Source organism: Mycobacterium asiaticum DSM 44297 (assembly GCF_000613245.1).
In the GTDB taxonomy this organism is placed as follows: domain Bacteria; phylum Actinomycetota; class Actinomycetes; order Mycobacteriales; family Mycobacteriaceae; genus Mycobacterium; species Mycobacterium asiaticum.
This window is the reverse complement of record NZ_HG964937.1, coordinates 1,250,730-1,300,007: the sequence shown is the minus strand read 5'-3', so window position 1 is coordinate 1,300,007 and position 49,278 is coordinate 1,250,730. Positions and strand designations below refer to the sequence as shown.

General features: G+C 67.1%; 53 protein-coding genes and 2 pseudogenes. 16 read left to right on the top strand and 39 right to left on the bottom strand.

Translation table 11 applies throughout. The annotated features are described in order from the left end of the window. Nucleotides 1-915 (bottom strand): PE family protein (locus BN972_RS16395; RefSeq protein WP_148305406.1); only part of this gene is annotated, 915 nt, incomplete at its 3' end. A 328-nt stretch (nucleotides 916-1,243) separates the two neighbouring features. Here BN972_RS16395 and BN972_RS16390 point away from each other — a divergent pair. Continuing rightward, nucleotides 1,244-2,500 (top strand): HNH endonuclease signature motif containing protein, encoded by a 1,257-nt coding sequence (locus tag BN972_RS16390; protein ID WP_036359817.1) that lies wholly within the window; start codon nucleotides 1,244-1,246, stop codon nucleotides 2,498-2,500. Nucleotides 2,501-2,523: 23 nt separating this feature from the next. On the opposite strand, the gene BN972_RS16385 is transcribed toward BN972_RS16390, so the two are convergent. Beyond that, a complete protein-coding gene (locus BN972_RS16385; RefSeq protein WP_036359814.1) occupies nucleotides 2,524-3,387 on the bottom strand; it encodes a hypothetical protein in 864 nt (287 codons plus the stop codon). Between the two features lie 80 nt (nucleotides 3,388-3,467). On the opposite strand from BN972_RS16385, the gene BN972_RS16380 reads away from it, so the two are divergent. Next, entirely contained in the window at nucleotides 3,468-5,702 is a 2,235-nt protein-coding gene (locus BN972_RS16380) for a molybdopterin-containing oxidoreductase family protein (RefSeq protein WP_080696877.1), read from the top strand. On the opposite strand, the gene BN972_RS16375 is transcribed toward BN972_RS16380, so the two are convergent. Genes BN972_RS16375 through BN972_RS16360 form a run of 4 tightly spaced genes read right to left on the bottom strand, consistent with a single transcriptional unit; the run spans nucleotide 5,621 to nucleotide 9,504 of the window. Continuing rightward, on the bottom strand, nucleotides 5,621-6,130 hold the full coding sequence (locus BN972_RS16375; protein ID WP_235192479.1) for a cupin domain-containing protein: 510 nt from the start codon (nucleotides 6,128-6,130) through the stop codon (nucleotides 5,621-5,623). The two genes, BN972_RS16380 and BN972_RS16375, sit on opposite strands and share 82 nt — an antisense overlap. Before the next feature lie 25 nt (nucleotides 6,131-6,155). Beyond that, a complete protein-coding gene (locus BN972_RS16370) occupies nucleotides 6,156-7,826 on the bottom strand; it encodes a tetratricopeptide repeat protein (RefSeq protein ID WP_036359811.1) in 1,671 nt (556 codons plus the stop codon). Continuing rightward, on the bottom strand, nucleotides 7,823-8,701 hold the full coding sequence (locus BN972_RS16365) for an alpha/beta hydrolase fold domain-containing protein (RefSeq protein WP_036359809.1): 879 nt from the start codon (nucleotides 8,699-8,701) through the stop codon (nucleotides 7,823-7,825). Before BN972_RS16365 ends, BN972_RS16370 begins: the two co-directional genes overlap by 4 nt. Before the next feature lie 5 nt (nucleotides 8,702-8,706). Next, complete coding sequence (locus tag BN972_RS16360) at nucleotides 8,707-9,504, bottom strand: enoyl-CoA hydratase-related protein (RefSeq protein WP_036359806.1); 798 nt, start codon at nucleotides 9,502-9,504, stop codon at nucleotides 8,707-8,709. 140 nt (nucleotides 9,505-9,644) lie between these two features. On the opposite strand from BN972_RS16360, the gene BN972_RS16355 reads away from it, so the two are divergent. After that, nucleotides 9,645-11,057 (top strand): NAD(P)-binding protein, encoded by a 1,413-nt coding sequence (locus tag BN972_RS16355; protein ID WP_036359803.1) that lies wholly within the window; start codon nucleotides 9,645-9,647, stop codon nucleotides 11,055-11,057. 7 nt (nucleotides 11,058-11,064) lie between these two features. Beyond that, the gene (locus tag BN972_RS16350) at nucleotides 11,065-11,820 is read left to right on the top strand and encodes an acyl-[acyl-carrier-protein] thioesterase (RefSeq protein WP_051545517.1); all 756 of its coding nucleotides are present in this window, start codon (nucleotides 11,065-11,067) and stop codon (nucleotides 11,818-11,820) included. Here the strand turns inward: BN972_RS16350 and BN972_RS16345 are convergent. The 3 genes from BN972_RS16345 to BN972_RS16335 all read right to left on the bottom strand — a co-directional run bounded on the left by BN972_RS16345 (nucleotide 11,817) and on the right by BN972_RS16335 (nucleotide 14,373). Next, nucleotides 11,817-12,791, bottom strand: coding sequence for an aldo/keto reductase (locus tag BN972_RS16345; protein WP_036361077.1), 975 nt, complete (start codon nucleotides 12,789-12,791; stop codon nucleotides 11,817-11,819). The two genes, BN972_RS16350 and BN972_RS16345, sit on opposite strands and share 4 nt — an antisense overlap. 104 nt (nucleotides 12,792-12,895) lie before the next feature. Next, entirely contained in the window at nucleotides 12,896-13,720 is an 825-nt protein-coding gene (locus tag BN972_RS16340; RefSeq protein WP_036359801.1) for an alpha/beta fold hydrolase, read from the bottom strand. Nucleotides 13,721-13,740: 20 nt separating this feature from the next. Beyond that, a complete protein-coding gene (locus tag BN972_RS16335) occupies nucleotides 13,741-14,373 on the bottom strand; it encodes a TetR/AcrR family transcriptional regulator (RefSeq protein ID WP_080696969.1) in 633 nt (210 codons plus the stop codon). 113 nt (nucleotides 14,374-14,486) lie between these two features. Between BN972_RS16335 and BN972_RS16330 the strand changes: the two genes are divergently transcribed. Genes BN972_RS16330 through mhpA form a run of 3 tightly spaced genes read left to right on the top strand, consistent with a single transcriptional unit; the run spans nucleotide 14,487 to nucleotide 18,129 of the window. Further along, nucleotides 14,487-15,617 (top strand): VOC family protein, encoded by a 1,131-nt coding sequence (locus BN972_RS16330; protein ID WP_235192511.1) that lies wholly within the window; start codon nucleotides 14,487-14,489, stop codon nucleotides 15,615-15,617. Then, on the top strand, nucleotides 15,614-16,552 hold the full coding sequence (locus BN972_RS16325) for a fumarylacetoacetate hydrolase family protein (protein WP_036359795.1): 939 nt from the start codon (nucleotides 15,614-15,616) through the stop codon (nucleotides 16,550-16,552). Before BN972_RS16330 ends, BN972_RS16325 begins: the two co-directional genes overlap by 4 nt. Further along, a complete protein-coding gene (gene mhpA / locus BN972_RS16320) occupies nucleotides 16,549-18,129 on the top strand; it encodes a bifunctional 3-(3-hydroxy-phenyl)propionate/3-hydroxycinnamic acid hydroxylase MhpA (protein ID WP_099051107.1) in 1,581 nt (526 codons plus the stop codon). Before BN972_RS16325 ends, mhpA begins: the two co-directional genes overlap by 4 nt. Here the strand turns inward: mhpA and BN972_RS31220 are convergent. After that, nucleotides 18,128-18,199: pseudogene (locus BN972_RS31220) on the bottom strand (hypothetical protein); the annotation flags it as partial. The gene mhpA and the pseudogene BN972_RS31220 overlap by 2 nt on opposite strands. Nucleotides 18,200-18,321: 122 nt before the next feature. Between BN972_RS31220 and BN972_RS16315 the strand changes: the two are divergent. Next, nucleotides 18,322-20,124 (top strand): thiamine pyrophosphate-requiring protein, encoded by a 1,803-nt coding sequence (locus BN972_RS16315; RefSeq protein WP_036359791.1) that lies wholly within the window; start codon nucleotides 18,322-18,324, stop codon nucleotides 20,122-20,124. 144 nt (nucleotides 20,125-20,268) lie between these two features. After that, entirely contained in the window at nucleotides 20,269-20,502 is a 234-nt protein-coding gene (gene mbp1 / locus BN972_RS16310; RefSeq protein ID WP_036359787.1) for a microaggregate-binding protein 1, read from the top strand. Nucleotides 20,503-20,602: 100 nt separating this feature from the next. On the opposite strand, the gene BN972_RS16305 is transcribed toward mbp1, so the two are convergent. Genes BN972_RS16305 through BN972_RS16280 form a run of 6 tightly spaced genes read right to left on the bottom strand, consistent with a single transcriptional unit; the run spans nucleotide 20,603 to nucleotide 23,960 of the window. Beyond that, the gene (locus tag BN972_RS16305; RefSeq protein WP_036359784.1) at nucleotides 20,603-21,295 is read right to left on the bottom strand and encodes an HAD family hydrolase; all 693 of its coding nucleotides are present in this window, start codon (nucleotides 21,293-21,295) and stop codon (nucleotides 20,603-20,605) included. 4 nt (nucleotides 21,296-21,299) lie between these two features. Continuing rightward, nucleotides 21,300-21,680, bottom strand: a complete 381-nt coding sequence (locus tag BN972_RS16300; protein WP_235192478.1) for a hypothetical protein — start codon at nucleotides 21,678-21,680, stop codon at nucleotides 21,300-21,302. 21 nt (nucleotides 21,681-21,701) lie between these two features. Next, the gene (locus tag BN972_RS16295) at nucleotides 21,702-22,382 is read right to left on the bottom strand and encodes a UdgX family uracil-DNA binding protein (protein ID WP_036359781.1); all 681 of its coding nucleotides are present in this window, start codon (nucleotides 22,380-22,382) and stop codon (nucleotides 21,702-21,704) included. After that, nucleotides 22,366-22,779 carry a ChaB family protein gene (locus BN972_RS16290; RefSeq protein ID WP_036359777.1) on the bottom strand — a complete coding sequence of 138 codons (414 nt, stop codon included), beginning with the start codon at nucleotides 22,777-22,779 and terminating at the stop codon, nucleotides 22,366-22,368. Before BN972_RS16290 ends, BN972_RS16295 begins: the two co-directional genes overlap by 17 nt. 12 nt (nucleotides 22,780-22,791) lie before the next feature. Then, entirely contained in the window at nucleotides 22,792-23,328 is a 537-nt protein-coding gene (locus tag BN972_RS16285; RefSeq protein WP_036359774.1) for a DUF1360 domain-containing protein, read from the bottom strand. Between the two features lie 2 nt (nucleotides 23,329-23,330). After that, a complete protein-coding gene (locus tag BN972_RS16280) occupies nucleotides 23,331-23,960 on the bottom strand; it encodes a flavodoxin family protein (protein WP_036359772.1) in 630 nt (209 codons plus the stop codon). Between the two features lie 50 nt (nucleotides 23,961-24,010). Between BN972_RS16280 and BN972_RS16275 the strand changes: the two genes are divergently transcribed. Further along, a complete protein-coding gene (locus BN972_RS16275; protein WP_036359769.1) occupies nucleotides 24,011-25,471 on the top strand; it encodes an aminotransferase class I/II-fold pyridoxal phosphate-dependent enzyme in 1,461 nt (486 codons plus the stop codon). A gap of 7 nt (nucleotides 25,472-25,478) precedes the next feature. Here the strand turns inward: BN972_RS16275 and BN972_RS16270 are convergent, their stop codons facing one another. Further along, nucleotides 25,479-25,829, bottom strand: coding sequence for a MerR family transcriptional regulator (locus BN972_RS16270; protein WP_036361069.1), 351 nt, complete (start codon nucleotides 25,827-25,829; stop codon nucleotides 25,479-25,481). A gap of 143 nt (nucleotides 25,830-25,972) precedes the next feature. Between BN972_RS16270 and BN972_RS16265 the strand changes: the two genes are divergently transcribed. Both BN972_RS16265 and BN972_RS16260 read left to right on the top strand, forming a co-directional pair. Next, the gene (locus BN972_RS16265) at nucleotides 25,973-26,434 is read left to right on the top strand and encodes an Hsp20/alpha crystallin family protein (RefSeq protein ID WP_036361067.1); all 462 of its coding nucleotides are present in this window, start codon (nucleotides 25,973-25,975) and stop codon (nucleotides 26,432-26,434) included. A 94-nt stretch (nucleotides 26,435-26,528) separates the two neighbouring features. Continuing rightward, complete coding sequence (locus tag BN972_RS16260) at nucleotides 26,529-27,245, top strand: PAS and ANTAR domain-containing protein (protein WP_036359767.1); 717 nt, start codon at nucleotides 26,529-26,531, stop codon at nucleotides 27,243-27,245. Here BN972_RS16260 and BN972_RS16255 read toward each other — a convergent pair. The 14 genes from BN972_RS16255 to BN972_RS16190 all read right to left on the bottom strand — a co-directional run bounded on the left by BN972_RS16255 (nucleotide 27,242) and on the right by BN972_RS16190 (nucleotide 38,533). After that, on the bottom strand, nucleotides 27,242-27,430 hold the full coding sequence (locus BN972_RS16255) for a hypothetical protein (RefSeq protein ID WP_036359764.1): 189 nt from the start codon (nucleotides 27,428-27,430) through the stop codon (nucleotides 27,242-27,244). The genes BN972_RS16260 and BN972_RS16255 overlap by 4 nt on opposite strands. A gap of 29 nt (nucleotides 27,431-27,459) precedes the next feature. After that, the gene (locus tag BN972_RS16250; protein WP_036359761.1) at nucleotides 27,460-28,365 is read right to left on the bottom strand and encodes a universal stress protein; all 906 of its coding nucleotides are present in this window, start codon (nucleotides 28,363-28,365) and stop codon (nucleotides 27,460-27,462) included. Between the two features lie 12 nt (nucleotides 28,366-28,377). Next, complete coding sequence (gene fdxA, locus BN972_RS16245; protein WP_036359758.1) at nucleotides 28,378-28,746, bottom strand: ferredoxin; 369 nt, start codon at nucleotides 28,744-28,746, stop codon at nucleotides 28,378-28,380. Between the two features lie 94 nt (nucleotides 28,747-28,840). Next, the gene (locus tag BN972_RS16240; RefSeq protein ID WP_036359755.1) at nucleotides 28,841-29,722 is read right to left on the bottom strand and encodes a universal stress protein; all 882 of its coding nucleotides are present in this window, start codon (nucleotides 29,720-29,722) and stop codon (nucleotides 28,841-28,843) included. 171 nt (nucleotides 29,723-29,893) lie between these two features. Then, nucleotides 29,894-30,163: a hypothetical protein gene (locus tag BN972_RS16235; protein WP_036359752.1), complete on the bottom strand. Its 270-nt coding sequence runs from the start codon at nucleotides 30,161-30,163 to the stop codon at nucleotides 29,894-29,896. Next, nucleotides 30,160-30,777: an RNA polymerase sigma factor gene (locus BN972_RS16230; protein WP_051545515.1), complete on the bottom strand. Its 618-nt coding sequence runs from the start codon at nucleotides 30,775-30,777 to the stop codon at nucleotides 30,160-30,162. Before BN972_RS16230 ends, BN972_RS16235 begins: the two co-directional genes overlap by 4 nt. Further along, nucleotides 30,774-31,853, bottom strand: a complete 1,080-nt coding sequence (locus tag BN972_RS16225; protein WP_036359749.1) for an acyl-CoA dehydrogenase family protein — start codon at nucleotides 31,851-31,853, stop codon at nucleotides 30,774-30,776. Before BN972_RS16225 ends, BN972_RS16230 begins: the two co-directional genes overlap by 4 nt. A 10-nt stretch (nucleotides 31,854-31,863) precedes the next feature. Next, nucleotides 31,864-32,388 carry an OsmC family protein gene (locus BN972_RS16220; RefSeq protein WP_036359746.1) on the bottom strand — a complete coding sequence of 175 codons (525 nt, stop codon included), beginning with the start codon at nucleotides 32,386-32,388 and terminating at the stop codon, nucleotides 31,864-31,866. A gap of 88 nt (nucleotides 32,389-32,476) precedes the next feature. Continuing rightward, nucleotides 32,477-33,313: a DUF3097 family protein gene (locus BN972_RS16215; RefSeq protein ID WP_036361063.1), complete on the bottom strand. Its 837-nt coding sequence runs from the start codon at nucleotides 33,311-33,313 to the stop codon at nucleotides 32,477-32,479. A gap of 93 nt (nucleotides 33,314-33,406) precedes the next feature. Beyond that, the gene (locus BN972_RS16210) at nucleotides 33,407-34,489 is read right to left on the bottom strand and encodes an ABC transporter ATP-binding protein (protein ID WP_036359743.1); all 1,083 of its coding nucleotides are present in this window, start codon (nucleotides 34,487-34,489) and stop codon (nucleotides 33,407-33,409) included. Nucleotides 34,490-34,493: 4 nt separating this feature from the next. Further along, nucleotides 34,494-35,315 (bottom strand): carbohydrate ABC transporter permease, encoded by an 822-nt coding sequence (locus BN972_RS16205; protein WP_083042014.1) that lies wholly within the window; start codon nucleotides 35,313-35,315, stop codon nucleotides 34,494-34,496. A 7-nt stretch (nucleotides 35,316-35,322) separates the two neighbouring features. Then, on the bottom strand, nucleotides 35,323-36,261 hold the full coding sequence (locus BN972_RS16200; protein ID WP_036359736.1) for a carbohydrate ABC transporter permease: 939 nt from the start codon (nucleotides 36,259-36,261) through the stop codon (nucleotides 35,323-35,325). Beyond that, nucleotides 36,258-37,574 carry an ABC transporter substrate-binding protein gene (locus tag BN972_RS16195; RefSeq protein ID WP_036359734.1) on the bottom strand — a complete coding sequence of 439 codons (1,317 nt, stop codon included), beginning with the start codon at nucleotides 37,572-37,574 and terminating at the stop codon, nucleotides 36,258-36,260. The genes BN972_RS16200 and BN972_RS16195 overlap by 4 nt, the downstream gene beginning before the upstream one ends. 83 nt (nucleotides 37,575-37,657) lie before the next feature. Continuing rightward, the gene (locus BN972_RS16190) at nucleotides 37,658-38,533 is read right to left on the bottom strand and encodes a sigma-70 family RNA polymerase sigma factor (RefSeq protein WP_036359731.1); all 876 of its coding nucleotides are present in this window, start codon (nucleotides 38,531-38,533) and stop codon (nucleotides 37,658-37,660) included. 91 nt (nucleotides 38,534-38,624) lie between these two features. Here BN972_RS16190 and BN972_RS16185 point away from each other — a divergent pair, with 91 nt between their 5' ends. Continuing rightward, on the top strand, nucleotides 38,625-38,990 hold the full coding sequence (locus tag BN972_RS16185) for a DoxX family protein (protein ID WP_036361061.1): 366 nt from the start codon (nucleotides 38,625-38,627) through the stop codon (nucleotides 38,988-38,990). An 8-nt stretch (nucleotides 38,991-38,998) separates the two neighbouring features. Here BN972_RS16185 and BN972_RS16180 read toward each other — a convergent pair whose 3' ends face one another. Both BN972_RS16180 and pncA read right to left on the bottom strand, forming a co-directional pair. Then, nucleotides 38,999-39,796: a nuclear transport factor 2 family protein gene (locus tag BN972_RS16180; protein ID WP_036359727.1), complete on the bottom strand. Its 798-nt coding sequence runs from the start codon at nucleotides 39,794-39,796 to the stop codon at nucleotides 38,999-39,001. Next, nucleotides 39,793-40,356 (bottom strand): pyrazinamidase PncA, encoded by a 564-nt coding sequence (gene pncA / locus BN972_RS16175; RefSeq protein WP_036361058.1) that lies wholly within the window; start codon nucleotides 40,354-40,356, stop codon nucleotides 39,793-39,795. The genes BN972_RS16180 and pncA overlap by 4 nt, the downstream gene beginning before the upstream one ends. 79 nt (nucleotides 40,357-40,435) lie before the next feature. Here pncA and BN972_RS16170 point away from each other — a divergent pair, with 79 nt between their 5' ends. Further along, nucleotides 40,436-41,503 carry a DoxX family protein gene (locus BN972_RS16170; protein WP_036359724.1) on the top strand — a complete coding sequence of 356 codons (1,068 nt, stop codon included), beginning with the start codon at nucleotides 40,436-40,438 and terminating at the stop codon, nucleotides 41,501-41,503. Here BN972_RS16170 and BN972_RS16165 read toward each other — a convergent pair. The 3 genes from BN972_RS16165 to BN972_RS16155 are packed head-to-tail and all read right to left on the bottom strand — an operon-like array spanning nucleotide 41,433 to nucleotide 45,544. Further along, entirely contained in the window at nucleotides 41,433-42,023 is a 591-nt protein-coding gene (locus BN972_RS16165) for a gluconokinase (RefSeq protein WP_051545513.1), read from the bottom strand. The two genes, BN972_RS16170 and BN972_RS16165, sit on opposite strands and share 71 nt — an antisense overlap. Beyond that, the gene (locus BN972_RS16160) at nucleotides 41,990-44,008 is read right to left on the bottom strand and encodes a DUF7064 domain-containing protein (RefSeq protein WP_036359721.1); all 2,019 of its coding nucleotides are present in this window, start codon (nucleotides 44,006-44,008) and stop codon (nucleotides 41,990-41,992) included. Before BN972_RS16160 ends, BN972_RS16165 begins: the two co-directional genes overlap by 34 nt. A gap of 18 nt (nucleotides 44,009-44,026) precedes the next feature. Beyond that, entirely contained in the window at nucleotides 44,027-45,544 is a 1,518-nt protein-coding gene (locus BN972_RS16155; RefSeq protein ID WP_036359718.1) for a carboxylesterase/lipase family protein, read from the bottom strand. A 78-nt stretch (nucleotides 45,545-45,622) separates the two neighbouring features. On the opposite strand from BN972_RS16155, the gene BN972_RS16150 reads away from it, so the two are divergent. Next, nucleotides 45,623-46,267 carry a hypothetical protein gene (locus tag BN972_RS16150; RefSeq protein WP_036359716.1) on the top strand — a complete coding sequence of 215 codons (645 nt, stop codon included), beginning with the start codon at nucleotides 45,623-45,625 and terminating at the stop codon, nucleotides 46,265-46,267. On the opposite strand, the gene BN972_RS16145 is transcribed toward BN972_RS16150, so the two are convergent. After that, on the bottom strand, nucleotides 46,254-47,201 hold the full coding sequence (locus tag BN972_RS16145) for an SDR family NAD(P)-dependent oxidoreductase (protein WP_036361053.1): 948 nt from the start codon (nucleotides 47,199-47,201) through the stop codon (nucleotides 46,254-46,256). The genes BN972_RS16150 and BN972_RS16145 overlap by 14 nt on opposite strands. An 8-nt stretch (nucleotides 47,202-47,209) precedes the next feature. Further along, complete coding sequence (locus BN972_RS16140; protein WP_036359713.1) at nucleotides 47,210-48,421, bottom strand: cytochrome P450; 1,212 nt, start codon at nucleotides 48,419-48,421, stop codon at nucleotides 47,210-47,212. Nucleotides 48,422-48,514: 93 nt separating this feature from the next. Here BN972_RS16140 and BN972_RS16135 point away from each other — a divergent pair, with 93 nt between their 5' ends. Then, a complete protein-coding gene (locus tag BN972_RS16135; RefSeq protein WP_036361051.1) occupies nucleotides 48,515-49,147 on the top strand; it encodes a TetR/AcrR family transcriptional regulator in 633 nt (210 codons plus the stop codon). Between the two features lie 13 nt (nucleotides 49,148-49,160). On the opposite strand, the pseudogene BN972_RS30480 reads toward BN972_RS16135, so the two are convergent. Continuing rightward, nucleotides 49,161-49,278: pseudogene (locus tag BN972_RS30480) on the bottom strand (hypothetical protein); the annotation flags it as partial.

The window sequence follows — 49,278 nt, the reverse complement described above, 5'->3', positions numbered from 1 at the left end:
CACGCCGCCACCGTTGCCGCCGTCACCTCCAACGCCGCCGATGCCGTCGTTGCCCGGGTGGCCCGCGCCACCGCCGCCACCACCACCACCATTGGAGGCGGCGCCGCTGCCGGCACCGCCACCGCCACCGCCACCGGCACCGCCATTGCCGGCGATCAACCCGCCGTTTCCGCCATTGCCCCCGGCTCCTCCACCAATGCCCGTCAGAGCGAAACCGCCGCCGGCGCCGCCGCCGTTGCCGCCGTTGCCGATAAGTCCGGCGCTGCCACCGGCGCCGCCGTTTCCACCGCCGATGCTGTCAAAGCTGGTGCCATGGCCGCCGGCTCCGCCGGCGCCACCGTTGCCGAGGATCCAGCCACCGGCCCCACCGGCGCCACCGGCACCACCGGAACCAATATTTTGGCCACCGCCCGCGCCGCCGGTGCCTCCACTGCCGAACAGGAACGCGTCCCCGCCCCTACCACCGGCCTGGCCCGGGTTGCCGGCCGCGCCGGCCCCGCCGTTTCCGAACAGCCATCCGCCGGCACCGCCGTTGCCGCCCGGCGTGGTTGCGTTGGCGCCGTCACCGAACAACGGGCGCCCGGTCGCCGACACAAAGGACGCGTTGAGCGCGTCGAGCTGCATGGTAAGAGCGTTGGTGGCTTCACCGCTTGCATAGGCATTTGAGCCGGCTGTCAACGCCTGCACGAACCGATCGTGAAATGCCGCCGCCTGGGCGGTGAGCTCCTGATAGCCCTGCCCATACGCGCCGAACAACTTCGCGACCGCCGCCGACACCTCGTCAGCGCCCGCGGCAAGCAGCCCCGTCGTCGGGCCGGCCGCAGCCGCGCCCGCCGCATTGATGCTCGATCCGACCGCGGCCAGATCTGTTGCCGCGGCGGTCACCCACTCGGGGTCAACGATTACAAACGACACATCCGCACCTCTCACAGAGCGACGCCGAGGCGCCGTTGAGACAAAAATGATCCAGTGATGCTAAGCGGACCCTGCCCGTACGTCAGTCAATTTGCAGAACTGTCGATCTTGGTTACTGCTTGGCAATAGGCAGTTGCGATGGGACCTCACCCCTGGACCGAAGATGTTGTCTCGCTGTGGGTTACGCCCCGATTGGTCCACGCAGCTCGCGGAGAGCCGCAGGTCCCGGAGCCCGCGCAGCGAACAGAACTGGAAGGAATCCGGGAAGCCAGCCGCTGCTGAGGTTTTCACGACCAAACATGTCAGACCCTCCTGTCAGGATGGGGTTATGTCTTCGATCGCGTCGGCGCCGCTGGGGGTGCGGCCTATGGATCGGTTGGAGGTGTTGTTCGAGGAGTTGGCGGAGTTGGCCGGGCAGCGTAATGCCATTGATGGGCGGCTGGTGGAGATCGCCGCCGAGCTTGAGCGTGACGAGTTGTGGGGCATGACCGGGGCGCGGTCGTTGGAGATGGTGATGGGCTGGAAGATGGCCCTGTCGTCGTCGAACGCGAAAACGGTCGCGGCGATCGCGCGCCGGCTCGAGGAGTTCCCGCAGTGCGTGGCGGGGCTGCGGGAGGGCCGGCTATCGCTGGATCAGGTCGGAGTGATCGCCGCCCGCGCCGGTGAAGGTTCGGATGCCCATTACGCGCAACTAGCCGCAGTCGCCACGGTCAACCAGTTGCGCACCGCGGTCAACCTCGAACCCCGACCCACCCCCAAACCCGGCCCCGAACCCCCCGAGCGCCCGATCATCACCAAGACCTCCGATGAGGCGGGCAGCTGCTACCGGATCAAACTCGACCACCATGACGCGGCGACGTTCGACGCCGCCCTGGCCTCGCACCGCGACGGGCTGATCGCCCAATGGAAACGCGACCACCCCGACGGCAACACCGCGGGTGACGACGAGGCGCGGGCGCCGTTGCCCGGTAGCGGGGAAGCATTCCTGGCGCTGATCGAGGCCGGCTGGGACGCCGATGTGGCCCGCCGCCCGCACGGCCAACACACCACCGTCGTGGTCCACCTCGATGTGGACAAGCCCGCCGCCGCGCTGCATCTGGGTCCGGTGCTGACCGAGGCCGAACGCCAGTACCTCAGCTGTGATGCCACCTACGAGGTGTGGTTCGAACGCGACGGTGTCCCGATCGGCTCCGGGCGCACCACCCGCGAGATCAACCGCCGCCTGCGCCGCGCCCTCGAGCACCGCCACCCCACGTGTGCGGTGCCCGGCTGCGGGGCCACCCGCGGCCTGCACGCCCACCACCTCCAACACTGGGAACACGGCGGCCCCACCGAACTACACAACCTGATCCTGGTCTGCCCCTATCACCACCGCGCCCACCACCGCGGCCTGATCACCATCACCGGACCCGCCGACCAACTCCTCGTCACCGACAGCGACGGCCAACCCCTGACCTCGGCATCACTGGCACGCCCACCCACCCAACCCCCACCGGACGTCCCACCCTGCCCCGGCCCCCTCGGCGAACGCGCCGACTGGTGGTGGTACGACCCCTACGAACCCAAACCACCGACAGCCAATTAGCTGGTTGCCGGCGACCCGACGCCTCAGGCCACCACGTCGAACACGGCGGCCGCCGAGGTGATCGGCTTGTCGGCATTCCCCTCGTCGCGCAGGAGCATCCGCACGCCGACCCGTCCGGACCCGCCGACGTGCGCGGTGCCCTCGGCGCGGAACGGGCCCACCTTGCCGCGCGACATGAACATCACATGCCAACTCATCACTTGCACCCGCCGTGTTCCCGCGGCCTCGGCGGCAAGGTCGGTCGCAGCGGTCTCCAGGACCACATGTTGCGGGCCGATGTGCAATGCCGCATCGGGCGAAGCGAATTCGGCGCTGAGCGCGGGCAGCACCCAGTGCCCATCGGCTCGCTTGGCGGCACCGAAGGCCGCCCAGAGCGGCGGCAGGTCGGGTGAATCCTCGATCACCAGCTCGGTCCCGGACACATCCATCCGATCCAGCCCCTCGGGCGGGATGCCGATGATCGCACCCTGACCCTCGTTGAACGCGATCACCCGGTCCGGGTTGTCCGCATCCACGATCTTGCAACGCCCGTAGCCCATGGTGCGGCCCTGATGCATGATGCCCGAGTCGACGATCTCCACCCTGCTGACGTCGTACCCCGGGTCGATGATCTGCACCGAGGCGATCACCGGATTCGGCACCGCGACCATGTCGGTCTGGCAGCCTTCCGGTGACGAAATAGCCAGCGGCGCAACCATTATGCCGCCAACGTCGGTGCGCATGTCGCGGCGGATGGTGACGGTGTTGTCCACTTCACCGAGATCCATGGACGAGTGCTTGCGGCCGATGTAACGGTAACTGAGCAGACCGGTCCAGCGACGGTACAACTCATCCCGATACGCCTCGGTGTCCCCGGCCAGCTCCCGGATATCACGCAACTCACTCATCTGTCGGACTCTACGCCGCTGAGCTGCCGCGATCCTCAGCCGACCTATACAAAAATGGACGCAAGTGTCACGCTGGGACGATGGCTGAACAGGTGGACCCCCGCACGGTCTTCACCTTCTGCCGCTATTGCCTGGCCTCGTGCGGCATCGAGGTCCATGTCGAGGACAACCGGGTTCGCAAGATCTCGGCGGACAAGCAGAACCCGCACAGCTGGCACGATTTCTGCGCCAAGGGCCGCAACGCCGCCCAACTCGTCGAGCATCCCCGCCGCATCCGCACTCCCCTGCGGCGGGTCGGGGATCGGTACGTGCCGGCGTCCTGGGAGGAGGCGATCTCCGACATCGCCACCCGGACGACGGCACTCATCGACGCCGACGGCCCGGACGCCATCGGCGCCTATTACGGCAACCCGGCGGGTTACAGCGCGTCGAACCTGATCTTCATGAACGGCTGGCTCGACGCCGTAGGCACCCAAAACCGCTACGCGGTGGGCTCCGTCGACCAGAATGCGCTGCACGTGGTGGCCGAAGCGATGTACGGGTCGGCCATCATGGTGCCCGTCTCCGACATCGACAACTGTGACTACTTCCTGCTGGTCGGCACCAATCCCGCGGTAAGCGCCTGGAATTGGGTGGAAAGCGCACCCGGCGGCTGGAAGCGGGCACTGGCGAGACAGCGCCAAGGCGCCACCATCGTCGTCGTCGACCCGCTGCGCACCGAGTCCGCCGACAAGGCCGACATCCACCTCGCGGTGCGTCCCGGCCAGGACTGGGCGCTGCTCCTGGCCATGGTCAAGGTCATCCTCGACGAGCACCTCGAGCATCCCGCCGATTGCGCACAACTGACCTCAGGGATGCCGGCTCTTCGGGCACTGGTGGCCGAGGCCGATCTCGACGACCTGGCCCGCCGCTGCGACATCCCGCTCGGGCAGATCGAAGCCACTGCAAGGGATTTCGCGACCGCCAAGGCGGCGATGGCGGTCACCCGCACCGGCGTTTCGCTGCATGTGTCCGGCACCGTAGGCGAATGGCTCGGGCACGTGCTCAATGTGATCACCGGACGCATGGACCGCCCCGGCGGCCGACGCTTCGAACCCGGCTACATCGACGCGCTGAAACTGGCCGCGGCCGCCAAGCCCGCTGACCACCGCAGCCGGCTGGCGGGCCGACCGATGGTGGCCGGGGCGCACGCGCTGAGCGAATTGCCCGCCGAGATCACCACGCCGGGCCCGGGACAGATCCGCGCCTTAGTCATCAATTGCGGCAACCCGGTGGTCTCCGGCCCGAACGGCGCCGCCCTGGATCGGGCCCTGGCGGAACTGGATCTGCTGGTGGCCATCGACTTCGTCCAGCGCGAAAGTCACCGACACGCACACTGGTTGCTGCCGGCGGTGCATTGGCTGGAGCGCGACGACCTGCTGGCTCTGACCAGCAACTTGCACGACGAGCCCTACGTGCAGTACGGCGTGCGCGCGATCGAGCCGCCGCCGGACGCACGCGAAGAATGGCGCGTGTTCGTCGACCTAGCGCTGGCAATGAACGTCCCGCTGTTCGGCGTCAAAGGTGTCAACGCGTTGGTGAAGGGTAGTCGGCGCCTGGCCGGGATGACGGGCCGGCCCGCGCTGGAGTTCTCGCCGCACTGGATCGACCGCCTGATTGTCGCCATGTCCCGAAAGGTGAACGGCCGCAAGCTGAAATGGCGCGACCTGCTGGCTAATCCGCACGGCATGGTGCTCGGCCCTCGAGAGTACGGACACTTCGTCAAAGCGCTGCGCACCGACGACAAACGCGTGCACATCGCCCCCGCCGAACTGGTGGCACGTGCCCGGGAACTATTGACGGAACCACCCCCACAGGCGCCGGAGGCCTATCCGTTCCAGATCGGCAACCGCCGCCACCGCCATTCGATGAACTCATTCCTCAACGACCTGCCCGGGCTACACCCTGGCGGCAAAGGCAGCACGGTACTCATCCACCCCGCCGACGCGGCCGTTCTCGGGATCAGGGACGGCGATCTGGTGCGGGTGTCCTCCCCCGTCGGCGCGGTCGAGGTGCGCGCGTCGCTGAGCGACCGGCCCCGGCGCGGGCTGGTGGTGCTGGACCACGGCTGGGGGTCAAGAGTATTCGACCCGCAGGGCAACTCCGCACCACAGTCCTTCGGCGTCAACCGGAATCTGCTGATCGACGGCGAACCTGTCGATCCGTTATCCCAGACACCGGCGCTGAGTTCCGGCTATGTCGCGGTCGCGCTGTGTGCGACGCCGACGGAGACGACGCTAAGCCGGCAACCCGCCGGGCCGGTCCGCCAGGCGTGATCCACCCCGGTGACCACCGCGGTGTCGCCGGCTGCCAACGGGTGCGCGCCGTCGTCCAATATCAGCTCCACCGAGCCGGCCAGCACCAGATCGAAATCAACGGTATCGGTGTGGTGCATCGAAAACTCCACTCCCGGACCGTAATCGATCATCTTCCAGTTGACCGCACCCGGCGGCACACCCAGGTCCAGGGTGTCGGCGGCGCGGCCGCCGGCCGAAATCCCCGGCGACGGCGTGTCATACAGCACTGAGAACAGGATGCCCTCGTAGCCGGGAAAACCGTTCAAGGTGACCGCACCCTCCTCAGCCACGCAGGACCGCCCCGCGGCGTCGACCCCGGTGACCAGCAGATGCCCGCCCGCTGCGGACCGGGGCAGTTGAGCCCCATCCGGGAGGGAAACGAAGTTGCGCGCGTGGTCCTCTGACATGCCGAGAAACTCTAGTCCTGCGGCCTCATTCGGCACAGCACTCAGCGACGTTGAGCCGGCACGCGCAGGACGCACGTACTGGCACATCGGCACGCGCCGCGGCGAGCGTGAGCTGTTGCCCGACGATCGCGGCTTCGGCGCTGCGGCCGAGGCGCTGCAGACACTCGTGGTAGCCGTGCAAGCTCCACACATTGCCCGGGTGCTGACAACAGCGGGCCAGGGTGGGGTCCAGGCCAAGGTCGGCGGCATACACCGCCGCGGCTTCCTCGACGTGCCCCTGCTCAAGGAGCAGCGCCCCGTACGCGTGCCGCGTCGGCTGCATCCACCCCCACGGCTCGTCATAGGGCAACGCGTCGTCGAGCTGAACGGCACGGCGCAGATGATCGAATGCCTCGCCGAAACGCTGTTCGCGATAAGCGATTTCGCCGTCCAGCATTGCGGCCCCCACCGCCAGGATGTCGCGGGCGGTGTTGTTGAACAGGTAGCGGGATTCCGGTATGCGGTCGTAGGCCGCGTGGAACGCGGCGCGTTCGGCACGCGCCCGCACCAGCTGGCCGGTCGCGGCCAACGCCACCCCGCGTGCGTAATGCATCGTTGCGGCGCTGGTGCAGTACAGCCCTTCGTCGTCGGGCAGGCGCTGCGTGATCAACTCGTCCCAGCGGCCGAACCGCACCAGCACGTGGGTGCGTAGCGGCACGAACGCTTCCAGCCAGTCGGCCATCGGCGGCGATTCGATGGACAACAACTCGGGTGTCAGCTGCCCGGCGAGTTCGTCGGCGGCCTGCAAAGCAACTCCCGACTGTCCTTGCAGCATCGCTGAATACACGATGAAGTGCAGATCGTGTGCACGGTAGAGCGAATAGAAGTTGAACGGTCCCCGCTCCGCGACGAACCGCCGATCCGCCTGCACCGCAACTTGATTGGCCACCACCGAGCTACGGTAGTCACCGCACAGCACGTCGATATGGCTCGGCATGTGTTGCAGGTGACCGGCATCGGGCACCAGGCCGCGTAACAGGTCCGCCGCCGGCAGCGCCTCCTCCGGCGTCGGGGACATTTCCATGGTGTGCAGATAAAGGTGCAGGATCCCGGGATGGGTGCGTCCCGCCGGCCGCGCCAAGGCCTTTTCCAGCAGTCGCTTGGCGTCCAGCACCCGCGAGCCCGGCGCCGGCTCTCCGGTGGCCGTGTCCCACAGCGCCCACGCCGTCACATTGACCAGCGCGTCCGCGGACAGGGCCTGCACGTCGATGTCGTTCGGAAAGGCCGTCGCCAGCACCGTCATCACGTCGGCGTAGGCGACCGCACCGGCGGCCAGCGCGTCAGGGTTCTCCGGATCGGCGGTGCGGAATCGCGCCCACAGCGCGCTGATCAGACCGTGTTCTACCTCGCTGACCCGGCCCTGCCCGGCCCGCGTCAGCTCGGCACGCGCGCGGGCCAGGGATGTCTTCCGGTCGACCGGGTCGAACGCCTCCCACGCCTTGTTGTAGTTGGGCCCGACCGCATAGGCGATACCCCAGCGCGCGATGGCCAGATCGGGATCAAGGTCCAGTGCCCGCTCGAAACAGGCAACAGCCTCTTCATGGTTGAACGCGTACGCCCAGACCAGTCCCCGGTCGAACCACACCTGCGCTTGGGGGTAGGGGGTCCGTACCGGCCGGTGGTAGGAACCCAGGTCGAAGTAGTCGTCGTCCGTCATGTTCGGGTCAGGCTCTCCACGATGACGGCACGCGCGGCCCGGCCTTCCGGGATCGGCATCAGCGGGTACACGTGCAACAACTCCGGCTGCTCATGGAAATCGAGGTCCACGCCTGCGGCAGCGGCCTTTTCAGCCAGCAGCCGGGCATCGGGATTGAGGATGTCGCGGGTGCCCGTGAAGATCGTCAGCGGGCCCAGCCCAGTCAGGTCGCCCGCCAGCGGGCTGACCCGCGGGTCGTCGACGGGCCACTGGCCGCGCCACCCGTCGGCGAACACCCGCAGCGCGTCCCTCCCCAACCAGGGGTCGTTGGAGACGGCGGCGATTGCTGGGTTGTCCAGCGAGAGGTCCACCACGGGCGATATCAGCACGGTCCTCGGGACGATCACATTGTGCTCGTCGCGCAGCAACAGCGCCGTCGACAGCGCGATCTGCCCGCCCGCCGAATCCCCGACCAGAGCGCCCCGGGGATTCTCCAGCGCCAGCTCGACGATCGTGGGCAGTACATCGGCCGCGGTGGCCGACGGCACCAGCGGGTAGATCGGGACGACCACTTCGGCCCGGGCCCCGACCGCCATCCGCGCCACCAATTGCCAATGCTGCGGCGTGATTTCGTTCACCCAGGCGCCACCATGCAGGTAGAGGATCGCCCGTTCGGGCTCATGCTTGCGCGGCCGCACCGTATAGATCGGCCAATCGTTTCGCCGTTCCAGCGCGATCTTCACCTCCGGGCGCAGCCGCGGCGGCGGAGCGAACAGTTGCGGGTGCAGGGCCCGTTGTTCGATGTGGGCGCGCGCCGTCTCGGCGCTCGCGTACGCGCGGCCCCGGCCCATCAGCCGCAGGACCGCGGGCATCGCCCGGCTTCGCCAACTGGCCATCGCTGCTACTCCCCCGCCACCGACCCGGTCCAGCGCGGCCGCCGGCGTTGCAGGAACGCCTCAACGCCTTCCCGGGCGTCCGGACTGCCCATTACCCGGTGATGTAGCCGCGTCTCCAGCTCGGCGACCTGCCGGGCCGTGTAGCCGTTGATCATCGTGTCCCACAGCAGACGCTTGCTCAGCGCGGCCGACATGGGTGCGACGTTGACGGCGATGTCGCGGGCCACCGCCATGGCGTCACCCAGCACCTGAGCCGCCGGCACCGAGCGCGAGGCGATGCCCAGCGCAGCGGCCTCCGCGCCGTCGAAGGTGCGGCCAGTCAGCAGGAGATCGGCCGCCACTGCCCCGCCCACCAAATGCGGCAGCGTCCAGTGCGACATGCAGTCCGGGATGACACCCCGGCGAACCTGCGCCACAGCATATTTCGCATCGAGGGCCATGATACGGATATCGGCTTGCAGCGCGATGGTCAGCCCGATCCCGATGGCATGCCCGTTGACCGCCGCGATTACCGGGGTGCGCAGTTCGAACGCGGCGGGATCGGTCGGCGAGGCGGTGAAGGCGGCGTCGCCGGATGGCACGTCGAAGGGATTGGTTCCGGTGGCGAAGTCCGCGCCGGCGCAGAACGCGTCGCCCGCGCCGGTCAGGACGATCGCCCGTACCGCGTCGTCCTCGTCGCACCGCCGATAGGCCCGGTTGAGCAGCTCGCCCATCTGCGCGGTGTAGGCGTTGCGCCGCTGCGGCCGGTTGAGGGTCAGCACCGCGACACCATCGGCGATCGCGACGGTGAGATCGGCTCCCATGCTGGGCAAACTTACCCGGTGGGACCCGCCCGAATGCCGCCAACCGAACCACACAGCGAAATCCTGGACCCGAAATCGCAGTCAGGCACGGCTCGCGAAGTAAAGCCGTCTATGGTGGCGCCCATGAGGGAGTGCACCCAATGACAGGCAGTGTCCAGAAGTTGGACACCGATTACCTCGTGATCGGCGCGGGCGCGATGGGAATGGCGTTCGCCGACACCGTCATCACCGAATCCGAGGCACGTGTCGTCATCGTCGACCGCGCCCACCAACCGGGCGGGCACTGGACCACCGCGTACCCGTTCGTGCGGCTACACCAGCCGTCTGCCTACTACGGCGTCAACTCAAGGCCGCTGGGCAACAACACAATTGATATCGTCGGCTGGAATCAGGGACTGAATGAGCTTGCCCCCGTAGGCGAGATCTGCGCCTACTTCGACGCCGTCATGCAGCAGCAGTTCCTGCCCACCGGGCGCGTCGAATACTTCCCGATGAGCGACTACCTCGGCGACGGTCGGTTCCGGACCCTGGCGGGCGCCGAATACGCCGTCGACGTCAAGCATCGCATCGTCGATGCCACCTACCTGCGCGCCGTCGTGCCGTCCATGCGGCCCGCCCCGTATGACGTCGCCCCCGGGATCGACTGCGTTCCCCCGAACGAGCTGCCGAAGTTCGGCGCACGCCAACGGTACGTGATTGTCGGCGCCGGCAAAACGGGCATGGACGTCTGCCTGTGGTTGCTGCGGCACGGCGTCGACCCCGACCGGCTGACCTGGATCAAGCCCCGCGATTCCTGGCTGATGGACCGGGCCACCCTGCAACCGGGGCCGTCGTTCATCAAGCAGTTCCGGGACAACTACGGCGCCCAACTCGAGGCGATCGAGGCCGCCACCTCGATCGAGGATCTGTTCGGCCGGCTCGAAGCGGCCGGCACGCTGCTGCGCCTCGACCCCGCGGTGCGGCCGCTGATGTACCGGTGTGCGACCGTGTCGCAGCCGGAATTCGACCAGCTGCGCCGCATCAAGGACGTCATCCGAATGGGTCACGTGCAGCGCATCGAACCCACCGCCATCGTGCTGGACGAGGGCTCCGTCACCTCTTCGCCGTCGGCGCTGTACATAGACTGCACGGCGGATGGGGCGCCGCAGTGTTCGGCGACACCGGTGTTCGACGGCGACCGGATGACCCTGCAGGCGGTGCGGGGCTGCCAGCAGGTGTTCAGCGCCGCGTTCATCGCCCACGTCGAATTCGCCTACGACTCCGATGAGACCAAAAACGAACTCTGCAAACCGATTCCACATCCGGACCGCGACGTGGACTGGCTGCGGCTGACCCACTCCGACCTCCGGAACTTTCAGCGCTGGCTCGACGATCCTGACTTGACCGATTGGCTGGGCTCCGCGCGGCTGAACCTGCTCGCCGAGTTGCTTCCGCCGCTGTCGCACAAGCCGCGTGTGCGCGACCGGGTGGTGTCGATGTTCCAGAAGAAGCTCGACACGGCCAGCGAGCAGCTCGAGCAGCTACTCAGCGACGCCGCCGCGGTCTCACGCTAGGAGCGCTGTGTCCATCAATCCCGATCTGGCAGCGCCGCTCGTCCCGGTACCCGACGAGGGGTACGTCTATCAAACCGGTTGGCGGCTGGCCACTTCCGACATCGACGAACACCGCCGGCTGCGCCTGGACGGAGTGGCCCGCTACATCCAGGAGGTCGGGGCCGAGCATCTGGCCGATGCGGACCTGGCCGAAGTCCATCCGCACTGGATCGTTCTCCGTACGGTGATCGACGTCATCGAGCCGATCGAGATTCCCAGCGACATCACCTTCCGTCGTTGGTGTGCGGGCCTGTCCAGCAGGTGGTGCAACATGCGCGTGCAGCTGAAAGGTTCCGAAGGCGGGCGCATCGAGACCGAAGGCTTCTGGATCTGCATGAACAAGGACACGTTGACGCCTTCGCGGCTTACCGACTATTGCATCGAACGATTCGGCAGCACCACCGACAATCACCGGCTCAAGTGGCGGCCCCAGGTCACCGAGCCGCTCGACGACCCGGTGACCACGCCGTTTCCGTTGCGCCGCACCGACATCGACCTTTTCGAGCACGTCAACAACACGATCTACTGGCACGGTGTGCACGAGATACTGGGCCAGGTGCCCGACTTGGAAAACAAGCCCTACCGCGCCGTGCTCGAATACCGCAGCCCGATCAAGTACGGCGAACCGTTGACCATCCGGTCGGCGAACCGCGGTGATTCGGTGCTGATGCATTTCACGGTCGGCGACGACGTCCGCGCGGCGGCGCTGGTCCGCAGCATCTAGTCCCGGTCGATCCACTGCAGCTGCGCCGCACTGTGGTGGTCCCCGACCGCGGGCAGCAGGTCGTCCAGCCGGGAGATCTGTTCGGCGGACAGTTTGACGGCGTCGGCGCCGGCGTTCTCCTCGACGCGCGCGACCCGCTTGGTGCCCGGGATCGGAACGACGTCGGGCCCCTTGGCGAGCAGCCAGGCCAGGGCGACTTGCGCCGGGGTGGCGCCGACGTCAGTGCTGATCTCCGTCAACTGATCGACGCTGCGCAGGTTGTGCTGGAAGTTCTCGTCGGTGAACCGCGGGTTGGTCTTGCGGAAGTCGGTCTCGGGAATGGCGTCGGTGGAACGTATTGCGCCGGTGAGGAATCCGCGTCCGAGCGGTGAGTAGGCGACGAATCCGATGCCGAGCTCACGCAACAGCGGCAGCACCGCCGCTTCGGGATCGCGTGTCCACAGGGAGTATTCGGACTGGACGGCGGTGATTGGGTGCACGGCGTGAGCGCGGCGGATGGTCTGCACGCCCACCTCGGACAGCCCGATGTGTCGAACCTTGCCGGCGGCGACCAGCTCCGCCAGCGCCCCGACGGTGTCTTCGATCGGTGTGCTGCGGTCGAGTCGATGCTGATAGTAGAGGTCGATGTGGTCGGTCTGCAGCCGTTGCAGGGAGCCGTCGACGGCGATGCGGATGTTGTCCGGGCTGCTATCCAGGCCGCTTCGGCCGGTGTGCGAGATCATGCCGAACTTGGTGGCCAGGACCACTTGATCCCGTTTGCCGCGCAGGGCACGCGCCAGCAGCTCCTCGTTGCGGTACGGGCCGTAGACCTCGGCGGTGTCGATGAGTGTGATGCCCAGATCGATCGCGCGGTGCACGGCCCGGATCGATTCGGCGTCGTCGCTGCCGGCACCGGCGTAGGCCGCCGACATGCCCATGGCGCCCAATCCGATCCGTCCGACGTGCAGGTTCCCCAGCTGAGCCCGGTCCATCAGCCCATTGTCCACGCTGGGCAACGTCGGGCTGGTGACAGATGCGGATACGACGCCCGGTCTGGGCACGGTTCTGGTTGCGGTGCAGCCCCGCGACGAGCGCGCTAGGTCCGCAGGAACTCGAGCACGTCAGCGTTGATCGTCTCGGCGTGCGTGGTGATCATCCCGTGCGGGAAGTCTCTGTAAGTCTTCAGGATTCCGTTGCGCAGCAGCTCGGCGGACCGCGGGCCGGCGGCCTGGTACGGCACGATCTGGTCGTCCTCGCTGTGCATCACCAGGACCGGCAGCGTGATGTTCGTGAGATCCTCGGTGAAATCCGTCTGCGAGAACGCGACGATGCCGTCGTAATGCGCCTTGGCACCGCCGGCCATCCCCTGGCGCCACCAGTTGGCGATACTGGCCTCGGACGCTTCGACGCCGGGGCGGTTGAACCCGTAGAACGGGCCGGACGGCAGGGCCCGGTAGAACTCGGATCGGTTGGCTGCCAACTGTGCCTGCAGGTCGTCGAAAACGTCCTTGGGCAAACCGAGCGGGTTTGCTTCGGTCCTGACCATCAGCGGCGGAACCGCACTGATCAGAACCGCTTTGAGCGCGCGGGTTTCACCGTGGCGGGCAAGGTAACGCACCACTTCCCCACCGCCGGTCGAGTGGCCGATGTGCACCGCGTCGTGCAGATCCAGGTGCCGCACCACCGCAGCGAGGTCGTCGGCGTAGTGGTCCATGTCGTGGCCGTCTCCGACCTGGGACGAGCGCCCGTGCCCGCGCCGATCATGGGCAACCACCCGGTAACCGTGGCGCAGGAAGAACAACAGCTGAGCGTCCCAGTCGTCGGAGGACAGCGGCCAGCCGTGACTGAAGACGATCGGTGGGCCCGAACCCCAGTCCTTGAAGAAGATCTCGACGCCGTCACTGGTGGTGATCGTGGGCATGCGCAGATCATCTCAAACGGTCAGCCCGCTGCGAAGTCGGGCAGCGGCCGCCGGCAAACGGCGTGCGCCTCCTCGGCGGTGAGCCCGAACAGCCGCAGCACGCTCTCGGTGGCGGTGTCCGCGGCCTTGGCGCCATCGCGCTCCGGGTCGTTGCGCAGTAGAGCACCAAGACCCAGCAGGGCGCCGCCGGCGATGGCCAGCGCGAGCTCCGGGTCGTCGATGGTGAATCGGCCAGAAGCCATGCCGGCCTTGATATCTCGCAACGCGCGGGGGGCCAGGCCGCGGTCCGAAGACAACAGTGACAGCCCGTTGGCCAGCAAGATCTCGCTCTCCTGCGGCCGTTGCCGGAACATGCGGCCGGTCAGCCGGAAACTGGTGGCGAACGTTTCGGCCGGATCCTCGATAGCCACGGTCAGCCGGTCCAACAGCGCCCCGTGCGCGTCCAGCACGTCGGCGACCGCCGCCTCGAACAGCTGCTCCTTGCTGTCGAAATGGTTGTAGAACGACCCCATCCCCACATCGGCGGCCTGGGTGATCTCCAGAACGGGCACGTTCACCTTGCCCTCGGCGATCAACCGCTGCGCGGCTTTCACCAATGCCGACCTGGTGCGCTGTTTGCGGCGTTCCAACCGACTGGTGCTGTCACTCGACATTGTCACCACAGCAGTATGCCTCACTTTTGAGGAAATCGTCAGAACCTATTGACGAGCACCTTCAGCATATGTGACGATTTCGTCAGTTCCTATCGAGAGAAGTGATGCACGTGATCGGCACCCAAGCGGACGCCCACCGCAACTTGCACTGCGAGCAGGGAGCCCGCCCCGGTGAACACACCGGCCGCTCCCGAAACCCGGTGATCAAAGTCGCCGACATCGCCTGGCTGGAGTTCGAGAAGCCGGATGTGACGCGGTGCGAAGCATTCGCGCGGGCCTTCGGTTTCCAGACGGCCCACCGCGACCCCAACCGACTCGCACTGCGCGGCATCGACGCCGGAGCCCCGTGCGTCATGGTGCGGCGCGGACCGCGATCGCGCTTCGCCGCCGTGGCGTTCCGCGCCAGCGACGAGGTCGACGTGCTGCGACTGGCCGAGCGGTCCGGGTCCACCGCGCGTCCGCTGCCGGAAGCGATCGGCGGGATCGCGGTCGACCTGACCGATCCCAGCGGAACCCCGGTCCGGGTGGTCGCCGGATTGCACGAGCTGCCGGCGTTGCCGGCCCAGCAGCCGCACACCCTCAACTTCGGCTCAAAGTTACTGCGTACCAATGCAACCCAGCGGCCACCGCGGGTACCCGCCCGGGTGCAGCGGCTCGGCCACCTGGTACTGCAGTCGACCAGATATCTGCAGACCCTGAACTGGTACCTGGACAACCTGGGCATGATCGTCAGCGACTTCCAGTTCTTCCCGGGGCAGCGCGAACGCGGGCCGACCATGAGTTTCATCCGTTGTGACCGCGGCTCGACACCGGCCGATCACCACACCTTGGCGCTGGCGTTGGGCCCGGCCAACCGCTACCTGCACTCGGCCTACCAGGTCAGCGACCTCGATGCGCTAGCCGCGGGCGGCGAATACCTCAAGGAGCGCGGCTATTTCAGGTCCTGGGGCATCGGCCGGCACATCCAGGGCAGTCAGATCTTCGATTACTGGCGCGATCCGGACGGCTTCCTGGTGGAGCATTTCACCGACGGCGACATGTTCGACAACACCCTGGAGCCGGGCTGGGCGCCGCTGACCGCATCGGGACTGGCGCAGTGGGGGCCGCCGGTGACCAGAGACTTCCTCGGCACCGATGCGAAATCGGCGCGCCATGAAGCACTTACGATGATCGGCGCGCTGCGCCGTAGCAACGAATTCGATTTCAACCGGCTTGTCGGCCTACTGAAGGTGACCACCGCATGACCATCTCCGTGCTGCACACCACCGATGCCTGGTGGGTCGAGACCCCTACCGGCGCGGCCAGGATCGCCACCGAGGCGGCCACCACCGCGCAACTGCTGGCCGATCGCGCCGCGATCGAAGCCGCACTGGCCGGCACCGACACGGTAGCCCTCGAGAGCCTGGACCTCATCTCGCCGGTGACCCGGCCGTGTCGGGTGGTCGCCCAGATGACCAACTTCGAGTCACACGTCCGGGACGCCGGGATGGACCCGTCCTCGATTCCGTTGACGTTCTTCCGCAAGGCGTCCGCATCGATCAGCGGCCCGTTCGCCGACATCGTCAAGCCGGCGCACGTCCAGTTGCTCGACTACGAGGTGGAGATCGGACTGGTGATCGGCCGTCCAATCCCAGTGGGCGCCAACATCACCGACGCGAACCTCGCCGAATTCGTCGCCGGGCTGGTCGTCACCAATGACGTGTCGGCCCGAGATATCCAGTTGCCCCAGACCCAGTTCTACGAAGCCAAGTCCTACCCCACGTTCACCCCCGTCGGGCCGAAGCTGGTGCTGCTGGACGCGGCGGAGCTCAGGCGCTTCGGTGATCTGCGACTGCGCCTGCGCGTCAACGGAACCGAACGGCAGAATGCCCTCGTCGAGGGCGACATGCTGTACCGCCCGTTGCAGGCGCTGCAATCGCTCAGCCAGTTCCAGGAGCTCGCCCCGGGCGATCTGGTCCTGACCGGTACACCGGTGGGCACCGCGCTGAGCGCACCGCCCAAGCCGGTGGAGATGATCGCCAATCTGTTGCCGCCGGCCGTCAAATGGAAGGCGTTCTTCAAGCGGCAGGCCGGGAACCGGAAGTACCTGCAGAATGGCGATGTCGTCGAGGCCTCGGTGGCCACCGACGACGGCGCGATTGACCTTGGAACCCAGCGCACCCCGGTGCGATACCCGTGACCCAACAAGTTCCCGTGGTCATCGTCGGCGCCGGGCCAACCGGCATCGTGGCGGCAACACTGTTGGCGCAGTATGGTGTTGAGTCCCTGATCCTCGAACGCTGGCCCGGCGTCTACCCGCAGCCGCGGGCGGTCCATCTGGACGACGAGATCTACCGCATCCTCGCCCGGCTCGGCATCGCCGAGGAATTCGCGGCGATATCGCGGCCCACACTGGGCTTGCGGCTGTTGGACCGACACTTCAACGTGCTGGCCCAGTTTCACCGCGACACCGCGCGCAGTGACCATGGCTACCCGCAGGCCAACATGTTCGACCAGCCGGAGCTGGAGTGCCTGCTGCGGCAGAACCTGCGGCGCTATCCCGGCGTGGAACTGCGCGGCAACTGCGACGTCACCGCGGTCCGTGCCGGGGGCGACCGGGCGCAGGTTACGTTCACCGACCGGACCGACGGCAGCGTTCACCGTATCGATGCCGAGTACGTGCTGGGCTGCGACGGTGCCAACAGTGTGGTGCGCGCCCAAATCGGTTCCAGCATGCGGGATCTGAGGTTCGAACAGCGCTGGCTGGTGGTGGATGTGGCGACCGACGCCGATCTGGGCCAGTGGGACGGGGTCTACCAGGTCTGCGACCGCGTCCGCGCCGGTACCTACATGCGCATCGGGCGGTGCCGCTACCGCTGGGAGTTCCGGTTGCTCGATGGCGAGACCGCCCGCGACTTCGACACGGTGGCCACGCTGCGCCCATTGATCGCACCCTGGACCGCCGACGTGCCGGACAGCGAGTTGAGGTTGCTGCGGGTCGCCGAATACACCTTCCGCGCGCAGATCGCCGACCGATGGCGGCGCGGCAACATCTTTCTGCTCGGTGACGCGGCGCATCTGACTCCCCCGTTCATCGGGCAAGGCATGGGAGCTGGGGTTCGGGACGCGATGAACCTGGCCTGGAAGATCGCCGCCGTGCGGCGCGGGACGCTCTCCGCCGACGCCCTGGACAGCTACGAGCGGGAACGAAAGTGTCACGCCCGCGCGCTGATCAGGCTGGCCCTGGTGATCGGGTGGTCGATGACCGGCGGCGGCAGGATCGGGGACCGGGCCCGCCGGATCATGCTGCCACGGCTCCGGTTCATCCCCGGGCTACGCGAGAAGGTCGTCGACTCGACGACACCGGCCCTGCGCCGCTCGGCACTGGTGCACAAGTCACTGCGGGGAGGGCCACTATGCGGGGCTATGTGCCCAAATCCGATCGTGGCCGGGGATCGACGCTTTGACGATGTCGCCGGCGGCGGTTTCGCGCTGATCACCAGGGTTTCGCTGGCCGCCGACCAGCAAGAGTTACTGCGAACCTACGCTGTGACAGTCGTCCGGACGCGGCCGGACGACGAACTGGATGAATGGCTACGTCGTGGACGGGCTCAGGCTGCGCTGGTACGTCCAGACCGGACGGTGCTGCGCGCCGCGCGTGACGTCAGTGCGCTCAGCCGCTGGTTTTCCCACCGATTTCCGCTTGGGGAAGGTGCTGGGCGAGGGGCTCGGCAAGGTGCCGGGGCAACACTGCTAGCACCGGAAAAGTGTCGGTAGTGGGCACACCCTTGGGATACCCGGCGCGCAGAAAGCTCAGCACTTTTCCGACGGCGTCAACAAGCAGCATTTCCACTCCTCGCGCAATGAGTTCCCGAACACATCGCGACTAGCGGAATTCCCGCTACTCGGATGATCAAACACCGCCAAGGGGGGTAACCGCGACCGATAAGCGAAACCCGGAGGGTGGCTATGACGACGACTGTCGGTGATTTTCTGCTGCAACGACTGCGCGATTGGGGGGTGGCCAGGGTCTTCGCGTACCCGGGCGATGGGATAAACGGCCTGCTCGCGGCGTGGGGACGCGCAGGAAACGAGCCCACGTTCATCCAGGCGCGGCACGAGGAGATGGCCGCCTTTGAAGCGGTCGGCTACGCCAAGTTCAGCGGTGAGCTGGGTGTCTGCGCGGCCACCTCCGGCCCCGGCGCGATCCACCTGCTCAACGGGCTCTATGACGCCAAGCTGGACCGGGTGCCGGTGGTGGCGATCGTCGGCCAGACCGAACGCACCGCGATGGGCGGCTCCTATCAGCAGGAGGTCGACTTGATGAGCTTGTACAAGGACGTGGCCAGCGACTACGTCCAGATGGTCACCGTGCCCGAGCAACTGCCCAACGTGCTCGATCGCGCCATCCGCACCGCGTTGACCAGGCGGGCGCCGACTGCGGTGATCATCCCCGCAGACGTGCAAGAGCTCGAATACCAGGCGCCGGCGCACAAATTCAAGATGGTGCCGTCCAGCCTGGGCTTCGAGCAGCCCGTGGTCGAACCCTCTCGTGCGGGACTGCAGCAGGCCGCCGACGTGCTCAATGCGGGCGAGCGCGTCGCGATGCTGATCGGATGCGGGGCACGCGGCGCCGTCGCCGAGGTCAGCGAGCTCGCCGACGTGCTGGGCGCCGGGGTCGCCAAGGCGCTACTCGGCAAGGATGTCCTCTCCGACGAATTGCTCTGGGTGACAGGCTCGATCGGGCTGCTTGGAACGCGTCCCAGCTACGAGATGATGCGTGACTGCGACACGCTGCTGACGATCGGATCGAGTTTTCCGTACTCGCAGTTCCTGCCGCCGTACGGCGGTGCGCGCGGCGTGCAGATCGACATCGACCCCACGCTGATCGGGATGCGTTACCCGAACGAGGTGAACCTGGTCGGCGACGCCGCCGCGACCGCCCGCGCGCTTCTGCCGCTGCTGCAACGCAAATCCGACCGGTCGTGGCGAGAGACCATCGAGCGCAACGTGACCCGCTGGTGGGAGACAATGGCGATGGAGGCCGACGTCTCCGCCGACCCGATCAACCCGATGCGGTTGTTCGCCGACCTGTCGCCTCAGCTGCCCGACGACGCGATCGTCACGGCGGATTCCGGCTCCGCCGCGAATTGGTATGCGCGACAACTGAAATTCCGCGGCAACATGCGTGGGTCACTGTCCGGGACGCTCGCCACGATGGGTCCCGCGGTTCCGTACGCCATCGGCGCGAAGTTCGCCCACCCGGACCGCCCGGCGATTGCCTTCGCCGGTGACGGGGCAATGCAGATGAACGGGCTGGCCGAGCTGATCACCATTGCGCATTACTGGAAGCAGTGGACCGACCCGCGTCTGGTTGTCGCCGTCCTGCACAACAACGATCTGAACCAAGTGACCTGGGAGATGCGCGCCATGGGTGGCGCACCGAAATTCGCTGCCTCCCAGACTCTTCCGGAGGTCGACTATGCCGCCTTCGCCGCCAGCCTGGGGCTGGGCCACGCCACGCTGCGTGATCCCGACCTGATCGCACCGGCGTGGGAGCGTGCGCTGCACGCGGATCGTCCAACGGTGCTCGACGTGTACTGCGACCCGAATGTGCCGCCGGTGCCGCCGCACGCGACCTTCGAGCAGATGAAGAGCGCCGCAAGCGCCGTCGTGCGGGGCGACGAGAATGCGCTCGGCATCCTCAAAGAAGGCGTGAAGATCAAAGCCCAGGAGTTCCTGCCCCATCGGGGTACCAGCCGACGCCAGTGACCCAACCCACAGGTTTGAGCGTCAGGCGCTTCGGAAACCCTGTTGTCGCGGGGAAGACGTACGGAACGTACAAACCCTGTTGGCTGAGCGCGGACGGAAAGCGCACGGTCGCCATGTAGGTGATTACGCACGCAGGAGGAATTCATGGCCGACAAGAGTGGACCCCAGGAAGGCGTCGAGGGCGTCGTCGAGGGCGTTAAGGGCAAGGCTAAGGAAGTTATCGGCGCCGTGACGGGCCGCGATGACGTCAAGCGCGAGGGCCAGGCCCAGCAGGACAAGGCCGACGCGCAGCGCGACGCCGCCAAGAAGGAAGCGGAAGCCGAGTCGGCTCGCGGTGGCGCCGAAGCCGCCGAGGAGCGCCAGAAGGCCAACCAGTAGCTTTCAGTAGCTTTCAAAGAAAGTGGCCCAGTCCGTAACGGACTGGGCCACTTTCTTGTCGTGTTTCGTGTCTTGTCAAACCACTGTCATCGAGCCACTGTCATCGACCCGAATCGCGGACCAGCCGACCGATCGCCGAATCGTCCAGGTGCTGCAGCAAGTCGCGGGCGTTCTCGAAAACCTCGATCGCCCCGGCATTTCCGAGTTCGTCCCGTGATACGCCGCCACTGAGCACTCCGATGCACGGTAACTCCGCTCGGACGCATGCCTCGGCGTCCCAGATGGCATCGCCCAAAAAGACCGCGCGCTCGGCGGAAACCTCGGCGCGGTCCAGTGCGACCTGGATGATGTCCGGCTTCGGCTTCGCGGTGTCCACGTCGTCCGCGGACGTAATAGCGGCGACCAGATCGTCGCTGTCGAGCGTCTCGCGCAACAATTTCAGCTCGTCCTCGGGTGCCGACGTGGCGAAGACGACTTTGAGCCCGAGTTCGGCGACGCGCTGTAGCAGCTCCCGCGCACCCGGAAGCGGCTGCAACAGGTTGGCCGTCTCCTTGTAGTACTGAGAATGCAGGTCTTTGAGGCGCTTCTGCTGGTCCTCGGGAGCGTCGTCGGACAACGCTTTCACCAAGGTGGACCCGTCCATCCCGATCGATCGATGGATGCGCCACGCCTCGACTTCGATGCCTACCTCGGCGAACGCGTGCTGCCAGGCGTCGATGTGCAAATAATTCGAGTCGACCAGGGTGCCGTCGATGTCGAAGAGCACCGCGGCATCGATGTTGTTGCCGGCCAACGGATCAGAAGAGGATAGCGACGGCGGCGAAGTCGGCCAGCAGCAATGCCAGACCGATCAGCGGGACGATGAATCCGCGGCGGCGGAACGCGGTGAAGAAAGACGCGATGATGGTCAAACCGGCGATCACCGGGGCGCCATACAACAGCACGCCATACACCAAGCCGCTCGGGCCCAGTTCGGGGCACTGCGCACCACTGCACGCAGCGAAGCTCATGGCCGCGCCGACGGCGAAAATCGCGATGATCACTGCCGCGGGAATCGTCAGCAGCGCCAAAACCCAGTTCACGACCGCTCTGCGGCCGCGACCGTGATCGTGGGTGTCAGAGGGCTGAGCGGTCTGGTCAGGCACCGCCCGGGTGACTTCATGGCTGTGCAGGCTCATCAGTTTTGACTACCCATGTGGTCAGGACCGAAACATGGCCGGCAGCGCGCCGGCCGCGTTGCGCAGATCTGCGACGAACGCTTCGTAGTTCTCCTGCCGGCGGTCACTTTGATCCCGCAGCAGTGACGAGGGATGTACCGTCGCCATGACCAAGGGCTCCGGCTCAACCTCGAGGTCCAGCGCGGCCGGTAGCCGTAGCCGCTCACCCCGGTGCGCGGTGACACGAAACGTGCTGCCCAACAGCGATTGTGCAGCCGTCGCACCGAGACACACGATGACTTGCGGCCGCAGCGCCTGTATTTCGGCGATCAGCCAGGGCTGGCAGGCGACGACTTCGATACGGCCCGGCTTCTGGTGAATGCGCCGCTTGCCCTGCCTTTTGAACTTGAAGTGCTTGACGGCGTTGGTCTGATACGTCAGCGCTGGGTCCAGATCGGCGTCCGCCAATGCGCGCACCAGAAGCCGGCCGGCCGGGCCGACGAACGGCTGACCCTCTTGGTCTTCACGGTCGCCGGGCTGCTCGCCCACCAGCATTACCGGCGCCTCGGCCTTGCCGTGGCCGAACACGGTTTGGGTGGCATCCTGATACAGGGTGCAACCCTGGCACGCGCCGGCCGCGTGCTCCAGCGAGCTTAGCCCGCGGTCCTCTGGCAGGTAGCGCTGTGCTCCCGGAACGTCTTTCTTCTCAACGCCTTTGGGCACGGCGATTTTGCTTCTTTATCGCTTCGACGAGTTCGGACTTCGTCATCGTGGAGCGGCCGCGCACGTCCAGCCGCCGGGCGACCTCCAGTAGATGCTTCTTGCTGGCGTTTGCGTTGACGCCCTCCTCGGATGGCACCGGGTTGTTCAGGCCACCGCCCTCGGCCCGCTTGTCCGAGGGGCCCTTCTCTTCCTTGGCTTCCCAGTGGTCGCCGACCTTCTCAAAGCTGTGTTTGACGGCGGCGTAGGCAACCCGGTGTGCCCGCTCTTCGCTGCCGTACTGCTCGGCGGCCGCGTCATGCGCCTTGGCGAAGGTGCGCTGTGCCTTGGCGCTGGATTTCTTTAGCGTGCTGGGCAATTCGTCTTTCTTCGCCGCACCGCTCTTCGTCGTCTTCGGCATGACACCACCACCTCAATGTTCGGACGCTTGCTGCGCCATGGCATAGGCGAGCTGCAGGAAGTCGGCACCGGTGAGCACGGTGAAGGTGCCCGCGACCAGGCGAGTGAACCTGGGCGCGAAGACCAGCCCGATCACAAATCCGGTCGCCACCCACACATCCAGGCAGAACGGACAGGTCAACAACTCACCCAGGCTGTGCCGAATTGCGCTGTCCTGTCGGGGTTCTTCCTGCACCTCAGCCGGCCCGCCGGTGCCTTTGTACCTGGTGAACGGTGCGCGCAGCGGGCTGGTCACCGAATCCTTGCTCAAGGTCCGGGAGAGTTTGTGCGTGCCCAGTGTCAGCATCACGAGGTCTTGCAGATTCCAACGATTCGGCAACCTGCGGCCGGTCACCGCCGCGAGCACGGTCGTCACCACCACCAACAGCGAGTAAACACCGAGCACCACAACGTATCCGGCCAATGGCCGGCCATTCTCGCCGCGATACTCGTCGGCTTCCTGCTGCGCCCGATCGGCCACGTCGTCCCTCACCTCTGCTAGCTCACTCATGATCACGACTCGTACGGCGGGTAGTTGAGCGTCTTGAGTGTCCTGGCCAGGTGGGCGGCATTGCGAGCCGCGGTCGCCGTCGTAGCGGCGATCTGTTCGGGCACCTCGTCCAGATCGTCGTAGTTGGTGGATTGCATGGCCTCCCCGTTCCAGTACGTACAGCCCTGCGCCGGGATGCTGAAGCCGATGTCGTTGAGCCCTTGGAATACGTCGGCCACCACCTTGTGAGCGCCGTCCTCGTTGCCCACCACGCTCACGATCCCGACCTTGCCGACCATTACCGGAATGCCGTCGTCGTCGGTGTTGGACAGTTCGGCATCCAAGCGCTCCAGGACGCGCTGGGTGACGCTGGACGGGTGCCCCAGCCATATCGGCGTGCTGATCAGCAGGATGTCGGCATCGAGCACCTTGCGCCGGATGATCGGCCATTGGTCGCCGGAGCCCATGTCGTCCTCGACGCCGGGTTTGATGTCATAGTCCACGCACCGGATGTGCTCACACTCGACGCCGTGTTTGGCCAGTTCAGCGGCTACATGTTGGGCCATCAGGGCGCTGCTGGACTCCGCGGAGCCGCCTTTGAGGCTGCAGACCAGGGCGATCGCGCGCAGCGGAACGTCGGGCTGATCGACCATAGCGGGTTCATACCCGGCTTATGGCTTCGTAAACGGGGTAGCCCCTTGTCATGGACCAGTCGCAGGCGCCGCTACTGAACGCATTGCAGGACTACCACCACAGCGACCGGTACGGCTTCACACCTCCGGGTCACCGGCAGGGCGCCGGTGCCGACCCGCGGGTCCTGGCCGTGCTGGGCTCAGAACCGTTCCGCAACGACGTGCTAGCCAGCAATGGCCTGGATGACCGCATGTCCCGGGGCAAGTTCCTGTCCCGCGCCGAGGACTTGATGGCCGATGCCGTCGGTGCCGACGCCGCGTTCTTCTCCACCTGCGGCAGTTCGCTGTCGGTCAAGGCGGCGATGCTGGCGGTGGCCGGCGGCAACCCCGGCGGGCTGCTCGTCACTCGCGACAGTCACAAGTCGATAGTCGCCGGGCTGATCTTTTCCGGGGTGCAGCCCCGGTGGATCACACCGCAATGGGATGTGGAGCGGCACTTCTCCCATCCGCCCTCCCCCGAGCAGGTCGAAAAAGCGTGGCAGCATCACCCGGACGCCGCCGGCGCCCTCATCGTCAGTCCCAGCCCTTACGGCACCTGCGCGGACATCGGGGCGATCGCCGACATCTGCCACAAGCGCAACAAGCCGTTGATCGTCGACGAGGCTTGGGGCGCGCACCTGCCGTTTCACGAGGACCTACCGACCTGGGCGATGAACGCCGGGGCGGACGTCTGCGTGGTGAGCGTGCACAAGATGGGTGCCGGATTCGAGCAGGGGTCGGTGTTCCATCTGCAGGGCGATCTGGTGGATCCGGACCGGCTCTCGGCGTGCGCGGACCTGCTGATGACGACGAGTCCGAACGTGATGGTCTACGCCGCACTCGATGGCTGGCGACGGCAGATGGTCGAGCATGGGCACGAACTACTCACCGCCGAACTCGATCTCGCGACGTATCTTCGGGAGCGACTCACGGAGATTCCCGACCTGCGGGTCCTCGAAGACGAACTGCTGGGCGAGGAAGCGTCCTGCGACCTGGACACGACCCAGGTGTTGATGGACCTCTCCGCCACCGGAACATCGGGCTATCAGGCGGCGGACTGGCTGCGGGAGCACTGCCAACTCGACCTCGGCATGAGCGATCACCGGCGGATCCTGGCCACCATGTCCTTCGCCGACAACAAGCAGACGGCCGACCGGTTGGTGAGCGCAATGACGATGTGGCGCAAGGCCGCCGAAGATTTCGACCGGCCGCCGCAGATACGCCTGCCGTCACCGGCGGAGCTGCAGCTGGAAAGCGTTGCGCTGCCCCGAGATGCGTTCTTCGGGCCGACGGAGATGGTTCCGGCGGACAAGGCGGCCGGACGCATCGCCGCCGAGCAGATCACCCCGTATCCGCCGGGCATCCCGGCCGTCGTCCCCGGCGAACGCCTCAACGACGCGGTGATCGACTATCTGCGGTCCGGCGTGGACGCGGGCATGAACCTGCCGGACCCCGCCGACCCCACCGCGCACCAGTTCCGCGTGGTGGCCTGACCGTGCTTCAGCCGTTGTTCCCGTTCTTTGCGGCGTCGCGCAGGCTCCGGTTGGTGGATCGCAGATTGCTGTTGGCAGCGGACAATTCGGCGTTGTGGTCTTCGAGGCTGAGGATGCGCGCGATCCCGGCCAGATTCACGCCTTCCTCGACCAGGGCGCTGATCCGCTGTAACCGGGCCAGGTCATTGGCGCTGTAACGCCGAGTGCCACCGTCGCTGCGCGCCGGCGACAGCAATCCATGCCGTTCGTAGAGACGGAGCGTCTGCACGGCGACACCGGACAGCTCGGCCGCTACCGAGATCCCGTAGACGCCGTGATCCGACGGCGGAGCGCCGGAGTTGTCAAGACGATCGGTCAATGCCACGCCCCCTCTTGGTGTTACAGAAAACCTGTTTATCACACCTTGCGATGTTCTGTCGATAGTGCTATAAGAAATCTATGTCGTAAGACACAGATTCAGTTTCCACCAACGACAGCACATTGGAGGAAGAGGTGACGGCCATGCTGATGCGTACCGACCCGTTCCGTAACCTGGACCGTTTCGCCGAGCAAGTACTGGGAACCGCCGCCCGACCGGCAGTCATGCCAATGGACGCGTGGCGCGAAGGTGAGAAGTTCGTGGTCGAGTTCGATCTGCCCGGCATCGACGCCGACTCGCTGGACCTCGACATCGAGCGCAATGTGGTGACCGTGCGCGCCGAGCGCCCCTCGGTCGACCCCAACCGCGAGATGCTGGCCAACGAGCGGCCCCGCGGTGTCTTCAGCCGCCAGCTGGTGCTCGGAGAGAACCTCGACACCGAACGAATCGAGGCCTCCTACCGGGAAGGCGTGCTGAGCTTGCACATCCCGGTGGCCGAGAAGGCCAAGCCGCGCAAGATCACCGTCGAACGAAGCGGCACCAACGGCTCCACCCACAAAGCGATCAACGAGAACGAGGCCCGACGGGAGGTGATAAACGCCTGATCAGCGACTCGAGAGGCAGCGGCCGCGGCGGCTTGCGGCCGCTGAACTCTCATTTCACGCTCATTTGACGGAGGTTCTCTCCAGGAGGTAGGCGATGGCCTGGGATCTTGACGGCCAGTCCGCCGCCGTCGAACAGGCTTTGGCCGGCGGTGCCCCGCAAGGTGTGGGCTGGTTTCGATTCCACTTCGCCGACCAGCGGTGGGAATGGTCTGAGCAAGTGCAACGCATGCACGGGTACAAACCCGGGAGCGTCACCCCCACAACCGAATTGGTGCTCTCCCACAAGCATCCCGACGACCGGGGCCAGGTTGCGGCCACCATCGACGAGATCTTGCACACTCATAAGGCCTTCAGCACCCGTCATCGCATCATCGACACCAAAGGCAAGGTGCACCACGTCGTGGTCGTCGGTGACCGGCTCTGCGACGATCGCGGTGCCGTGATCGGCACGCAAGGCTTTTACGTCGACGTATCACCGATTTCCGAACAGGTGCATCAGGAACAGGTCACCGAGAAGCTCGCAGAAATCGCTGCGAACCGTGCAGGCATCGAGCAAGCCAAGGGCATGCTGATGCTGGTCTACGGGATCGACGCCGATGCCGCGTTCAACGTGCTGAAATGGCTGTCCCAGGAAGCCAACGTCAAGCTGCGTCCACTGGCCGAGCAGATCGTCGAGGACTTCCGCGGGGTGCGTGGCGCAATCACGACTCAGTCCGAATTCGACCAAGTGCTGTTGACCGCGCACAGCCGAGTCGGCAGAGTCGGCCGAGTCGGCGGCAGGGACGGCCGCCGCGTGAACGGCGACCGCTAGCTCGACGTGCCCTCGCTGTTGTCGAAGAACGACCATTCGCCGTCGTGATTGACCTCCATCCGCCAACCCAACTCGGCGTTGTCGGCGGCAGAGTCGACAAACCACGCATGGGCATCGTCGGCGCTTTCGATTTCCTTGGTGGCGACCACATTGCCTTTGGGGTCGATAACTCTGTACTCAGCCATACCACCCAGGTTTCCCAGGACGGCGGTTTTCAATCTTGGGACGCCCGCGCGACGATCACCGGCATGCGGGCCGAATGCACGACCGCGTTGCTCACTGAACCCAGCAGCACGCTGGAGAGTGCCCCACGCCCGTGGCTGCCGACGACGACCAACTGAGCCGACTCCGAACGCGCCACCAGCTGGCGCGCGGGCCGATCGCAGACCACGACGCGTCGCACCGTGACGTCGGGATAGCGTTCCTGCCAGCCCGCCAGCCGCTCGGCCAGACTCATTTCGGCTTCGGTCTTCACGTTGTCCCAGTTCAGGCCGGGAAGTTCGACCAGCTCGAGGTCGCTCCAAGCGTGCAGCGCGATCAGCTCGACCCCGCGACGCGAGGCCTCGTCGAAGGCGACCGCTGTCGCCAACTCCGAAGCCGGCGAACCATCGATGCCCAGCAGCACCGGCGCCCGCAGTGGCTCCGGCATCAGCGGGTCCTCGTCGTGGATTACCGCGACGGGGCAACCGGCGTGCCGGACCACGCTGGAGCTGACCGATCCGAGCAACAGCCGCGCCACGGCGCCGCGCCCGGACGACCCCACTACCAAAAGCTGTGCTTCCTTTGACATTTCGACGATGGTGGATACCGGAGTGGCATAGACCAGTTCGCTGTGGATGGTGAGTCTCCGGTCGCTCAGGGCCGCCTCCCGGGCGATTTTGACCGACTCGGTGAGGACCTTGCGGCCCTGATCTTCCTGCCACAGGGCCCAGGTGTCGGGGTACGGCATCGGCGGCCAGGTCGCCACATCGGTGTTCACCACGTGGACCAGGGTCAGCGGGAGGTTCCGCAGCTCGGCGGACCGCGTCGCCCACACCACGGCGGCGTTGGATGCGGGAGAGCCGTCAACCCCGACGAGAACACCGAGACTTTTCGCGTTTACTGATGCGGTGGCACTCATTTCGCGTTCCTCCTAGCCGTTTTCGGGGCGGTGTTTAGAGCTTTGGTTGGCCGGCATCGCGGCGACCATGGAGGTGTCGACGCCGATTCGGCCGACGATGGAGGCACCGCCGGGTGTCCCCAGCGGTGCGTCCCGGCCGGGCAGTACCTGCTCGAAGAAGGCGGCATTGTCGGCGAGGTGCACGAGTTCTTGCTCGGGCAGGTCGCCTTCCCAGTAGATGGCCTCGACCCGGCACGCAAGTTTGCAGGCACCGCAGTCGACGCACTCGTCGGGGTTGATGTACATGCTGCGGGCGCCCTCGTAGATGCAGTCCACCGGGCACTCCTGCATGCAGGATTTCTCTACTACGTCAACGCATTCCTTGCCGATCACATAGGTCATGAGTCTCATGATCGGAGATGCGGGGCACCGATCGCGCCGGTCGAAAGCCCTTACCGGAAAGGACCAAAGGCCTTTTTCGACGGAGGTCTGTTCTTCAGGAGCGGACCACGACCACCGGAATCTTCGCCGAGTGCACCACAACGGAACTGACCGATCCCAGCAGCATGGCGTCGAATCCTCCGCGGCCACGGCTGCCCACGACCACCAGCTGGGCCCGTTCGGCGGCGTCCAGCAGCCACTTTGCCGGCGTATCGCAGACCAGCGAGCGCTGCACATGGACGTCCGGGTAGCGCTCCTGCCAGCCCGCCAGGCGCTCGGCGAGCACTTCCTGGCCTTCGCTTTCACGGTCATGCCAATCCATGCCGAGCACCGGGAACACCCCGACATCGCTCCAGGCGTGCAGAGCGACCAAATCGACGCCCCGGCGGGAGGCCTCGTCGAAGGCGAACGCGGTGGCGGCTTCCGACAGCGGTGATCCGTCGATACCCACCAGGACGGGAGCGGCGGGATCGGGCTCGGCACCGTCAGCCGAATGGATCACTGCCACCGGACAATTCGCGTGCTGAGCCAGTGACGAGCTCACCGAGCCCAGCAACATCCGCCCCAGCGCACCCAGCCCCTGGCTGCCCACGACGACCATCTGGGCCTCTGCCGACGCCTCGATCAGGATAGACACCGCGTTGGCGTAGACGGTCTCGTCATGCACCGGCGTCGTGTCGGAACCTCCCAGCGCGGTGGCCGCTGCCTCGCGGGCCTGGGCGATGACCCGCTCCGCGTTGTCTTTCTGCCAGTCGGGCATCTCCTCGTAGAGCCTGCCCACCGGCCAGCCGACCACCACCGGGGTGACCGCGTGCAGAAGGTTCAGCGGCACGTGGCGTAGGGCGGCTTCCCGGGCCGCCCACGCGACCGCCCTCGCCGATTCCGCGGACCCGTCGACGCCGACCAGGACCCCGTACTTCGTCGCTTCACCTGACATGCAGCGATCCTACGAGACCCGGATGTTCTGGGGTCAGGGCCGTTGGACCCTAATCTCCGGGCGGGGCATGTGGCGTTTTGCCCGACTTGTAGCGACAATGTCGTTGTACCGCAGGGAAAGTGGCCCAAGCCCGGAAATCCGGCCACCAGAATTCAGGCGCTGCCGCCGGAACTAGGCGCCACCACCCGTCTGCAGGCCCTGCAGTGTCTCCAGGACGCCCGCGACGGTGGCGCCGGTCAACCTGTCCCGGTCGCCGATGTAATTGAGCAGGACTTTCAGGTCCAGCATCTGCTGCAGGTAAACCAGGCACGGCGGGCAGTCTGCGAGGTGCTTGTCGACGATCGCACCCCACTGTTGCGGGTCGGACTGGACCAGATCGTCGACCAGTTGGACGAACTCGACGCAGTCGATCGCCGGAACGGTGTTGTCGGAGACGGTCACTGTCGATACCGCCTTTCCAGTTCGTTTCGAAGGTTTCCGCGCGCGCGATACAGCAGTGCCCGCTGCGCATCGGCGGACAATTCCAGGATCTCGGCGGCCTCTTCAGACGACGTCCCGACCAGATCCCGCAGGATGATCAACTGACGCTGGCGCACCGGCAGCTTCTCCACCGCAGCGCGCACGTATTCCACCAATTCCCTTGCCACGGTTTGGTCTTCGGGTAGGAAGCGGCGAGACGGTGGCACGCTCCAGTGACCGGCGTCGGGATGGCCGGGCGGATGCATCCGCCCGGCCAGCGGGTCGACATCCTCGGTGGCCAGCACCTCGTGGCGGCGGATCCGCACCTCGCGTCGCCGGTGCCGGGACGCGGTGTGCTTGACGATCCCAAACAGCCAGGTGGCCACCGAGGAGCGTCCCTCGAACGTCTCGGCGGACTTGAGGACCTGCAGCCACGCCTCCTGTACGGCCTCCTCCGCCACCGTCGGGGAGCTCACGATGGTGCGGGCGAACTTGACCATCGGCAGGTGGAAGTCGCGCACCAGGCTGGCCAGCGGAATTCCACCGACCGAATGCTCGGGTTCCAAGCCCTCGAGCGGCGCCACCGCCGGAGTCACTCTTGCGACGCCCGCCCCAGTTCCCAACGCAATTGGGCTTCCGACGGCGACTGCACCGGGATGAACGCGGCCTCGCGGTAGCGCCGGCTGGCTGGAGTTTTGCTCGCGTAGCCCTTCCCGCCGGCGGTGCGAATCTCGAGATCCGCGCTGGCGCCGGCGATTTCGGCCGCGCCGAGGCGCAGGGACAGCAGGTCCTTCTTGCCGGGCGGTCGTTGTCCCCCGACCGAGCGGGCGGCGCTGGCCAGCGTGGTTTCCACCGCCGCCAGCCGACGGGCCACCGCCTCGAGCTCATCGGCGAATACCGCGTTCACACCCGTTAGCCCGCTTCTGGCGTGCTGCACCGCGGTTTGAGCCAGGCCGACGCACATCGCCGACTGCAGCACCAGGAAGGTGGGCCGGACCGCGCCGAGGAACTGCTCGAATTCCGTGGTCAGCACTTGCTCGTCGGGGACGAACGCGTCCTGCAGGTTCAGGAACGACGACGCGGTGCTGTCCATGGCGAGCAGCTTGAAGTGGTCACCGACCTTGACCCCGGGAGTGCCCAGCGGCAGCGCGAGGATGACCTGCTGCCCGTCGTCGGTGCGTGCCGCGGTGACCAGCAACGAGTCGTGGTGCAGGTTGCTGGCCCACCGGATCGGCCCGCTGACCTGGTAGCCGCCGTCCACCCGGGTGGCGGCGAGTTCCAGTTCGCCGCAACCGGCCAGCTCCTTGAAGGCCGCCGCCATCCCGGTAACGCCCAACGACGTGCCGGCTAGCAGCGGCTGGGCGGCGGCCAAGCTGAATTCGGTCGCCGCGGTCAGCAGATACTCGATCGTCATCCGGTTGGCCCATATCGAGAACCCAGTGCTCATGCAATCCCCGGAGATCAACCGGATCACCTCGGCCATCGCTGGGAGCCCGCCGTCGCGGTTGGCGGGCGCTCCCAGGCCGAGCAGACCGGCCTCGCCCAGGTTGGCAAAGCTGCGTCGGGTGGTGTTCTCGCCGCGGTCCAGCGCACCGGCGTGCGCGCGGATGTCGGCCAGCAAATCCGAATCGACGAGGCTCACCGCGGCGTCGATCGTCGTGGTTGGGGTCACCGTGCTATCCCTAGCCGATGGTGAGTGCTGAGTCGACCGTTACGGGCCGCCTGAATGTATTCACCACGGGCGACCACGCGATCGCGTTGTCGTGAATCTCCTGCAGGGTCGCGTCGTCGGCGTCACCGGCCAAGGTCACCTTGCAGCGGATGTCGGTGAAGCCCAGCACCTTGTCGTCGGGAGTGTCGCCGACACCCCACACCGCGGAGATGTCGATGTCACCCTCCATCTCGACCTCGATCTTGGTCAGCCGCACGCCCCGGTGCGTGGCGTTGGCCAGCAGACCGACCGAGATGCACGATCCAAGCGCCGCCAGGCAGGTCTCGGAGGGGTTGGGGGCGGAGTCGTCGCCCAGCAGCGCAGGCGGCTCGCCGACCAGCATGGGCGCCAGGTCGCGCACGTAAGTCATGTTGCGGAACCCGGACTCACTGACCGTCTTGGCCTTCAGCGTCTTCTTGCCGGTGGTCGGGTCGGCCTTGGCGTTACACGACAGGCGGTCGAGACCCTCAGCATCGATGACGAGCGCGTCGGTCATGGACTTCCTCCAATTTTCCAGGCGAATGGGTGTTCTGAGGAGTTGGTGACCGACGCGGCCGCGAACGTGACGGTGACGTACGCCACAGCTATCCGGGGGGCGCCGTCACAAAGTCGATCAGCTCTTCGACCCGTCCGATCAGCGCCGGTTCCACATCGTTCCAGTCGCGGACCGCGGACCTGATCCGCTGCCATGCGCGGGCGATGTCGGCCTGGTCGGCGTGCGGCCAGCCCAGCGCCTGGCACACCCCGTGTTTCCACTCGATGTGTCGCGGCACCCGCGGCCAGGCCCGCAGGCCGAGCCGCTGCGGTTTGACGGCCTGCCAGATGTCCACGTACGGGTGACCGACGATCAGCGTGTCAGCGCCGCCGGGTCCCCGTCGCACCGCATCGGCGATCCGCGATTCCTTGGACCCGGCAACCAGGTGGTCGACCAGCACGCCCAGCCGGCACCCCGGGCCGGGCCGGAATTTCTCGACGATGCCGACCAGGTCGTCGACGCCGCCGAGGTACTCGACCACGACCCCTTCGAGCTTCAGGTCTTCACCCCATACCTGCGCGATGAGTTCGGCGTCGTGGCGCCCCTCGACGTAGATGCGGCTGGCGCGGGCGACTCTGGCCCGCGCACCGGGCACCGCCACCGAGCCGGACGCGGTCCGGGCGGCCGCAGCGGAGGCCTTGCGGCTCGGTGGGGTGAGGATGACGGGCTCGCCGTCCAGGAGGTATCCCGGACCCAGCGGGAAACCGCGGGTTTTGCCGTGCCGGTCTTCGAGGTCGACGCGCCCGTATTCGACGCGCACGACGGCCCCCACATATCCGGTCTGCGCGTCCTCGACGACCATGCCGATCTCGACGGGGTGCTCGACCGAGCGGGGTTTGCGTCGCCCTCCCCCGGCCAGCACGTCGGTTCCATAGCGATCAATCACCCGGCAATCGTTCTCGCCGAGTGTGCATTTCACGACGGGACACGCCGCGGCAGCGTCGTAAAGTTCACTCTCGCAGGCAGGCTCAGGCTTTACTCACCCTTTACGGAGCCCTTTACGGAGCCCGTCCACGCCGAAGAAGTGCAGCCGCCCCGGCTGGGGATGCAGCCGCACCCGGCTGCCCTTGCCGGGCGGATCGTGGCCGTCGGTGCGCGCGATGACCGGCTTGCTGATCAGGGTGTCCGACCCGGTGATGCGGCCGTAGAGGTATGCGTCGGCCCCGAGTTCCTCGACGACGTCGACCTCCATCTCGACGCCGACGCTGCCCACCTCAAAGTGCTCGGGCCGGACCCCGACGACGATCTCGGCGGCGCTGTCGGCGATCTCGCGTGGTAGCTGGATCACCCAATCGCCGAGGGACACCCTCGACTCGGCGATTGGCACGGTGAAAAGGTTCATCGCCGGTGATCCGATGAAGCCCGCGACGAACACGTTGCCCGGGTTGCGGTACAACTCTCGCGGCGTCGCGCACTGTTGCAGCACGCCGTCGCACAGGACGGCGACCCGGTCACCCATGGTCATCGCCTCGACTTGGTCGTGCGTGACATACACCGTGGTGGTGCCGAGTTGGCGTTGCAGCGCGGCGATCTGGTTGCGCGTCTGCACGCGCAACTTGGCATCCAGATTTGACAGCGGCTCGTCCATCAGGAACACCTGCGGGCGCCGGACGATCGCGCGGCCCATGGCCACCCGTTGTCGTTGCCCGCCGGACAGGTCCTTCGGCTTGCGGTTCAAGTGCCGCTCCAGATCCAGCATCTGCGCGGCAGCCAGCACCCGTTGGCGGATCTCAGATTTGGGCATCTTCGCCACCTGCAGTGCGAATCCCATGTTCTGGGCCACTGTCATGTGTGGGTAGAGGGCGTAGTTCTGGAACACCATCGCGACGTCGCGGTGCTTGGGCTCGGCGTTGGTGACGTCGCGTTCGCCGATGCGGATTGCGCCGGAATCCAGGGTCTCCAGGCCGGCCACCATCCGCAGCGATGTCGTCTTGCCGCACCCGGACGGCCCGACCAACACCACGAACTCGCCGTCGCCGACGTCCAGGTCGAGGCCGTCCAGCGCGGGCCGGTCGGTGCCGGGATAGCGCCGGGTCGCCCCTTCGAAAGTCACTGAAGCCATACCGCTAGCCGCCAAGCCCCGTCACGACGATACCGCGAACAAACGAGCGCTGAGCCACCGCATAGATCAACACCAGCGGCAGCAGGATCAGCATGGACGCCGCCATCAGCACCGGCCAGCGGGCCACGTACTCCCCGCGCAGCCGGACCAGCCCCAGCGTCAGGGTGGCCAGGCTGTTGCGCTGAATCATCAACAGCGGCCACAGGAAATCGTTCCACACGTTGACCCAGGTCAGCACCGCCAGCACCAGCACCGCCGGTCGCGCGTGCGGCAGCAGGATGCGCCAGTAGATCTGCCAGGGTGAGCAACCGTCCAGGATCGCGGCCTCCTCGAGGTCGGCGGGCAACGTGGCAAAGAACTGCCGCATCAGGTAGGTGCCGAACGCGCTGCCGAACAGACCCGGAACGATCATCGCCCACGGCGTGTCCACCCAACCCACGGTGCGCATCAGGATGAACTGCGGGATTACCGTCACCGTCAGCGGCACCATCAACGTGCCCAGATATAACAGGAACAGCGTGTCGCGGCCGCGAAAGTCCAACCGCGCGAACGCGTATCCGGCCAGCGAGCAGAAGAAGACCTGGCCGGCCGTGACGCATCCGGCGTACAGCACGGTGTTGAAGAACATCCGCCAGAACGGCATCAGGTCGAATACGGCGGCGTAGTTCGACCATTGCGGACTGGACGGCAGCAATTTCGGCTCGCTGATCTCGCCTTCCTTCTTCAGCGACCCGGACAGCGCCCACAAAATGGGAAACAGCGCGCACCAGGCGATGACAAGCAGTCCGGCGTAGAGCGCGGCGGCCCGAACGATGTTGCGCCGCATGGCGGGATCAGCCGAGCCCACGGGAAGCCTCCCAGGAGCGCCGCCGGGTGATCCGCAGCTGCAGCACCGTCAACACCAGCAGGATGGCGAACATCACCCAGGCCAGCGCGGAGGCGTAACCGAACTCCAGGAAGTTGAATGCGTGCTGGAACAGCATGATGCCCAGGACGTAGGTGGCGGTTTCCGGCCCGCCGTTCGAGCCGCTGAGCACGTAGACCAGGTCGAAGGACTGGAACGCGTGAATGATCGAGATGACCACCACGAACGACAGTGCGCCGCGGATCAGTGGCACCGTGATCGACACGAACTGCCGGATCTCCCCCGCGCCATCGATTCTGGCCGCCTCGTAGACCGTCTCGGGCACTCCCTGCATCGCCGCCAGCAGCACCACCGTCGCGAATGGGACGCTGCGCCAGACGCTGACCATGCACAGCGAGAACATCGCCCAGCGGGGTTCGACCAGCCACGGTATCGGACCGATCCCGAACCAACCGAGCATGATGTTGAGCAACCCGTTGTCGGTGTTCAACACGAACTGCCAGACCACCGCCATCACCACCGACGAGATGGCCAGCGGAAGGAAGACTATGGTGCGAAAGATGCTGATGCCGCGCATCTTTCGGTTCAGCATGCCGGCAACCACCAAACTGATGAGCACGGTCGGCAGCACGGTGCCCACCGTGTAGACAACGGTGTTGCGCATCGCGATCAGAAACAGCGGGTCCGAAGTGAGCAATCGGCCGAAGTTGGCTCCGCCCACGAACTTCGGCGGCGTGAACACGTCCCACCGCTGCAGGCTCATGTAGAGCGAGAAGCCCAGCGGAAAGAGCATGAACACCATGACCGCGGCCAGGTTCGGTGCGACGAATATCCGCCCGGCCCAGGCTCGCCGACGCGAGGGGTGGGTTCGTCCGGCCGCCGGGCGGGACGCGTCCAGTGCCGTCATGGGTTCCGCAGCACCTCCTCGACAGCTCGCGACAAGCCGGTCAGCGTGGTCGCCGGCCGCGCGCCCCGCAGCACCGGACCGAAGTTACGGTCCATCAGGGCGAGCACCTTCTCCCACGCCGGGGTGATCGGCATGCCTTCGGAAACCAGCGGCCCATCGGTGAGTACGGCCAGGTTGCCGATCCTGGTGTGGGCGCGGGCGAATCCGTCGGAGCGCAGCGCCGAGCGCAGCACCGGGACGAACAGCCTCGACTCGGCGATGACGGCCTGCCCGACGGGTCCAGTCGCGAATTTCACAAATTCCCATGCCTGTTCGCGGTGCCGGCTGGAGGAGGCGATGGCCAGACCGGTGACGCCGATGTTGGAGCAGGCCACCCGTCCGCGCGGCCCCAACGGCAGTGGCGCCACATCGAAATCCAGTCCATCGGCCCGGTCGAAGGTCTGGTAGCGCCAGTGCCCACCCAGCGCCATCCCCGCCTTACCGACCGCGAACAGGTCCGCGTTCGACATGGACTGTTGGTCGGAGGTGCTCGGCGACACCTTGTGCTTGTTGATCAGGTCGGCGTAGAACTGCACCGCCTCGATGAACGCGTCGTCACCGAAGCTCAGCCGGGTGGGATTGGTCCGCGGCGTCGCCCAGCGCACCCCGTTGTTCATGGCGAACAGTCCGGCCGCATAGTACGAGACCCAGGCGTTGACGAAACCCCATTGCGCGACCCGTCCCGAGGCGTCCCTTCTGGTGAGAGCCCTTGCCGCGTCGAGGAATTGAGCGAAGCTCCAGCTGCGCTGCCAGGTGGACGGCGGTGGCGGCAAGCCCGCGTCGGCGAACAGGGCCTTGTTGTAGTAGAGATAGTTCCCCGACCACTGCTCGGGCAGGGCGTACTGGCCGCCGTCGAAGCTGAACGTCCGATACAGCGTGTCGATACTGTCCGCGTTGAGTTGCGCGGCGAACTCCCGATCACGCGCCAGCAGGGTGCCGAGATCCAACAACACTCCGCGGGCGGCCAGTTCGGCGTAGGTCAGCTCCCAGGTCATCAGGACATCGGGGCATTTGCCGCCCGCGCAGAACGTCGACAACTGCTGCATCACGCCGGGTCCGGACAGCAGCGCCCGCACCTTGATGTCGGGGTGCCGGCGGGCGAACTCGTTGACCACCCGCATGCGGGGCCGGATCTCGTCCGGGTTCGCCGCGAAGGAGAACGTCAACGCGTCGTCGTCCGCGGCGCATCCCGTCGCCCAAGGAGTCAGCGCAGCCGCGGCCACAGCGCCCGCGCCCCGCAGCAAGCGGCGACGTCCGATTGGGTTATCGAACATGGACTTCCGCTCCTGGGCACCGGTTGTGAGGCCGACTGTGTCATGTCCTTACTACTGCATGCGGCTGTGGTCTTGCTGTATTGCTAATGCGGCAGCGTGAGACTCACGCTGCGGAGCCGGTCGGGGTCCGCGGTGATGTCGATCATGTGGATCAGGTCGTCCGAGCCGAAATCAATACGCAACAGGATCTTCAGCCGGCCGGCGACTGTGATCGCGACGCCGGGTGCTCCGTCGATCAGCACGACGGCACCGGCCGCCGCGCGTCGCGCGAAAGACCGGGTCTCTTCGGCGATCTGCCGCGCGCCGCGCACCTCGGTAGGCACGGCGTCGGTCACCAGGGCGCGGTCCACTCTGCGCACCGCGTCGGGCGCCAGCAGCCGCAGCAGGGTGTCGATATCGCCGCCCCGTGAGGCCGCCAGGAACGCCTCGACAAGCTTGACGTGCTCGGCGGTCCGCCCGGTGCGTGCAGCGGCGGCCGGACGCACCCGCTCGCGTGCGCGGCTGGCCAGTTTCTTCGCCGCAGCCGGTGATCGGTCCAGCAGCTCGGCGATCGTCTCGAACGGGACCGCGAACACGTCGTGCAACACGAAGGCCACCCGTTGCGCCGGTGAGAGCCGCTCCGAAACCACCAGCAGCGCCCTGCTCACCGAATCGGCGAGCAGGGCGTCGTCGTCGGCGGCCGGCGCGGCGAAGCGGTCCGCATCGGCGTCGGTCAGCGGTCGTTCGGGCCGTCGCTTGCGCGCCCGCAACTCATCGAGTGCCTCCCGCGCGGTGATGGTGGTGAACCACCCGGTCAGGTTCTCGATGGGTTGACCGGCGGCATCCGCGCGGCTGGCCTTCAGCCACGCGGACTGGACCGCGTCCTCGGCGTCGGGCGCGGAGCCAAGCAGGTGGAAGGCCACCGCCTTGAGGTGGCGACGGTCGGCGTCGAAGCGTTGCGCGAGGTCCGTTCGGTCCACGAGGTCACCTTTCCGGCACAGCGATCGTCAGTGAAGGTGAGCCACTCGATCGCCCGAGCAAGAAGGAGAGAACAGCATTATGACCCCGTCGATGAACATTGCCTATCTGGTGGTCGTATCGACCACCGCCGCCCTCACCGCCGGAGTTGCCCTGCCCGACCTGGTGCCCGCCCAGTTCGTCCTGGCCAATTCGGCCCGCGTGGGAGTGCCGCGGTCGTGGTTGCCGACGCTTGCCACGCTGAAATTCGCCGGGGCCGGCGGCTTGGTCGTCGGACTGCTCGGGCTGCATGGGATAGGGATCGCGGCCGCCGCAGGGCTGGTGTTGTACTTCGTCGGCGCTGTCGCGGTGCACGTGCGGGCGCGGGTGTTCGACAACATCGCCTTCCCGGGCGGGTATCTGGCTTTGTCGATCGCGTCCCTGGTGCTCACGGTGTGGCATTACCGGGTGGGCGGCTGATGGCCGGATCAGGCTGGGAAGTAACGGATTTCGTTGATCTGGTCGCCGCGGCGGGTCACATCCGCGAACAGGATGCCGCGGCCCTGGTCGGAGGTGACCCCCACCACGACGTTGGAACCCGCGCCGATCACCTTGCCGGTGCTCACCGAGCGCAATCGTTCGCCGAGTTCGGCCAGGTCCAGCGGATCGTCGTCGCCCAAAGTTATTGGGCAGGTTGAGGACAAGGCGGCCACCGCAGCCGGCTTGTCACCCCGGGCGACCGACGCCAGGAAATCCGCGACCAGCTTCTTGTGGCGGGTGCCGGCCCGGCGGAAGCCGGTCATGAACCCCATGGTGCCGCGTGGCCCCTGGTTGCCGAGCAGTCCCCGGGCCAGGCCGAGACCGGGCGACAGCGCACGCGGGCCGGTCCTGAGGAATTGCAGCATCATCGCCGGCAACTCCCAGTAGGCCCGCAGGTGGGCGACCTTCCATTCCCCTTCGACGTCGCGCAGGTCGTAGCGCAGGAACGCCGGTATGTGCATGGTTACACCACCAGCCATGCCCACCTCCAACAGCAGGTCGCGCAGCACGGCGGGCCCGCGCACGATGTCCAGGTCGCGATGGAACTTGATGTCGCGCGGACCGATGAAAGTGTCGTAGAAGCGGTAGATCTCGTCGTGTCCGACGTGCGGGCTGGACCCGACCGGATCCTCGACCCGCGCGTCGTCGGTGAAGACCGCCACCCATGCGGTGCGGTCGTGTGCGGAAACCGCTTGCGGTGAGCGCTCCACCGCGGCCAGCAGGGCGTCCCGATTCGATGTCGTCATGAGCTACTTCCGATCAGTGCGATGTGGGCGGCTTGCATGTCCGTGAGTGCCTGGGCCGTCGAGTCCGGTGACACACCCGCGGTGAGGTCCAGCAGGACCCTGGTGGCCAGGCCGTTGCGGGCCGCGGCCCGCGCGGTCTGCCGCACGCAGTGGTCGGTAGCGATGCCGACGACGTCCACCTCCCCGACGCCGCGGTGGCGTAGCCAATCCAGTAGCGGGGTCCCGTCGTCGTCGACGCCCTCGAAACCGTTGTAGCCCGCGCTGTAGGCGCCCTTCCGAAAGACCGCCTCGATGGGTGCGGTATCGAGATCTCGGTCGAACTCGGCGCCGCGACTGCCCGCCCGGCAGTGCGGCGGCCACGAGGCGCGGTAGTCCGGGTCGTCGGAGAAATGGTCGCCGGGATCGATGTGGAAGTCCTTGGTGGCCACGATGTGCTGGTAGCCGGGCCGTCCGGCCAGGTAGTCGTTGATCGAGCGGGCCACGGCGCGCCCGCCCGTGACCGGCAGCGCACCGCCTTCACAGAAATCTGTCTGCACGTCGACGATGATCAACGCCCGCACGTCGTACACCCTATCGCCGTGGGGACCGAACCCGCGGATACCGGGTTTGTGCCCCCGCCGGCCGGGGAACACAGCGCCCATGTTGATCCGCAGAATCGCCCGACCCATGTTGTCCGCAGTGTTCATCGGCCAGGGAGTGGACGCGCTGCTGAACCCGAAACCCGCAGCTCAGGCCGCGCAGCCCACGGTGAGCGGCCTGCAGGCGCTGCCGGAATCGGTGAGTGGCAGCATTCCCGCGGACGCCGAGACCTTCGCTCAGATCAACGCGGCCGTCCAGATCGGCGGCGGGGTGCTGCTGGCCGCCGGCCGCCTGCCCCGGGTGGCCTCGGCCGCGCTGGCGCTGACGGTGATCCCGGGCAACCTTGGCGCACACATGTTTTGGAGCGAAACCGACCCGGAGCGCAAGGCCGAGAAGCGGCGCGCGTTCCTGGCCGACGTGAGCCTGCTGGGCGGGTTGATCATCGCGGCCGCCGACACGGCGGGCAAGCCGTCGCTGGGGTGGCGTGGCAGGCGCGCGGCCGAGCGGCTCTCCGAGCGCGTGTCCGGCGCGCTGCCGGGTTCCAGTGACACCCTGCTGGATTCCGAACTGGGCGAAAAGATCGTGCACGGCCTGCAGGCCGGCGCCGAGCGCAGCCGGGAACTCGCCAACACGGCCGCCGAGAAGAGCGCACCGTACGCCGAGGCGGCCCTCGAGCGCGGCCGCGAGCTCGCCAGCACGGCCGCCGAGAAGAGCGCGCCCTACGCCGAGGCGGCCCTCGAGCGCGGCCGCGAACTCGCGAGCACGGCGGCTGAGAAGAGTGCGCCGTACGCCAAGAAGGCCCGCAAGCGCGGTGAGGAACTGGCCAGCACCGCCGCCGAGCGGGGCGCCCCCTACGCCAAGGCCGCGCGCAAGCGCAGCAAGAAGTTGGCCGACACCGCCCAGGCCCGCAGCCTCGAGCTGGCCGAGGCCGCGCGGTACCGGGGCAGCGAATTGGCCGATCGCGCGGCGGCGCGCAGCAGCGAGCTCGCCGATCTGGCCGCGGCCCGCAGCAGCGAACTCGCCGACCGGGCGGCCGCCCGGGGCAGTGAACTCGCCTTCACCGCCCGCGATCGCCTCGACGACCAGCTCGGCGACCTGAAGAGCCGTCGCAAGCGGTGGGGTCGTTAGCCAGGAAGAAGTCGATGACGGCCGCGACGTCGCGGCCCTGGTCGGAATCGACCACCACGCCTCGTTCGTCGGGGCCGAGCGGTTCCAGCGTGTCGAACTGCGACCGCAGCAGCGAGGCCGGCATGAAGTGACCGGTTCTGCCGGCCATCCTGCTTTCGATGAGTTCGGGTGTGCCGTGCAGATGCAGAAACCGGATGCCGTCACAGTGGGCGCGCAGCTGGTCCCGGTAGGTGCGTTTGAGCGCCGAGCAGCACATCACTCCGCCGTCGCGGTGATTGGACAGCCAAACGCCGACCCGGTCCAGCCAGGGGTGGCGGTCGGCGTCGGTGAGCGCTTCGCCGGCGGCCATCTTGTCGACATTGGCCTGGGGGTGCAGCCGGTCGGCGTCTTCGAACGGGACTCCCAACCGGCGCGCCAGGGCCGCACCGACGGTGGATTTGCCTGAGCCAGAAACGCCCATCACGACGACGGGCGGCCTGGCCGGGCTCACTGCGGCTGTCCGAGCTGGCTGCGGTTCCATTCCATCCAACCCGCGCCAGTGCGGCCGTCGGCGGTGGTGACGGTGACCCAGGCTCGGGGGAATTGGCTTTCCCGGCCGTCGACGGCGGTCAGCAGCACCGGCGCATGCGCGTGGATGTCAACCTGCGCGGTGATGCCCGCCGGCCGCAGCTCCAGCGTCTGGCTTTCCGGTAACCCGTTGGGCTCGAACGCTTCCCGCACTTCTACCTGGCTCAGTTCAGTGACGGTCCCGTCGGTGTCCTGCGCATAGCCCACGCTGATCGCCGGCGTGTTCGGGATCTGTATCCGTACGCCGTGCAGGTGGGTGCCGTCGTCGAGATGCACCGCGCTCCACATCCAGTCCATGCTCCACCAGTCGCGCACGCCCCAGGAGTGATCGCGCTGCCCGGGAACCGAGTTGATTTGATAGCGGGCATGTTTGACGGTCACGGTGCCAGAAACGGTGCACGGGATCTCGTAACGGGTGGTCAACCGGTACTGATACGGGCTGCCGTCGGTGGTCCACAACAGGTTCATCGCGATCTCGACCGGCTCCCCCGGTTCCCCGCGCAACAGTGCCGAGGGATCCGCATAGGACTGGCCCAGCCCGCGTAGTTCGAGGCGGTAACTGCCTAGCGCATCGCCGGCGGAGTGCTCGAGTTCGATGCCGTCCGACTTCACTTGCCATGGGTCGTCGGGCAACGGCACCTGGTAGTCGACCGCGATGGTCGGCAGCTCGGGTCCGCACAGCAGCGCGTGGATCCAGGCCGTCTGCTGGTTGGGGATCAGGCCGAGCCGGAACCAACCGGCCAAACCCTCTGCGGCGTCGGCGAAATCGGCATACCAGCTCTCGCTCCACAGCGGTTCGTCGGTGGCAGGGTGGGACAGTTCGTCCTCGGGTGCCGGCCGCAGTGGTTCGGGCGCCGCGGCGGCGGGCAGCAGCGCCAGGCCGTCGGTGTCGAGCACGTGTTCGCAGTGCCGCTGCAGCATCGTCATGAACAATCGGTCACCGCGTTCGGTGCGTTCGACGAGCATCGACGAGACGATCGCCATCGTCACACCGAAGAAGCCCTGCCGGCGCACGCCGTCGCGAACCTGGGCGAGACTCAGCGGTGCGTCCGGCCCGAGTGCCTGATGGTAGGCCTCCAGCAGCGCGTCATAGTGTTCGCGACGGTCCTGAACCGGCAACGCACACCCCAGGAAGTACGCCAGGTCGGTGAGTGCCGGACCCCAGGAGACGGTCTGCCAGTCGACCACCGTGAGTGTCCGGCTGTCCTCGGCCGTGCCGAAAAGCAGGTTGTCCAACCGGAAGTCGCCGTGCACCAAGCCTCGGATGCCCTCATGGGCGGCCTGCTCGGCAACGTAGCCGTCGAAGGCGCTGACCAGACGCTCGCACACTTCGCGGTGCTCGGGGGTGATCTGGTCGCCATAACGCTCGACGAATCCCGCGTACAACGGCGTGATCATCGCCTGACTCAGCGGCGATTCCCGATTCAGCCAGGGCGCGTCGGCCAGCGCGGCGTCGCCCAGTAGCGGGCCGTGCAGCCGTCCCAGCTCGGTCACCGCGAGGTAGGCCTGTTCGGTTGTGGCGCCGCTGATTTCGTCTCCGACGACGGCTTGGCCGGCGTCGGCGAGCAGCAGGTCGAACACGCCGGTGGCGATGTCGATCGCGGCGTGGTAGCACGGTGCGATCGCCCCGCCCAGGCGCGGCGCGATGTCGTGGTAGAAGCGGACTTCGCGCTCGTAGAGGCCCAGCGCCAGCCCCGTCTGGCGGCTCACCGGGTCGGTCGCGGCGACCTTCAACACCACGGACGCAGGCCCGCCGGCATCACTATCGGTGTAGCTGAGCCCGATGCGGTAGCACTCGCTCATCTGACCGGTGCCGATGCGCTCGGCGGTGAAGTCGGCGATGGTCCCGGCGCGCACGGTGGCGGTCAGCCAGTCCGGAGTGAGGTCGCTGGGGCGTTCGATCGCGTGGTCGGTGTCTTCACCGGTCTGCGGGGCCATGAGACCCAGCGTGCCAGGTCAGCGTGCGAGGGAGAAACCATCCCAGGCCAACCGGCGGTGCCGGTGCGGGTCGTACTCGACGCGGGTCTTGCGGTCAATCACCAGCACAGCGCGGTCGGAGTGGGTGTACACCGGCCAGTCGTCACCGGGTACGCCGTGTCGGCTGAAAGCTCGCCAGCGCCGTTGCACCTGGTTGCTGACCCGCAGCGCCGCGCGCCGATCGGCTCCCGCGGTCAGCAGCGTCCCAAAGCGGGTGCGGTAGATGTCGAACACCGCGAACAGTTCCGTGGCGTGCGTGGCGCCGAAACCCGACCACCGCAGCGTCCGCGGGGCGAAGTCGTAGCGGTAGACGTAGGTGGGGGCGTGAACGCCGTGCGCCTCAGCGATCTGCCAGGCCGCGGAGCTGAACGCGAAGTCGCCGCCCAGCTGGATGCACGCCGAGGGGTGCGGGTACTTCGGGTACGCGGCGGTGATGCGTTCGCGGACTTCCGGTTCCAGCTCGCCCAGCAGCTCTTCCACCATCGCCTTATTGGTCGGCAACATGCCCAGGAAACGGGTGAACAACCGGCCCTCTTCGGCGTTGGTTCCAACGATCAGGGGCACCCGGTGGGCCTGGCCGGTGCGCATCGCCTCCACCGGGTCGACCGGGACAACGTCGTCGCCGAAGACCGGCCCGATCGGGAAGGCGCCCAGCCGTTGTTCCATGCCTTGTTCGATCAGCCGGTGCTGGGTGTCCACCAGCTGGGCCGCCGACACCCGCATGACGGTGCTGGCGGCGTCCTGCGTGCGCGCGCCGAGCAGGTGGGCGAAGCGCGTCGCGAACTCAGCGGCCACGTCCTGCGAACGGGTCATTCCGGCCGCCGGGCTCTCCGAGATCGCCCGGTGGAACAGCCCCGCCGCTGCGGGCACGGCGAGCAAGGTGGCGGTGATGTGGGCGCCGGCGCTCTCGCCGAAGATGGTGACGTTGTCGGGGTCTCCGCCGAAATGGGCGATGTTGTCCCGCACCCAGCGCAGCGCCAGCACCAGATCGCGCAGGTAGAGGTTGCTGTCGATGGTGATGTCCGCGGTCGACAGGGACGACAGGTCCAGGCACCCGAGCGCGCCCAACCGGTAGTTGACCGACACGTACACGCAGCCGCGCCGGGCCAGGGCGGCGCCGTCGTAGATCGGCGTGGCGGAGCTGCCCAGGATGTAGCCGCCGCCGTGGACGAACACCATCACCGGCAGCGGTTCGGCGGCCCCACCCTCGGGCGCGACCACGTTGAGGGTCAGGCAGTCCTCGCTCATCGGCTGGTATCGGCCGCCCAGACCGGACAGGCCGAGCAGGGTGTAGCGGCGCTGCTGGGGCGCACAGTTGCCGAATCCGTGGCAGTGCCGCACGCCGGACCAGGGGCGGGCGGGCTCGGGCGCGCGGTAGCGCAGCGGCCCGACCGGCGGCCTGGCGTAGGGGATGGAGCGCCAGCGATTCACGCCGTCGCGGGTGAATCCTTCGACGGTTCCGGCGGTGGTTCGGGCGCGGACGATGCGCTCGTGCATAAATTGACGTTAGCGGACGCGTTGCCGGCTCGCCGTGCGCAGCGCCCAATTCCGTTGTCGGGCGGTTAACCTGTCGTGATGCGGATTGCCGCGCTGGTCGCCGTCTCGGTGCTGGTCGCCGCCTGCTCACACACTGTCGACGGCGGCCCAGCGCCGACGCAGACCACGCCGCACACCACCACTGCAGCCGCGGCCACCGGAACGCCACCACCGGCCGGTGCGGCGCCGGGCGCCGGGTCACCCATCGCCGCCGTCATCGCCTGGATCGAAGCTGGCCATCCCGCCGATCCGGGCCGCTACCGGCTGGGCGCCGACACCGCGTTCAGCGCTCCCGGCAACAAGACCCGCTGCACGACGGACACCGCGCACACGCCCGGCGGGCTGTCCTGCCTGGTGGAGCTGGCCAGCCCGCCACCCCGGCCGGAAACGGCGTACGGCGAGTGGAAGCCGGGATGGGTGGATTTCGACGGCACCAACCTCTGGGTCGGGGCGGCTCGGGCGGATCCGGGACCGTTTTTGGCCGGCACCGGGACCGAGCTGACCAACGGTGACTCGTTGTCCTTCAACGATTACCGCTGCCGGGCGGATCAGGCCGGGGTGTTCTGCGTGAACTACGCGCGGCAGTCCGCGGCCCGGTTCGGCGCCGCCGGCGTGCAACCGTACGGGTGTCTGCGGTCGGTGCCACCGCCGGACGGCGTCGGCATCGCGTTCAATTGCTCATGATGACGGCGAACAGTTCACTCATCTCGTCGGCGGGACCACTCGGCACGGTGTAGCCGGTTTCGTCGCGGATCTCGTCGAGCTGGTCCCGCACGTCCTCGACCGACAGCGCGGGCCGGTAGACGCCTCTGGTCCGGCCGATGAAGAAGCGCGCGACGTGCCCCGCGCCGACGGTGTAGATCTCGCCGGACACCCGGCAATCCCGGTGCGTCAGGTACGCCGCCACGGGAGCGACCAGGCCTGGGTCCAGTCTCCGAAGATACTGTCCGACAAGGTTGTCCATGACGGCCTGCGCGGCCGGGTCGTCCTGTGCGTCGGCACCGTCGATGGAGTGCGTCAACATCCGGGTCAACGCGATCGGCGCAATGGCATTGACTTTGATACCGTCGCGGGCGCCTTCGGCGGCGAGCACCCGGGTGAAGCCGACCAAACCCGTCTTGGCCGCCCCGTAATTGCTCATATTCTCCGCGCCCAGCAGCCCGGCGGCCGAGCAGGTGTTGAGCACCCGGCCGTAGCGTTGCCGCCGCATCGCCTTCCAGGCCGGCCTGGTCACGTTGAATGCGCCGTTGAGGTGCACGTCCACCAACGGTTGCACGCGGGCCGGCGTCATGTCCTCGAACGGCGCGTCGCCGACGATTCCGGCGTTGTTGATCAGGATGTCCACCCGGCCCCAGGTGTCCAGGGCGGTGTCGACGATCGCCTGTCCCCCTTCGGGACTGGTGACACTGTGGGTGTCGGCGACGGCCCGGCCGCCCTGCCGGTTGATTGCGGCCGCGACGTCATGCGCGGGGGCGGGGCAGTTGCCCTTACCGGTCACCGATCCGCCGATGTCGTTGACGACCACGCGTGCGCCGCGCGCGGCAAGCAGCAAGGCGTACTGTTCGCCGAGACCGCCGCCGGCACCGGTGATGACGGCGACTTGATCGTCGAAGCGCATGCCTTCACTCACCAGCTGACCGGTAGCTCTTTCATGCCGTAAATGTCGGATTCCTTGAATTGCAATTGGTCCGGGGCCACCGCCAACTTCAGCCCGGGCAGGCGGCGGGCCAGCGTCGCGAACGCCACCTGCATCTCGACCCGGGCCAGGTTGGCACCGATGCACTGGTGCACGCCGTAGCCGAAACCCAGGTGGCCGCGCGGATTGCGGTCGGCATCCAATTCCTCTGGGCGATCGACGAATTGGGTGTCCCAGTTACCGGCAGGCAGGTTCATCACGACCGCGTCCCCGGCGCGGATCAGTTGGCCGCCCAGCGTGAAGTCCTCGGTGGCCACCCGATCCACCTGGCTGTGCACGATAGACAGGTAGCGCATCAGCTCCTCGACGATATTGGCAACCACGGTCCGGTCGTCGGTCCGGGCGAGGCGCCGGAATACCTCCGGATGGTCAAGCAGCGCAACGGTTCCCAGCGAGATCATGTTGGCGGTGGTTTCGTGGCCGGCCTGCATCATGATCACACTGGTCATGGCCACCGTCTCGCGGTTGACCTCGCCGGTCGCCACGTGATCGACGACCAGGTGGCTGATCAGATCGTCCCCGGGTTCGTGTTGCTTGCGGTCCACCAACTCCTCAATGTAGGCGTACATCGCGCCGAAGGCCTGCGCCTTCTCCTCGTCGCTGGTTCGGGTGTCCAGGCCCACAGTGGTGTGGTGCTGGAACAGCTCGAGGTCTTCCGGCGGTACGCCGAGCAGCAGGGCGATCACCAGCGAGGGCACCGGCAAGCCGAATTCCCGGACCAGATCGGCCGGTGGCCCCTTGCTGACCATCTGAGTCAGATAGTGGTCAACGAGATCCTGAATCTGCGGCCGCATCGCTTCGGTGCGGCGGAAGGTGAAGTTGCCGGTCAGCATGCGGCGCAACCGATGATGCTCGGGATCGTCCACCCGGGCGAACATCACCGGGGTGTTCTCGGTGTTTTGCGGTTTCATGAAATCGGGGATGGTGTCGGCGGACAATCGCGGGTCGACCAGCGCCGCCCGGATGTCCCGGTATCGGCTCACCACCCACGCCGGTTGGCCGTGATACATCGCCTTCCGCAACCCGGGTTCGTCGCGCCAGCTGACGAACTCGGCCGGCGGTGCCAGCGGACACTGGGCGGCGCGCGGGACGGGAATGACCGGGAGGTCGGCCTCGGAGCGAACATCGGAAGTGATTGACATGACCGGTGATTCCCATCAAGTGTCAGATGGCTGCCAGTTATGTGAGCCTAGGACCGGACATACTGGCAGTCAACTGTCGTTTAGGCTGTGACGGTGACCGCGGTGGAAGAGCGACACCGGTTGCGGGCGGATGCGGCGCGCAACGTGGAGCGGATCCTGCGCGCGGCCCGCGAGGTCTACGCCGAGACCGGCCCGGACGCCCCCGTCGAGGCGGTTGCCCGTCGGGCCGGGGTTGGAGAACGGACCTTGTATCGCCGCTTCCCCGCCAAGGGCGAGCTGGTCCGCGCCGCACTCGACCACAGCATCGCCGAACACCTCACTCCCGCAATCGCAGCCGCCCGTCGCGCGCGGGACCCGCTGCAGGGCCTCACCGATCTGGTACAGGCGGCGATAGCGCTCGGCGCGCGGGAACACCACTTACTGGCCGCCGCGCACCGGGCCGGATCGTTGACGCCCGATGTCTCGGACGCCCTCAACGAGGCGCTGGACGAGCTGGTCCAGCGCGGCCAGCGGGACGGCCGGATACGCGAAGACCTCGTCGCCGACGACCTACCCCGCCTCATCGCGATGCTCTACAGCGTGTTGTCGACGATGGACACCGGCAGCGACGGCTGGCGACGCTACGTCGCGCTGGTCATCGACGCGATCGCCACCGGCGAGCGGCGTCGGTTGCCGCCGTCACCGGAAATCCGATACGCCACAGAGCCGAACAGCTGGCCCCTCTGACGGACTGCGCTCAGCCGGTGGATCCGTTGCTGCCGAACAGCAACCCGCCCGCACCGCCGGTGCCGCCGGTCCCGCCGCTGCCGACAGTTGCGCCCGCCCCGCCGATCCCACCAGCGCCGCCGTCCCCGCCG

Bases quoted from the DNA above. Each gene is read 5' to 3' on its own strand.
- BN972_RS16315 (WP_036359791.1), top strand. From the start codon at position 18,322: ATGACGACGACTGTCGGTGATTTTCTGCTGCAACGACTGCGCGATTGG.
- BN972_RS16155 (WP_036359718.1), bottom strand. From the start codon at position 45,544: ATGCACGAGCGCATCGTCCGCGCCCGAACCACCGCCGGAACCGTCGAA.
- mbp1 (WP_036359787.1), top strand. From the start codon at position 20,269: ATGGCCGACAAGAGTGGACCCCAGGAAGGCGTCGAGGGCGTCGTCGAG.
- BN972_RS16180 (WP_036359727.1), bottom strand. From the start codon at position 39,796: ATGACGACATCGAATCGGGACGCCCTGCTGGCCGCGGTGGAGCGCTCA.
- BN972_RS16360 (WP_036359806.1), bottom strand. From the start codon at position 9,504: ATGGGAGCCGATCTCACCGTCGCGATCGCCGATGGTGTCGCGGTGCTG.
- BN972_RS16370 (WP_036359811.1), bottom strand. From the start codon at position 7,826: ATGACGGACGACGACTACTTCGACCTGGGTTCCTACCACCGGCCGGTA.
- BN972_RS16160 (WP_036359721.1), bottom strand. From the start codon at position 44,008: ATGGCCCCGCAGACCGGTGAAGACACCGACCACGCGATCGAACGCCCC.
- BN972_RS16195 (WP_036359734.1), bottom strand. From the start codon at position 37,574: ATGTTCGATAACCCAATCGGACGTCGCCGCTTGCTGCGGGGCGCGGGC.
- BN972_RS16375 (WP_235192479.1), bottom strand. From the start codon at position 6,130: ATGTCAGAGGACCACGCGCGCAACTTCGTTTCCCTCCCGGATGGGGCT.
- BN972_RS16345 (WP_036361077.1), bottom strand. From the start codon at position 12,791: ATGGACCGGGCTCAGCTGGGGAACCTGCACGTCGGACGGATCGGATTG.
- BN972_RS16150 (WP_036359716.1), top strand. From the start codon at position 45,623: ATGCGGATTGCCGCGCTGGTCGCCGTCTCGGTGCTGGTCGCCGCCTGC.
- BN972_RS16260 (WP_036359767.1), top strand. From the start codon at position 26,529: ATGGCCTGGGATCTTGACGGCCAGTCCGCCGCCGTCGAACAGGCTTTG.
- BN972_RS16140 (WP_036359713.1), bottom strand. From the start codon at position 48,421: ATGTCAATCACTTCCGATGTTCGCTCCGAGGCCGACCTCCCGGTCATT.
- BN972_RS16355 (WP_036359803.1), top strand. From the start codon at position 9,645: ATGACAGGCAGTGTCCAGAAGTTGGACACCGATTACCTCGTGATCGGC.
- BN972_RS16340 (WP_036359801.1), bottom strand. From the start codon at position 13,720: ATGCCCACGATCACCACCAGTGACGGCGTCGAGATCTTCTTCAAGGAC.
- fdxA (WP_036359758.1), bottom strand. From the start codon at position 28,746: ATGACCTATGTGATCGGCAAGGAATGCGTTGACGTAGTAGAGAAATCC.
- BN972_RS16255 (WP_036359764.1), bottom strand. From the start codon at position 27,430: ATGGCTGAGTACAGAGTTATCGACCCCAAAGGCAATGTGGTCGCCACC.
- BN972_RS16285 (WP_036359774.1), bottom strand. From the start codon at position 23,328: ATGAGTGAGCTAGCAGAGGTGAGGGACGACGTGGCCGATCGGGCGCAG.
- BN972_RS16290 (WP_036359777.1), bottom strand. From the start codon at position 22,779: ATGCCGAAGACGACGAAGAGCGGTGCGGCGAAGAAAGACGAATTGCCC.
- BN972_RS16185 (WP_036361061.1), top strand. From the start codon at position 38,625: ATGAACATTGCCTATCTGGTGGTCGTATCGACCACCGCCGCCCTCACC.
- BN972_RS16240 (WP_036359755.1), bottom strand. From the start codon at position 29,722: ATGTCAGGTGAAGCGACGAAGTACGGGGTCCTGGTCGGCGTCGACGGG.
- BN972_RS16220 (WP_036359746.1), bottom strand. From the start codon at position 32,388: ATGACCGACGCGCTCGTCATCGATGCTGAGGGTCTCGACCGCCTGTCG.
- BN972_RS16145 (WP_036361053.1), bottom strand. From the start codon at position 47,201: ATGCGCTTCGACGATCAAGTCGCCGTCATCACCGGTGCCGGCGGCGGT.
- BN972_RS16170 (WP_036359724.1), top strand. From the start codon at position 40,436: ATGTTGATCCGCAGAATCGCCCGACCCATGTTGTCCGCAGTGTTCATC.
- BN972_RS16200 (WP_036359736.1), bottom strand. From the start codon at position 36,261: ATGACGGCACTGGACGCGTCCCGCCCGGCGGCCGGACGAACCCACCCC.
- BN972_RS16265 (WP_036361067.1), top strand. From the start codon at position 25,973: ATGCTGATGCGTACCGACCCGTTCCGTAACCTGGACCGTTTCGCCGAG.
- BN972_RS16385 (WP_036359814.1), bottom strand. From the start codon at position 3,387: ATGAGTGAGTTGCGTGATATCCGGGAGCTGGCCGGGGACACCGAGGCG.
- BN972_RS16380 (WP_080696877.1), top strand. From the start codon at position 3,468: ATGGCTGAACAGGTGGACCCCCGCACGGTCTTCACCTTCTGCCGCTAT.
- BN972_RS16275 (WP_036359769.1), top strand. From the start codon at position 24,011: ATGGACCAGTCGCAGGCGCCGCTACTGAACGCATTGCAGGACTACCAC.
- BN972_RS16365 (WP_036359809.1), bottom strand. From the start codon at position 8,701: ATGGCCAGTTGGCGAAGCCGGGCGATGCCCGCGGTCCTGCGGCTGATG.
- BN972_RS16390 (WP_036359817.1), top strand. From the start codon at position 1,244: ATGTCTTCGATCGCGTCGGCGCCGCTGGGGGTGCGGCCTATGGATCGG.
- BN972_RS16210 (WP_036359743.1), bottom strand. From the start codon at position 34,489: ATGGCTTCAGTGACTTTCGAAGGGGCGACCCGGCGCTATCCCGGCACC.
- BN972_RS16205 (WP_083042014.1), bottom strand. From the start codon at position 35,315: ATGCGGCGCAACATCGTTCGGGCCGCCGCGCTCTACGCCGGACTGCTT.
- BN972_RS16280 (WP_036359772.1), bottom strand. From the start codon at position 23,960: ATGGTCGATCAGCCCGACGTTCCGCTGCGCGCGATCGCCCTGGTCTGC.
- BN972_RS16325 (WP_036359795.1), top strand. From the start codon at position 15,614: ATGACCATCTCCGTGCTGCACACCACCGATGCCTGGTGGGTCGAGACC.
- BN972_RS16250 (WP_036359761.1), bottom strand. From the start codon at position 28,365: ATGAGTGCCACCGCATCAGTAAACGCGAAAAGTCTCGGTGTTCTCGTC.
- BN972_RS16300 (WP_235192478.1), bottom strand. From the start codon at position 21,680: ATGAGCCTGCACAGCCATGAAGTCACCCGGGCGGTGCCTGACCAGACC.
- BN972_RS16165 (WP_051545513.1), bottom strand. From the start codon at position 42,023: ATGGAACCGCAGCCAGCTCGGACAGCCGCAGTGAGCCCGGCCAGGCCG.
- BN972_RS16335 (WP_080696969.1), bottom strand. From the start codon at position 14,373: ATGTCGAGTGACAGCACCAGTCGGTTGGAACGCCGCAAACAGCGCACC.